Genomic DNA, 57,671 nt, shown 5'->3' with positions numbered 1-57,671 from the left:
GGGTGATGGCGAGGTTGGAGGAGGTCGAGGACTTGCCCTCGTTGGGCAGGCAGCTGGTGATCACGAGCGATTTGGGCCGCCGGTCGACGCCGATGAACTGCAGGTTCGTACGCAGCGAGCGGAACGCCTCCGACCTGGACGATCGCCCGCTGCGCCGGACGATCAGGGGGTGGCGTCGCGCGTCCCTCTCGTAGCCGATGATGCCGAGGGTCGAGCTCTTCGCTGCCTGCTGCAACGCGTCGGAGGACTTGATGGTCGTGTCCAGGCGATCGCGGAGCACCAGCGTGCCCACGCCGACCAGCAGCGCGATCAGCACGCCGAGCGCCAGGTCGACCATCGGCCTGGGGCTGATCGGCACCTGGGGGACGTCCGCGTGGTCCACCACTGTGATCTTGATGGTGGGACGGCTGCGAGGAGTGGGCCGCTCGATCTCGTCGATCAGTGCCGCGAACTTGGCCCCTAGGGCGTTGGCCAGCTGCGCGGCACGGGCGGGGTTCCCGTCGGTGACGGCCGCGCGGAGCAGGACGGTGCCGGGCACGGCTTCCGCTGTGATGTTCGCCTGCAGGCGCGGGACGTCGGCGGCCGGGGTGACCTGGCTGACCACCCTGCGGCTGGACAGCAGGGTGGCGTAGGACTGCACTCGCTGCGCCGACAGTATCCCCGCCTGATACGCCGTGGAGAGACTGCCCTCCTTGTCGTGGGCGGAGACCAGCATGGAGATCGACGCGACGTACTTCGGCGGCGTGTTCGCGGTGACCGTGAGCGCACTGGCCACTCCTAGGACCAGCGAGAGGAGGATGAGCAACCAGTTCCTGCGCGCGAGCCGCACGTAGTAGAGCAGATCCACTGGATCAACGCCGCCTTTCACGGATTCTGGGAGGAGCCTTGAGACGTTCGGCCGGTACGTAGACGCTCACACCCTGCAACAAGCTGATGAGGACGACCGCCGTGCCACCCGCGACCAGCGTCGTGACCAGAGGCGCTATCCAGTGCAGGGCCGTGAACAGGCAGAGGCCGCCGGTGATCGCCGCGCTCAGGCCGAGCGTCGCGGCGACCGCCCGGGTGCGAAGGCCCATCCGGCGCAGCCGGTGCGACACGTGGTCGGTGCCACCCGCCAACGGCGAGCGGCCGACCCGCATGCGCGAGAGGAACACGACGCCGGTGTCGACGGTCGCGACGAAGGTCGGCAGGAGCAACCCGGCGATCGTGGTGTCCGCGCCCTGCCCCGCCACCAGGAAAACGGCGGAGCACGAGAGCACGAAGCCGATGAACAGCGATCCGGAGTCGCCCATGAAGATCCTCGCGGGCGCCCAGTTGTGCGGCAGGAACCCCAACCCGGCGCAGGCCAGCGTGGTCAGGAGCAGTCCCAGCGACGGCTGCCCGGCCACGAACGCGGTCGCGGCGAGGAAGGCGGCGGTGACCGTGGCGACCGATCCCAGCGCGCCGTCCATGTTGTCCAGCAGGTTGAAGGAGTTGGCCAGCACGACGATCCACAGCACGGTGACCGGTCCGTCCAACCATCCGCCCATCAGGGTGACGTGGACGCCGGAGAGGACGACCCCGCTCGCCGCCACGCTCTCCACGATCAGCCTCGTCACCGCGGGCAGCGGCCTGATGTCGTCGATCAGGCCGACCAGGGCCACCGCCGTGGCGGCCAGCAGGACCACGGTGATCCGGTGGTCGGCGAGGCCGATCGCGACGACCGCGGGCACGAGCGTGCCCAGAGTGATCGCGAGGCCGCCGAGGTACGGCGTAGGGCGGGCATGGGCCTTCTTCTCGCTGGGGCGATCGGTCAGGTCCCAGTGCAGCGCCAGCCGCCTCAGCGGCACGATGGCGGTACAGCTGATCACCATGGCGGCTCCCCCTGCGGCGAGGGCGGTCGTCCCGTTCACCGGGTGGACGCCGCGAGATCCTCGCGGACCTTCCTGACGACCTCGGTGAGGATCTCATCGAGATTGTGTCGTGGAACCCAGCCGGTGAGTTCGCGAAGCTTGGTGGTGTCGGGCACCCTGCGGGTCATGTCCTCGAAGCCCCGCTGGTAGGCCTCGTGGTACGGGACGAGGTCGATCCCGGAGGTGGACCCGGTGTGGTCGATGACCAGCTTGGCCAACTCCAGGATGCTGACCTCGTCGGCGGAGCCGACGTTGAAGGTCTGCCCGATCGCCGCTTCGTCGTCCAGCAGCCTGAGCAGCGCGTCGACGACGTCCGCGACGTGCGCGAAGCAGCGGGTCTGGGTGCCGTCGCCGTAGACCGTGAGCGGCTCCCCGCTGACCGCCTGCTGCACGAGGCGCGGGATGACCATGCCGTAGGACGGGCTCTGCCGTGGCCCCACGGTGTTGAACAGCCTGACGACGATCGTCGGCAGGCCCCGCTCGCGGTGGTAGGCGTTGGCGAGGATCTCGTCCACGGCCTTGGCCGTGCTGTAGGCCCATCTCACGACGGACGGGCTGCCGAGGATGCGGTCGGCGTCCTCTCGCAGCGGACCCGAGGAGTTCTTGCCGTAGATCTCGCTCGTGCTGGTGATCAGGATCTTCTTCCGGTACCGGTGCGCGGCCTCGATGACGATCTCCGAGCCGCGGATGTTCGTCGTCAGGCACCGCAGCGGCTGCTCGACGATCAGCTTGACACCGACGGCTGCCGCGAGATGGACGACCACGTCGCATTGGTGCACCAGCTCGTCCACCATGAGCTCGTCCAGGACGGACCCCTGCACGAAGCGGAGTCTCGGATGCGGCCGGAGGTTGTCCAGCCGCCCGGTCGACAGATTGTCCAGGACCACGACGGAGTCACCGCGAGCGAGCAGCGCGTCGCTCAGATGCGACCCGACGAATCCGCTGCCGCCCGTTATCAGGTAGGTCCTCTTTGCTGCTGTGCTCACAGACTTCCCCTAGTCACGAACGTTGAGAGGTGTCATTGCCGGGGGGAAGCGGCAGGTCAGACGCGCCCGCCGGGGCTGGAGACCGCTGCCTTCTCGAACCAGTCCACCGTCATGCGGAGCCCTTCCTCGAGCGACATCGGGCACACCGCGGGGAACAGCTCGTACAACAGTTGGGAGGAGGCCTGCGACTCCTTGATGTCGCCGATCCGGGGTGGCAGGAAGGTCGCCTCGATCGGCTGGCCGAGAACGTCCGCGAGGACGTCCTTCAGGTGCAGGAGGGTCACGCGGGTCCCGAACGCGAGATTGACCGGCTTCGGGTGCGTGACCTGGCGGACGGCCGCCTCGACGAGGACGTTCGCCACCGACCCCACGTAGGTGAAGTCCCGCGCCTGGCTCCCGTCGCCGTGGACGGGCACCGGAAGGCCGCGCAGCGCCGCGGACACGAACGCCGGGATGACGGCCGCGTAGGCGTGGTCGGCAGCCTGCATCGGCCCGTACACGTTGAAGAAACGGAAGGCCAGGACGGGCAGCCCATAGCTCGACGCGTACGCCAGGGCGTAGGCCTCGGTCGCCAGCTTGCTCGCGCCGTACGGGCTCAGCGGCCTGGTCGGCAGGTCCTCATGTTTGTACGGCTCCTGGGAGTCGCCGTAGACCGACGACGACGACGCGAGGATCACGTACGGCTTGGTCTTACGGCACGCCTCCAGGAGGTGAAGGGTGCCCGTGGTGTTGACGGTGTGCGAGGCCAGGGGGTCCTTCAGCGATCTGGGCACCGAAGGGCGAGCGGCGAGGTGGACCACCACCGTGGCGTCGGCGGCGAGTTCCGCCATGACGTCCCGATCCAGGATGCTGCCCTCGACGAAGTCCACCCCGACGCCGTCGAGGTTGACGAGATCTCCACTACTCAGGTCGTCGAGAACGGTGACGCTCTCGACCTCGGGGCGAGCGGCGAGCGTACGGCACAGATTCGCGCCGATGAACCCCGCACCGCCAGTTACCAGGACCCTCATCTGCCCGTTCCTCCCGTTGCTCCTGCGGTGACACTTCGATCCCGCCGCTCGCCGCCCAGCAGTCGATACAGGGCTTCGGTATCCGCGACGAGGCGTTCCACGGCGAACGCGGTGCTTGTCCACTTGCGGGCGGCCTCCCCCATCCGGCGGGCGAGCGCGGGGTCGGAGAGCAGCCGCACGGTGTGCTCCGCCAGCTCGTCGGCGTCAGCCGCGGCGAGCAGGCCGGTCTCCCCATGCCTGACGATCTCCGCGACGCTGCCCACCCGGGTGGAGACGGCCGGTGTACCGGCCATCCCGGCCTCGATGAGCGTGAGCGGCATGCCCTCGTTGTCGGAGGTCAGGAGGACCATGTCGGCGGCGGCGTAGACCGTCTCGACGTCCTTTCTCCAGCCGAGCAGGTGAAAGGCCGGCCGGACGGGATCGATGCTCCGCTCGACCTGCTCGAGGAGATCACCGCCGCCGCAGACGACAAAGCGGCAGTCAGGTATGCGCCGGAGCACGGCGCTCGCCGCCGCGACGAACCGGTCAGGGCGCTTCACCTTGGTCAAGCGGCCCACGAACGCCACAACGGGCACATCGGGTGGCAGCCCCAGAGCCAGGCGCGCGGCCCCGCGATCGGGGACCGGCCCCAGCTGTACTCCGGGGGCGATCACCACGTACTGTTCGGGGCGGCCGATCCCGGCGGCCAGCAACTCATCGCGAACCCGGGATCCGACGGACACCAGCCGGTCGGACATGGAAGCGAGGAATCGTTCCGAGCCGACGTAGAGCGAGCGCTTGGACCGCGAGAAATACCCGTTGAGAAGGTGTCCGTGGAACACGTGGACCCGGGCCGATCCGACGCCGGACAGGCGGGAGGCCACCCGCCCCAGAGCACCGGCCTTGGCCGTCCGCGTGTGGACGACATGCGGCCGGAACTCGCGCATGGCCGCCATCAGCTGGATGAGCGCCCGGCAGTCGTCGGTGGGCCTGACCGACCGGCCCAGACCCGGAACCCGGCGGACCCGGAGCCCCGAAGCTTTCAGGTCAAGGTGGTCACCTTCACCGGCGTCGACATGCCCCGTGTAGAGCCGATGGTCGAACGCGTCCGGGTTCAACCGCTCTGACAGCCCCGTTATCTGAGTGGCGGGACCACCGACGTTGAGCCGCGCGACGATTTCCATGACACGAATCCGGTTGTCCGACTTCATCCGGACTCCTGGGTGATGGCCTGGTTCACGTCGGAGACGCTAGCCGCGGATTCGGTGCGTTTCGCCGACGCCGTCGCCGTGGTGGCGAAATGTTTCCCCGCTTTCTACCTGAGCATGATCAAGCCATCCTGAACAGCCGGCCGGAAGTCTGCGCCGACCTGGGCACTGCTGCTCGATGCGCGACATACGGCGGCGGAAAGAATCGGCAACGACAGGCAATCATCGACCCATACGCGGCATACGGAGTCAGGTTACCCGCGACCACGGAGTTAGCATCGTCGGCCGGAGTCGATCTACCGGTTGTGCGCAACCGACCGCTGCTCTCTGGGGCACCGTATTAAGGCCGACAGAAGGTGGTCTTTCGTGGAGTACTTCATCATTGCCATCGCCGCGATGACGCTCATCTTCCTTGTCCGCGTGAACCTGCCCGCGGAAGTGGCGCGTCGGGCGCTGCCGATTCTGCTGTTCGCGTTCGTGCTCCGACTGGTGCTCCATGTCATGGTGATGCGATCCGGCGTCATAGAGTACGGCGGCGACAACCTGACGTACGAGGGAATAGCCCGGGAAATCGTCAGGCTCTGGGAACGTGAGGGATTCAAGTTCGTCACGTCCGAGGACATCAGCGACATCTCTTCGGTGACTTTTCCGTGTCAGGTCTTCGCGATCGTCATCTACCTGTGCGGCGGCCCGGCCTCCCTCGCCTGTACAGCTGTCGTGGCGCTGCTCGCCTGCGCGCTGTGCATTGTGATCTTCAGATTCGCCCGGTTCGTCGGCGCCGACGATCGCGCGGCACTCATCCTGCTCGCCGTGACGGCGTTCATGCCCGCGTTCCTGTTGCACACCTCCGACACCTACAAGGACGGCTTCAACGCGTTCCTCGTGGTGGCCAGCATCGGCCTGGGAGTTTCGATCGCCCGGCGCTTCGACCTGCGCAGGCTGCTCATGCTCCTACCGATGCTCTGGGCGCTGTGGTACGTGCGCCCGTACATGGTCGCCATGTGCGTCGTACCGCTGCTTCTCTGCCTGATAGGCGTGAAGGGCGGGTTCTCGCTGCGGCGGTTCGCCTTCGCGGCGATACTGATGTGCGCCGTGTTCGCTTCCGGAGGCCTTTCCGGGCTGGCCCCGACGGCGGCGATCCAGAAGCAGTTCGAAAACGGCCACTCGCAGGCCACCATACGTGCCAACGCGAGCGGCGGATCCGGGGTCGTATTCGAGGACGGCGGCGATCCGTGGAGCGACCTCGACAGCAAGTTGGTCTATACGTTGCTGTCGCCGTTCCCGTGGACCGAAGGCAGTCTGGCGTTGCAACTGGGCAAGGTGGACGCCTTCATCTGGTACTTCCTGCTCTACAGTGCGGCACGTGGCGCCCGCCGGCTGTGGCTGAATGACCGCAGGATCCTTGTGATCCTGCTGCTGTTCATCGTCCCGGCCACGATCGCCTATGCGACCACCATGGCCAACATTGGCCTGATCTTTCGCCAACGCATGCCGATCATCATGATCACCAGCCTGCTCTCGGCAGTAGCCTGGACCAGGAATCCTCGGGACAAAGGGCACTCAACGACCGTGCTCGCGGGCAGTCAATCCACCGGCCAGATCGCCGAACAGTCGATTCGATCGCATGCCGAGACGGGCCGTGTATAAGGAGGCCCGACTGCGGAGTTCGTTCTCTGAGATCGGAGTTATGCGATGACGCTCCACCGAGTGGAGGCAGCCCACCGCCCTGCGCAGGCGGAGGAGGCGATGAGCGACGCCCGCTCCCGCAACGTCCCCGCTGCAGAAGGGTGAGGCGCGCCCATGCTGGTCACCGTTCTCACACCCACGTTCAACCGCGGGAAGTACCTTCCAGAACTCCATGAGAGCCTGCTGCACCAGGACATCGATCTGGAATGGGTCGTCATCGACGACGGCTCCGTCGACGACACCCGAGACGTGGTGGCCGAACTGGCCCGAACCAGTCCGCTCTCGGTCCGCTATCACTGGCAGCCGAATTCCGGAAAACACCAGGCGTTGAATCACGGAGCCTCCGTGACCACAGGCGAACTGATCGCCCAGATCGACTCGGACGACCTGGTGGTTCCTGGAAGCTTGGGACGCCTCCTAGCCCATTGGCATGACATCGGCGACAAGCAAGCGTACGCCGGAGTCGCTGGACTCTGCATCGACGAAGGTGACCGCGTCGTCGGCAAGAGATTTCCCTCCTCCCCGCTCGACGCGAGCTGGCCTGAAATGGTCTATCGCTATCGGTCGACCGGCGACAAGCCGAGGATGTACCGCACCGACATCATGCGGGCACACCCTTTTCCGCAACGGACGGGGTACGTCGCCGAAAGTTTGATCTGGCGGGCCATTGGCCGACGCTATCTGGTACGCCATGTCAACGAGGAGGTCGTCGTCTGTCGAGTGATCGCCCAGGATCGCCTGACACGGCGCGCCTTCGCACGCGTCGCTTCCGGGGCCGCCGAGCAGCATCGCATCACCCTTGAAGAGGACATCGCGTGGCTGCGCTTCAGACCGACCGAGTTCGCCAGGGCCGCCGTGCACCTCTCCAGGGCCTGCTTTCATCTGAGGGAGTCGGCGTGGCGTCGCGCCCGCGGGTTCCGCGAGACCGCCGCCAGAACCGTGGCCGTCGGCGCGATACCGCTCGGCTGGCTGCTCTACCGAATGGACCTGGGTAACGGGAGGTCGTCCCCTGAAGTCTGAAGCTTACTGACAACGGACCCCATGCCGAAGCCTGCGAGCATTTCGAGGAAGGCCCGGCCCAGATCCTGGCTGAGACGCGTAGAGGCAGCAGCCAGCGTCCCGGACATTCTGGCGCCTGATCGCCGACGCGTGAGTCGTCACCCGACCCGCTGCCCAGGTCGACGGCGCCGCCGGGCGATCACGCGGCAGGACGCCAGCAGTGTCAGCACCGGGCGGACGTCGTCGAGGCGTGGCAGCAGGCCCCGCAAGGGGATGCACGCCGACCGCGCGAACCAGGACACCTCCACGCAGGCCATGAGGGTGTACGTGGCGGTAGACGCGAGAGCCGCGCCCAGCGGTCCCCATCGGGGAATCAGCGCCACGTTGACCAGAACGTTCAGCGCGAGCGTGCCGACGGCGATCAGGGTCATGGCGACCGGCCGGCCGAGTCGCACGAGATACTGCTCGACGGGCCTGATCAGGGAGAGCGCGACCGTCCCCGGGGCCAGCGCCAGCAGCGGGGGGACGCTGCCCGCGAAGGACTGGCCGTAGACCATCGGGATCAGCATCGGCGACACTGCCGCCAGAATCCCGAGGAAGACCGACGAGAGGATCAGGTTGAGCCGAAGGGTCCGGAGGGTGATCTCCTCGGCGTGCCGCGCGTCGCTACCGGCCTGCCCTGGAAGCACGACCCGGGTGGTGGCCTCCGCCGGAATGCCGGCGAGGGAGAGCACCGTGACGGCGACCGTGTAGATCCCGACTCCGGCGGCGGAGTCCAGAGCGTTGAGCAGCAGGGTGTCGACGGTCATCAAGAGATAGAAGGCCACCAGCCCGACGTGGTAGCGCCCCCCGAGGGCGAGCTGGCGGCAGGCGAGCGGGACGTCAACCAGCCGGGGATGGGGGCGGAGCGCCCGGATGAGGAGAACGAACGGGGTGACGGTCGAGATCGTCCAGAACACGATGACGGTGGTCACCGTGATGCCGCCGACGGCCGAGAGAACGAGGAGAGGCAGGCACTGGGTCAAAGCGGCGGCGATGGTCGCGCGGTTGACGATGTCCGTGCGGGACTCCAGCCACGCGATGCCTTTGAGGTTCGTGGCCACCACCCCGAAGGGAACGGCGATCATCGCGACCCCGAGCAGCGGGGACGTCGTCGGCATCGCGCCCACGCTCATCAGCACCAGCGCGACCAGGGTGGTGATCGTCCCCAGAGTCAGGCCGAGCATCAGACCGTTCGCGGTGAGAGCGCGGTGCCGTGCCCTGTTCGTCCACAGATAGATCTGTGACTTGTCGATGGACGCGTGCCCCAGGATGATGGCGGTGAGCGTCGTGGTCGCGATGACGGAGTAGGTCCCCCGCCCCTCGGGCTGGAGGACGCGCGCGATCAGAACACCTGTCACCGTTCCCAGCAGCACCTGGACCGTCTGGCTGCCGATGGTGTGAACCACCTTGCCGAGGGACGAACTCAGGTCTGACGTACGGGGCATCGAACCTCGCCTCGGCTGCCGTCGATCGGGAGACCGGAGGCCAGACCGCGCGGCCAGGCGGCTGACGGAACGGCGCCCCCCTGCTCGCTCCGGCTATCCCGCACGTCGGGTCTCCAGAAGTCGGTGATACAGGTGGACGTGCTCATCGACCATCACGTCCAGGTTGAGGTTCTTGCCGGCCCAAGCACGCGCCGCCGCACCCAGCGACGCCGCGAGATCCGGATCATCAACAAGACGGGCGATCCCCTCAGCCAACGCCACGGGATCAGCAGCGGGAACCAGAACACCACGACCTTCGAGAAGCTCCGGCGTACCCCCCACCGACGTCGCCACAACAGGCCGGCCCGCCGCCATCGCCTCCATGACCGCGTTACTCAAACCCTCCGAAAGCGAAGGAAGAACCACCACATCAGCACAAGCCAGAAAGCCCGCCGTCTCGGCGTGAGCACCCACAAAACGAACGTCCACCCCCAGAGCACTCGCCTGAGCCTCCAGACGACCACGCTCAGCACCCTCACCCACCAGCACCACCGTGCACGGACGCCCCCGCCGCAACAGCATCCCGGCAGCATCGACCAGGAACTGAAGCCCCTTCACACTGCGCAGATTCGCCACGCACACCACCACGGGCCAGGAGGTGTCGACACACTCAGGCTCGGCCTCATGAAACGCCGACGCCGGCAGGCCGTTGTAGATCACACTCACCTTCCGCGCCGGCACACCCTCAACCACCCGAGCTTCCTCCGCCACCGCCACCGCGTTCGCCACCACATGATCGGTGACACGCGTCACGACTCGCTCCAGCGCCAGCACCCACCCGCGCCCCTGCTCGAAGTCCCGCAGGCCGCGGCGGCCGGCCACCAGCACCAGCGGGAACCGCGCCAACCGCGCGGCCACCGCGCCGATCATGTGCCCCTCGTGCAAGAAGGCGTGGAGCACATCCGGTCTAAGGTCGCGCAGCAAGCCGACCAGGCGGACGAAGGCCGTCAGGTTCCGTTTCAGCATCGAAGGTCCGGACGGCTCACGGCCGAAGCCGAGAAGATGGACCTCCACTCCCGCCTCGCGCAAGGTCTGTTCGTAGGGGCCGCCTCTCGACAGCACGAGGACGTGGACCTCGACGCCTCTCAGGCGCAGTTCCCGCGCCAGCAGACACAGCTGCTTCTCGGTGCCTCCCACTTCGAGCTGCCCGATGAGAAGCGCGACGCATCGCAGACCGGCGTTCTCTCCTCGTTGCATGGCGAGCCTCTCGTTGGTCGCGCTGGATGCGGGCGATCGCGCCTGCGTCACGCGTGGCATCCGGCCCCACTGACGACGGTGTCGTCGGGCGCCGCATGCGCTCGGTTCCAGAGCTCGAACTGGAGCAGCGCCCACAGCCGGACACTGTGGTCGACACCGTCCATGTGCCGCCGGAGCAGCTCCTGGACCGCCGACGGACGGAACAGCCCCCTACCGCGGGCGGTGTCGTCGGTGAGCGCGTCGAAGACCAGTTCCCGCAGCTCACCGCGGAGCCACGCCGCGAGCGGCACACCGAACCCCTGCTTCGGATAGTGCAGCAACTGAGGAGGCAGCCAGGGGGCCACCGCTCGCTTGAGCAGCATCTTGGTCTGGCCGTTGCGGACGTGCAGCGCGCTGGGAAGGGTCGCCGCCCACTCCATGATGTGGTGGTCCAGGAAGGGCGAACGGGCCTCCAGCGAGTTCGCCATCGTCGTGATGTCAACCTTGACCAGCAGATCACCCGGAAGGTAGGTGAAGGTGTCGACGTCCAGAACCCGGCCGAGATCGGTCTTCGCCGACGAGCCGTGGAAGATGTCCTCGAGCAGGCGGTAGCTGTCGACGCCTGCCAGGGCCTCTTGGAGTGAGTCGCTGTAGATCTCAGATCTCTGTTCCGGCGTGAAGTACGACATCAGGCGGGCATAGCGCTGTGACGGGTGCGCGGCGACGAACGTCATCAGCCGGCCCAGTCGCCGCGAGAGCGAACGGGAAGCGCTTCGCTGGCTCATGAGGGTGCCGGTGCGGCCGAGTAGTCCCGCCAACGGGCGAGGCACGACGGGAATCCTGCGAGCCTGGTTCATCAGCGCGTAGCGCTGGTAGCCGCCGAAGCACTCATCCCCGCCGTCCCCGTTGAGTGCGACGGTGACGTGCTGCCGGCTCAGCTGAGCCACGTAGAAACTGGGGATCGCCGAGGAGTCGGCGAACGGCTCGTCGAAGTGCCACGCGAGGCGCGGCAGGATGTCGAGCAGGTTCGACGTCACGACCAGTTCGTGGTGGTCCGTGGCGTACCGGTCGGCGACCATCCGAGCTTTGTGGCGTTCGTCGTACCGGCTGTCCTCGAAGCCGATGCAGAACGTCTTGACCGGGTTGCTGCTCTGCATGGCCATGGCGGCCACCACCGCGGACGAGTCGACCCCGCCTGACAGGAACGCGCCGATGGGACGCTCGCTCACCATGCGGACCCGGGTCGCGTCCAGGAGCAGCTCGCGCAGGCGCTGCTCCTCCTCCCGCGGGTCGACCACCGACCGCTGCGTGCGGTCGAGTTCCCAGTAGCGCTCGACCGTGACCGTGCCGCCTTCCCAGACGAGCACGTGACCAGGAGGGAGCTTGTGCACGTCCTGGTAGATCGACCACGGCGCGGGAACGTACTGGTAGGTCAGGTAGTGATCCAGGGCGACGGGGTCGATCTCGCGGCGCATCCCCGGGTCGCGGGTGAGGGACTTCAGTTCGGACCCGAACCAGATCGACGAGTGATCGGATCGCCAGTAGAGCGGCTTCTTGCCCACCCGGTCCCGAGCCAGAACCAGACGCCGGCGATCGCGGTCCCAGATGGCGAAGGCGAACATCCCCCTGAGGTGGTGGACGAGGTCCTCGCCGAACTCCTCGTACAGATGCACGAGGCACTCGGAGTCTCCCGCGGTGCGCAGGCGGTGCCCCTTGGCGATCAGCATCTCCCGGAGCTCACCGAAGTTGTAGATCTCGCCGTTGAAGACGGCCACGATCCGTTTGTCTTCGTTGTAGACGGGTTGGTCGCCGGTCGCCACATCGATGATCGCCAGTCGGCGCATGCCGAGCGCCACGCCTTCGTCGCTGTGGAAACCCGCGCCGTCGGGCCCTCGGTGGACGATCACCTCGCACATACGGCGGACGAGTTCGGGGTCCGGGTTCGACGTCGAAGCCATTCCAGCTATCCCGCACATCGGGTCTCCAGAAGTCGGTGATACAGGTGGACGTGCTCATCGACCATCACGTCCAGGTCGAGGTTCTTGCCGGCCCAAGCACGCGCCGCCGCACCCAGCGACGCCGCGAGATCCGGATCATCAACAAGACGGGCGATCCCCTCAGCCAACGCCACGGGATCAGCAGCGGGAACCAGAACACCACGACCTTCGAGAAGCTCCGGCGTACCCCCCACCGACGTCGCCACAACAGGCCGGCCCGCCGCCATCGCCTCCATGACCGCGTTACTCAAACCCTCCGAAAGCGAAGGAAGAACCACCACATCAGCACAAGCCAAAAAGCCCGCCGTCTCGGTGCGAGCACCCACAAAACGAACGTCCACCCCCAGAGCACTCGCCTGAGCCTCCAGACGACCACGCTCAGCACCCTCGCCCACCAGCACCACCGTGCACGGACGCCCCCGCTGCGACAGCATCCCGGCAGCATCGAGCAGAAACCGATGCCCCTTCACGTCCAGGAGGTTGGCCACGCACACCACCACGGGCCAGGGGGTGTCGACACGCTCGGGCTCGGCTCCTTGAAACGCCGACGCCGGCAGGCCGTTGTAGATCACACTCACCTTGCGCGCCGGCACACCCTCAACCACCCGGGCGTCCTCCGCCACCGCCACAGCGTTCGCCACCACATGATCGGTGACACGCGTCACGACTCGCTCCAGCGCCAGCACCCACCCGCGCCGCCGCTTGAAGCAGCTCAGACTCCGCCTGCCCGCCACGATGACCGGGACCCGTGCCAACCGGGCCACGGGCGGCCCCACGACATAGCTGAAGTAGAGAAAGGCGTGCAGCACCTGAGGCTTCAGGTCTCGTAGCAGCCGCAGCAGGGAAACGAAGGCGCGCAGGTTGCGAGCCGGAGCCGACGGTCCCGACAGGATGCGGACGAAGCCGAGTTCGTGAACCTCCACTCCGGCCCGTCGCAGACTCTCCACCTGCCTCCCGCCTTCCCGAAGGACGAGCACCGTCGTGTCGATCCCCCTCGCCCGCAGTTCCCGGGCCAGCAGGCAGAGCTGCATCTCGGTGCCGCCCATGAGCGCCAACTGCGGGATGAGGAGCGCGACGCGCCGAAGGCTGGACCTATCGCTGGTCGCCACGCCGAGATCCCTTCCGAAGACTGCTCTTGTCGGTTCTTTGGCAGGTGCGCCATCTGCGAGGGGCCGAGACGATCCAGCCGGCGAGGTGAGCACCGCGGGCTATCTCATGCCGCGGATCACGTACAGCCCCCGGTGGCGTTCGATGGAGACCTCGCGCAGGGCCAGTTCACCCGCCCATCGGCTCAGGCGTCGCCGAGTCTGCGGCTTCTCGTACCGCGGCGACAGCCAGTCGAAGGTGTCCAGCACGGACCACCTCAGGGCGGTCTCTGTGTCTGTCAGGCCCAGATGGCGATGGTTGGCTACCGGAACCAGGCGTGCCAGACACGGCCCCACCAGCGGGACCGCGCTGAGCTTGAGTGACAGCGGCAGCAGCACCGGCACGGCCTTCTCGACGAAGGCGTAGAGCTTGGCGGGAGGCACACGTTTGGTGATCGGACGCAGCAGCTGCCGAGGATGCGGATAGGCGATGGGCGCCGCGTACACGTCGATGCAGAACCGGCCGCCCGGCCGCAGGTAGCGGAGCAGCGTCTTGAAGGTACGTTCCACGTCCGGGGTGTGCTGGATCACCCCGCAGCAGAACAGGAAGTCGAAGGAGTCCGCCGGAAACGGCAGCTCGTAGATGCTGGCCTGGACCAGCCGCAGATTGGGAAAGTGACCGTTCGAAGCCGCGTTGGCGTGGACCGCGCTCGAGATGTCGACCGATGTCACCTCGGCACCGGACTCGCAGAGCACCTCGGTGAAACGGCCGGCGCCACTACCGCATTCGAGCACCTTCTTTCCGCGCAGCTCGGCGAAGGTCCAGCCGCTCTGGTTCATCAGGCGATTACGCGAGATCGGCCTACCGGAATGCGAATCGAGCTGCGTCAGCCGATGCTGGTTCCATTGGTATCCGAAGCCTTCGGCGTAGTTGTCGCGGGGCACGAACCGCGGAACTCCCCGGTCGATCTGATATGTGGCCGGACATTCATCGCAGCGAAGCTCGGTTCCGACGCGGAGCGGACCGCAACAGCGCGGGCAGCGCAGCGCGGACCACCAGGCGATCTTTGTGTCGGCACCACCATCTACGCGTTCAGACATTCGATTCCCAACCGGTGCGACAGCAAGGACGGCCACACCGGCCGGCCCCTGATTTCCCAAGACACGTTACAGAACGTGACCACGCGGACACGAACAGGCGAGAGGGCGTGTCCCTAAAGAGCAGATCACAGGGCGGACACCGGGCCGCCGACGGCGTCTTGGCAGGGTGCCGCCACACCGGCTCCCGACCGGCATGAGCGCAGGCGCTACGACTCCCCCAGTCACCACGCGGGTGCGTGCCCGCCGGGCGGTCGACTTCGCCGCATGCCAATCGGCTGGCGTGTATGGAGGCCCAACATGGACATCGAAAAACGCGGGCGTCCGAACCCGGTCAGGAAGCGCATCCCACTGACACTGGCGCGCATGGCCGAGTCTCCGCACCTGCAAAGTTTCTCGTCAGGGTCTCTTGAACTTACCGGCGAGGCAGGCAGGCTCCCTTATAACAGCGGACGGTCCGCATGGTGGCGTAAATTCAGCCGGATCTATTCGGCGAGCTGGCTGCCGGTGGCCGTGGTGGCCGTGGTGGCGGTGTCCGTGCTGGCCTTCTTCGGGGTTTCCGCGCGGGACCTGATCTGTTTCGCCGCCTATCTGGCACTCGGGCTCGCGCTGCCGGGCCTGCTGCTGGTACGCGCCCTGTATCGCGGGAGGCGGACGCTGGCGGAGGAGCTCGCGCTCGGACTGACGCTCGGCTACGCGATCGAGGTGCTCGCCTACATCGCCGCCCGCGCTGCCGGACTGCCGGTGCTCGTCCTTGCCTGGCCCCTCACGACCTACGCGGTCTTCACCGCGGTCCCCCGCCTTCGCCGGCACTGGAGGGGTGGCCCCCGCCTCACGACGCCGATCTGGTGGTCGTGGTCCGTCGCCCTGGTCGTCGTGTACCTGGTCGTCTGGAGCGCCGCCACGTTCTTCAGAGCGCACGCCCTGACGTGGCCGGCACTCGCGGCGGCCAATCTCGACATGCCGTTCCACCTGGCCATGCTCGGCGAGCTGCGCCACCACATGCCGCCCACGGCCTCATGGGTCGCCGGCGAACCACTGTTCTACCACTGGTTCGTCTTCGCTCACTTCGCGGCGTCGAGCTGGGTCACGGGTGTGGAACCGCTCGTGCTCCTGTTCCGGCTGACGATGCTGCCGATGATGGTCGCGTTCGTCCTGCTGATCGGGATGCTCGGACGGCGCATGGCGCGCTCATGGCCGGCCGGGCTGCTCGCCGTCGTGGCCGCCATCTTCATGGAGTCGCCCAACCTGTACCTGGGCACGAACGTCGGGGTGTTCACCTGGCGGCCTCCGCAGTCGTGGCTGAGCCCGACACAGACCTTCGGAGCGCTCCTCTTCGTGCCCGTCGTCCTCATCCTGGTCGATCTTCTCGATCGGAAGCGGACCGCTCGCGGTCCTTGGCTGCTGCTGGCCGTCTTCCTGGTGGCGGTGATGGGGGCGAAGGCCACCTATCTGCCGTTGCTCTGCGCCGGGCTGCTGGCGACCGCCGTGATCGAGACGGTGCGGTATCGCCGGATGCCGTGGCCCACGTGCACGGCGTTGGCGATCACCGTGACGTGCCTGCTCTACGGGCAGGTCGTGCTCTACGGCCAGGACCGCCTGGGGATGATCGTCGACCCGCTCTTCCACACGCGCAAGGTGTGGGGAGAGCTCACCGGTCTGGGCCTCCGAGCCGATGGGCCGCTCGCCTCGATCCTCGGTGTCACCCTGCTCTACCTGCTGAGCTGGGCCATCGAGTGGTGCGGGGTCCTGGGCCTGCTGAGCCGGCCGAGCCTGCTCACGCGACCGGCCGTGGTCCTGATGCTCAGCATCGGCGCCGCGGGGTTCGGGGCCACGCTCCTGCTCGGGCACGACAACAACAACGAACAGTACTTCTCCATCGCGTCCTATCCCTATGTCGGGATAGTCGCGGTCTACGGGCTCCTCGTCATCGCGCGGCAGGCGAAGGCGTCGGCGTGCGCGACTGCGTGCGTGGCCGGCGGAGCGATCGCGGCGACCTGCCTGACCCGCATCGTGTCCGGCGTCCAGGTTCCATTGAGCACGAGCCGCGACGAGATCCTTCTCTACCGGCCCTATCTCGTCCTGGCGGTTCTCGCGCTGCTCGCGATCGGCGTGCTTCTCATCGTCCACAGACGGCGCCTGGTGGTCGCCGGGGCTCTCACGATTTCGATGATCACGGCCGTCGGGCTGCCTGCCGCCTGGGCCAGTCGCGCCGTGTTCGCGGCGCTCCACACCCGGGCGGGCGACGTAGACGAGACAGCGGAGACCGCCGCGGCGCCGGTGATCCCTCGAGACCTGTTGGCCGTCGGACGGTGGTTGCGTGCCCACTCGGATCCGAACGACCTGGTCGCCACGAACACGCACTGCCGCTGGGGGTCCGAGACACCCTGCGACAGTCGGCAGTTCTGGGTGACGGCTCTGACCGAGCGACGCGTGCTGGTCGAGGGCTGGTCGTTCACTGCGACGAACTACCGGAGCTGGCACAAGGGCCTCGCCGCACACTGTCTGCCGTTCTGGGACCCTCAGCGGCTCCAGGCCAACGACGCGGCCTTCGAGTCCCCGAGCACGGACTCGATCCAGCTGCTGCGATCGCGTTACGGGGTGCGCTGGCTGTTCGTCTACGAGCGGAACTTCGACCGCGGCTCCGCGATCGGCGACTACGCGGATCTGCGGTTCCGCTCTGGCGACTACGCCGTTTACCGGATTCCGGGGAGCGCGCCCTGACGTCGTGACTTCGACGCCCGTCACGTGGCTGACCGGACTGGGGTGGGCCGGCCCGCGACTACCGGATACTTCTCCCACGGGCCACCCGCCCCTGCCGCGCACCGGCAGGGGCGTTGTGCGATGGCTTACAACGAAACGCCCCCGCACGCTGTCTTCTTTTCGCACCTATGAGAGGTTGAACAGCACATCGACCCAGTAGTTGGTGGCCTGAAAGGCACTCGCGGGAAAGCTGTTCGTCCCGCCGTAGGTGTAGACGCCGTTGCCACCCGACGCACCGTCCGCGAGAGCGGTCAGCGGACCGGCCGTATACGCATTGGTGAAATATTGTCGCGATATCGAATAGTTCCCAGATGACGTAAAGTAAGAGGCGACATAGGTCGTATTGGCAGTTATCGCAACAGGCGTCGAGAAGGATACCTGTTGCCAGCCCGACGCGGTCTCGTTGGTGAAGGTCGCACTCGCCAGCAGCTGCCCGCTGGTCGTCCACAGGCTCCCGACATGCATCCCGGTGTTCTGCGAACCCTTGAAGAAGCGGATACCGCTGATCGTTCCATTCTCGGACGCCGTGAACTTCACCCCGAGCGTGACCGCCTGGGAGTCGGGATGCGACTGCTCGTCCGGGACCGTCGCGTTGTCCCACAGACTGGCCGACGGCGTGAACACCACATCAACCCAGTAGTTGGTGGCCTCAAAGGTACTCGTGGGAAAGCTGTTCGTCCCGCCGTAGGTGTAGACGCCATTGCCACCCGACGCACCGTCCGCGAGAGCGGTGAGCGGACCGTTCGTATACGAAGTACCGAAGTACGGCCGCGATACCGCGTAATTCCCAGATGGCGTAAAGTAGGAGGCGATATAGGTCGTATTGGCAGTTATCGCAACAGGCGTCGAGAAGGACACCTGTTGCCAGCCCGACGCGGTCTCGTTGGTGAAGGTCGCACTCGCCAGCAGCTGCCCGCTGGTCGTCCACAGGCTCCCGACATGCGTCCCGGTGTTCTGCGAACCCTTGAAGAAGCGGATACCGTTGATTGTTCCAGTCTCGGACGCCGTGAACTTCACCCCGAGCGTGACCGCCTGGGGGTCGGGATGCGACTGCTCGTCCGGCACCGTCGCGTTGTCCCACAGAGTGGCCGACGGCGTGAACACCACATCAACCCAGTAGTTGGTGGCCTCAAAGGTACTCGTGGGAAAAGCGCTCGTCGCACCGTAGGTGTAGACACCGTTCCCACCCGACGCACCGTCCGCGAGAGCGGTCAGCGGACCGTTCGTATACGAAGTGCCGAAGTACGGCCGCGATACCGCGTAGTTCCCGGAAGGCGCATAATATGAGGCGATATAGGTAGTGTTTTCGCTCACCACTACCGAATTGGAAAAGTTCACCTGTTGCCAGCCGCTCGCTGTTTCAGCGGTGAACGTCGCACTCGCCAGAAGCACTCCTGTGGAACTCCACAGGCTGCCGACGTGCGTTCCCGTGTTGGACGGCCCCTTGTAGAACCTGATTCCCGTGATGAGGCCCGCACTGCTGGCCTGGAACTTCACCCCGACTTCCACACCGTTGGGATCGTCGTGCGAAGCCTCGTCGGGAACGGTCGTCGGAGGCCACAGGGTGCAGGGGCATCCCGCTACCACGGTGACGGCCAGCGTGGTGGGGACCACCTGGAGATTGCCGATGTCGTCGACCGCGCGGACCATGATGGTCACGTTGCCGGTGGTGCTCGGTGTCCACGGGAACTGCCAGTTGTCGCGGCCGGTCGCCTGAAACCACCTCGTGCCGCCGTCGAACGAGATCTCGACGCCCGCGACGACGCCGCCCCCGGTATCACTTGCCGTTCCCTGAACGGTGACCACCCTGTTGACCGGCACAGAGGCACCGGCAGGAGGATTGGTGATCGTCGATGTCGGTGGCGCCGTATCCGTCGACTGGGATGCCGGAACCAGGCCGGGCTGAAGGCTGGCCGGTTGCGTGCCCATGTCAGCGAACAGGTTGACCGTAGCCTGCTGCATGTTGATGTCCGTCGGCGTGCCCGCCCGATCATGGGTGGCGTCGAGCCCCCACGCCCACTGGGTGGTTCCCGCCCCGAAGACGAGCGCTCCGCTGGCCGCCCGGTAAAGCACCAGGTTGTGTGTCGCGACCCCGGGGCCGTAGGTACTGCCGAAGTCGAGCAAAAACTTGTCCGTGGCCACCGTCGTGCTCGACAACTTCACCGGCCCGGCGGGCGAGAATCCATTGTCAGGAGCCCCCTCATCCCATTCGTACCCCAGCGTTCCCGCGGGAAAGGTGACCGTCTGGCCAGGTGAAAGATTCGCGATGGCCGTGTTGCGCCACAATCGCATGTCGCCGAACTCGGCGGGAACCTGTATCGAATCGTTGGCGACCCCGTTGACCATGAACAGCGTGCCGGTCAGCGCATTCTCCGGTTTCCCTCCGTCCGATGGCGGGGAGAAGCGTGGATCTCGCCATGTTCCGGTCCACTGCGGGCTCGGGTCGATCTTGGCGTTTGCCAGCGTCTCCTTGTAGCAGACAAGTGTCCGGAAGGTGGTGTCCGGCCCGGCGATGCTGTCCTCCCACCTGGTCTTCCAGAAAACCTCGTTGCCGGAGAAGAAGGCGAGATTGACGCCGTTGTCGCGTGCGTTCTGCACGTTGGTCCGCTGCTCGTTGGACCAGTACTCGTCGTGCCCCGACGACATGAACACCTTGTGCTCGAGCAGTTCCGCCGGTCGGCTGGCGGTGTCGATGCTGGAGGAGTAGCTGACATCGAACGCATTGGCCTCGAGCCATCTGACCATGGGATATTCGGAGTCGAAGAACCAGCTTTCCACCGAACCGGCACAGCAGCCGCTGATACGCGTGGTGAACGGGCGGTTGTAGCTGACCTTGTAGGCACGCCCCACCGGAGAGCCGGTGTAGAGACTGTTGCCGCCGTATGCGTTGTATGCCTGCCAGGTGGCGTCCGAAGTCTGGATCAGAAAATCCGAGTGGCGTTCGTCGTCCCTGACGTCGAATATTATCTGGCTGGCTTCGTTGGGCCCGTCCTCCCGAACCAACTTCGCGATGTATACGCCGGAGACGGCGGTGGCCGGCACTGCCCAGGAGGCCGATACCGCCCAGTTGCCGCAGTCGACGAGACCAGTCGTGCTGTCGGTCACACATGCCGGCTGCGACTGAGGAAGCGCGACGGAGGGGTGAATGGTCGTGATGAGGCGCGCTCCGAGGCCGCCGTAGTACCCCATCCGGTAGATATCGAGGCGATAGGCGGTCGCCGGGGTCAGCACCTTGAATTGTACCGTTTCCCCATGGTTCACACTCATCTGAGTGGCGTAGCCTTGAATATTCGGAGAACCTGCTCCCGTTATGTCCCATTCGCTGGGCGGACTACCCGGAAGGCTGTTCTCAATGCAGATGATGGAGGTCGGCGGGCACGAGGCCCTGCGCGTCGAGGCACCTTTTCTCGAAGGTCGGCCTATCCCGCGATGCGCCTCAAGGGACGCGGCGCCCGAGTGCGGCAAAGGCTTCGCGGGCGCCTTAGGTTCAGGTTTCACGTCGACGGAGTGCGGCTTGGGGATCTCGGCAGGCGAATGCGGTTCAGGAGTCGCTTGGGCCCCCGTTTCAGGGGAGGCGCTAACCCGGCCCGATGGTGTGGTCGCGGGGGTCCGCGTCGGCTTCGCCGATTGCGTTTCCTGAGCCGGTATGGCCTCAGCCGTGACGTCCGGAGTCGGCGTCGGTGTCGAAGCGCGAGACGGCACCGGCGCCGCACCGAGCACACCCATTATGACAACCAGGCCATTTACGAAGGCAACCTGGAGCGTCCGTCGCCACAGCATCCCGTGCCTCCACCCACCATCCGCCACGTACAATCCCCTACATTGAAGAATCGCGTTAGACAGCGAAAGCCTGGCAATGCCAGCAGCGAAAACACGCCCGGACTCTCGGGCTCGACGATGTGCTTACCAGATCTTTATGTGAATTCTCGGCAGACCGAGCACTCAGGTAAACAGGCGCGCCGGAATACCGGGCATCGTCGGAAATTCGCCGTTGAAAGGTGACCGTTCAGGCGACTTCGGGACGGTCGGGATCCACTGACCCCTTTTCAGCCTCCCCGGCGGGTGCCCTGGTCACAGCATGATCGCGATGCCGGTGTTCGGCCGGTGGCATGAAGGAGCTCCTGGTAGACGGGCTGATCACCACAACCCACACCGTCACAACCAGGAGCTTCCGGTGCTGTTCTATCGTGCCGCCGTTGATTTGTCGCGTCAGACCCTGGACGTCGGGAGCCCTGCCCGGCAAAGCCCATGACCTGAGCGCCGCCCGCGTCTGGGGCATCCTGCGCGCACTGGAGAGAGAGGGAATCATCACCCTCGCCAAGAAGGCGTATCAGGGAGCTGGAGGCCCGGTCATCACCCCGTACAAGGGCAAGACAAGCCCGAGTCGCAGAAGCGGCCAAATCGCACCCACGCCCGCCTTCGCGGACCCGGCGAACGACTCACGGCATAGTCAACCCAGCAGAGCCTGACGTGAGAAGCGTCCTACACACCACTCTGCGGGACATGATCTGACGCGGCGGGGAGCCGGTATGCGGCGATGTCGCCCGCGCGGTACTGCAGTTCGGCGAACTCTCCGAGCCTGGAGTCCCGGGGCAGCCGGCGTTCATCCACGAGGAGCAACCGCACGCCATACCGATCCCGCAGCCGCTGGATCGTGGCCGGCGACGGCGACAGGAAAACCGCGTCGTTCGCCTTGAGCCGTTCCGGGTCCCAGAAAGGCTGGTGCTGCTCCACATGACCGGGCGTCCAGAGATCCATACTCTTGGCCGTGAATGCCCACCCTTCGACGAGCATGCGCCGCTCCGTCAGCGCGGACAGCCAGAACTGATTGCTTTCGCACGGGTTCTCGGAGCCCCAGCGACAGTGCACGTTCGTGGCCACCAGATCATCAGGGGTCGAGTGGGCGCGTACCCATCGTGCCGCTGACAGCACGCCTTGCGGAATCGCCGACTCCGGAACCCCTGAGGCGGACGACGACTCCGCGCCGCCGCGTGACAGGAAGGAGAGCACACGTACGTGGTGGGCGGCAGGCAGACCGATGACAGCCAGCGCCGAGATGACGAGAGCCCACCCACGCAGCCCCGACCTCGTGGCGACCACGATGGCCCCCCCGACACCGATGGCGACCGCCAGCGCGATGTAGGGCAGGTAAAGAACGGAGTCCGGCTGCCCAGGGGCGAGCGGCGCACGGACACCGCACAGGAAGACAATCGCGTAGGCGCCGACCAGCCCAACCCCGATCGCGCACAGCGTCGTTCGGCGCGGGACGCGTGCTCGCTGCACAATGACGAGTGCTCCGAACACCGCGACGATCGCGAGGTAGGGATAGGACCCCCACAGGAAGAAGGACTGGCTCCTACCCGGATGATCGAACATGACCATCACACCGAGACCTGCGGCGGCTATGCCGAGCATGACCAACACGTCGGAGCGGATGAGCAACCTTGGCCGGCTCAGCAGTCCGAGGACCGGACTCCATGTGACAGCCCACGCCAGCAGGTACACCGCAGCTACGCCGAGCAATGACGTCAGCGGTGGCCTGATCTCCACTGACATGCCGGCCAGGTCCTGCCATACGGAGCCCATGTAAGAGAGCGGCGCGACAGTCAGCCCCTGCTGCTGCCTGCCGAAGAGCACGAACTGCGCGAAGAGTAGGCACGCCCCGGCCATCACGAGCGCGGCGAGCACCGGCCACGGCCGCCGGCGCCTCCTCAGCCCCACAACCGCCGCCGTGACCAGCCCCACGACGAGCATGGGCAGATACGTGGCCTTAGCACCCATCACCGCCATGAGGAAGACGCCCAGAAGGATCCATACCCGGAGGTCGTACCTGCGCTGCCCGAGCAGGTCGATCACCAGGTAAACGACCGGCACGAACAGCAGCGACCCAAAGGTGAACGTGGGGCTTCCCCATGCCGCGTCGTGGATTCCGCCCCAGGTGAACGTCCCAACCGGGCCGAGGAACAAGCGTGGAGCGCCCAGCCCCAGGGTGGCGATGACGGCGAGTACAGCGCCCTTCCACGAGTTCATCACTCGTCGTGCGAGCATCGCGACCAGGACGACGAACGCGGCCAGCATGGGCAGCACGCCAAGGCGAACCAGCAGCACCAGCGGTTCGACTCCGGTGATCCAGCTCGCGGCTGCCCAGTGCGCGTAGACGAACCAGTGGTAGAACAGCGGTTCGCCGGCGACAGTGGGGCTCATCGGCGGCATGTGGTGCTTCAGCTCACCGATCAGACCTAGGTGGAAAGGCATGTCGTCGGAGTACTTCGCCAATGCCGGCCAGGTGAGCGGTGCGATGCTGAATCTGCTGTATGCACTCTTGGCCGTCAGATAGCAGACGATCAGCGCGAGCGCCCATGACCACCAGACTGGTGCGACTGGTCGGGGACCGGCCTTCCAGTGCGTGCGGAGCCGCGGCACAAGGAGGAAGATGACGAACGTAGCGATGGGCCACGCCAGGACGAGCAGCGGGGCTCCCGCCGCCCTGGCGGCGATATAGGCCGCCACTTCCACAGCGAGTCCGAGCGCCAGGCCAAGCGCCACCTCCTCTGTCAGAGTGCGCGTGCGCCCGTAGAGAGCACGGATCAACAGCAGGCCCGGAAGCGCGAGGCACAGCACGAGATACGCGCCGTAGAAAGCCAGATCTGAGACGGGGACGCCATAGTGATTCAGCACGGCCGCGGTGAAGCCGACCGTGAGCGCCCCCGGCAGCCAGGTGAGCGCACGCAGCGCCCACCCGGAGCGAACGGAATATCGCCTCCACCCTGTGTGCGAAACAGGTTGAGCGTCACTCAATGATCCGCGCGCATAGTCTTGCTGAGATGTGGCCATGAACGGAGTCTGGTCGTGCCGACGATCACCCCGAGTCCAGGCACTCGGCGCTGGGCGGAGTCCTTGCCACTACCTAACAAAGTCATGAGCCAGCAAGGCCGTGGCAGCGCTCGTTCATATGCATCCTGACCGAGCCCACCAGTGTGGTGGCCGACGACAATGCGGCCTCGATCGACGCGTGCGGCCCTGACAGGCCCTCGAGCCCGTCGCGCCGGCAGGCGCTGAACGCGCGGAAGGCGCCCGCGACCAGCGCGTTGTGCGGACCGTAGTTGCGGGAAAGGCGGATCGCGCGGACGTCGTCCAGGCCCGCCGCCAGCCTTGGCGGCCGTCTCCCAGGTGCCGTCGGGACTGCCGTCCATGACGAGGATCACGTCATGGCGGACTCGCGAACCGCGCGACGCAGAGGACGCGAGGCTAGGTGGCGTTGTGCATGGAGGCCGAGGGGCCGCTGCTCTGCCGGGGGACGTCAAACAAGGCCGGCGAGCCAACGCGTTCACGTATCACGTACGTCGGACGCCCCATTCCACTTCCGTGGATGCGGCCGACGTACTCTCCGAGCACCCCGATGGATATCAACTGGGCGGCGGAGAACAGTGCGACCATCGAGGCGATCGTGGTGAAACCCGCCACCGTCGTGTCACCTGCGGCGAAGCGCCACAGAACCGCAACTCCCAGCAACAGGCCGACGACGCCGACGAGAAATCCGAGGTAACTCGCCAAGCGCAGAGGGGCCGCGCTGTATCCCAGTACCATGTTCGCCGTGTGCCGGACGAGCAGGCGCAGCGAGTAGTTGGACCGGCCCTCCTCGCGGTGGTTCATGCGCACGGGCAGCGAGCCGACCCTTGTGGTGGCCCACGACAGGGCCACATCGATGGACGCATAAGGGCCGGACAACTCCTCGAAACCATCACGAAGGCACGTCCGGAAGGCGCGAAAGGCACTGATCTTACGTGCGGCGCGAACTCCCAATGCGGCCGACATGCCGGCCTTCACCGAGCGCGACCCGAGACTGCGCAGAAACCCGTGCTCCTCCACGAGCGGAACGCCGTAGACCAGATCGAGGCGATCGCCTTCGAGGGCGGCCAGCATGAGCGGCACCTGCTCGGGAAGGTGCTGCAGATCGTCGTCCATCGTGACGACGACCTCGAACTCTGCTTCTCTGACTCCCGCGACCAGCGCGTTGTGCTGACCATAGTTGCGGGACAACTGGATCGCACGCACGCCATCCGTCCGACGGGCTAGGCCAACGGCGGTCGCCCAGGTGTCGTCCGGACTTCCGTCGACAACGAGAATCACCTCATATTGGACGGACATGTCGCGAAGAACCGATACAAGTCTGGGCACCAATACGGGAAGGGTCCGCGCAGACCGGTAGCACGGAATGACCACTGACACGGACATTGATCCCCCGATTATTCCTCGCGGCCTACTGCCATCCTGCCGCCCCCGGTGCGCTCCGGACGGCCTTCCACAGGACTGAGGCAATCAAGCAAGCTATTCGCGGCAAGCATTCACACTTGGGGCACCGCTTTCGATCCCACCGCTTGACAGCCAGCGCATCACATATCCTCCGCCCGACGCCATGACAGCTGCTGCAAATTGCACTCTCCTTGGCCGAGCATGACTGGGCACCGGCAAAGCCGTTCCCCACTCTTTGCGCACACTTATCTGCCGCCTGATTACCAGCGGTGGCCGTTGTGCCGGAGCTCCGGAAACGTCTGGCGCGTGGGTTCTACGCACCGAAGTGCTCGTAACGAAAAGGTGCCTGGTCGCCACAGCAGCGACCAGGCACCTTCGGCCGGCATGAGTCACCGTCTCTCGCATGTCTCGCACGCTCGTGGCACCGGACGGATCAGCGCTCGTCACATGCACCCGAGAGTCATGCGAGCGCGGCCAGACCAGCTAACTGGGATCGAACATCACATCGACCCAGTAGTTCGTCGACTGGTAGGTGGCGGTCGGGAGCGTGTTCGTGGCGCTGTAGCTGTAGAGGCCGTTGCCCCCTCCATCACCGTCCGCCGGTGCGACGAGCACGCCGTTCGCGTACTGGGACGAGAAGTAGGGCCGCGTCTCCGAATAGCCTCCCGACGTCGTGTGGTACGAGGCGACATACGTGGTGTTGGCGGCTATCGAAACAGGCGTCGAGAAGGTCACCTCCTGCCAGCCTGACGCGGTCTCGTTGGTGAAGACCGCACTCGCCAGCAGCTGGCCACCGCTGGTCCACAGAGCTCCGGTGTGAGTCCCGGTGTTCTGGGGGCCCTTGTAGAACCGAATGCCCTGCACCGAACCGCTGGTGGTCGCCTTGAAACGCACACCGACCACCACGGCGTTGGGATCGTTCTCGGACGCGACGGCCGGCGTCACCGAGTCGTCCCAGAGGCCGGACGATGGCACGAACACCACATCGACCGAGTAGTTCGTCGACTGGTAGGTGGCGGTCGGGAGCGTGTTCGTGGCGCTGTAGCTGTAGAGGCCGTTGCCCCCTCCATCACCGTCCGCCGGTGCGACGAGCACGCCGTTCGCGTACTGGGACGAGAAGTAGGGCCGCGTCACCGAATAGCCTCCCGACGTCGTGTGGTACGAGGCGACATACGTGGTGTTGGCGGCTATCGAAACAGGCGTCGAGAAGGTCACCTCCTGCCAGCCTGACGCGGTCTCGTTGGTGAAGACCGCACTCGCCAGCAGCTGGCCACCGCTGGTCCACAGAGCTCCGGTGTGAGTCCCGGTGTTCTGGGGGCCCTTATAGAACCGAATGCCCTGCACCGAACCGCTGGTGGTCGCCTTGAAACGCACACCGACCACCACGGCGTTGGGATCGTTCTGCGATGCGACGGCCGGCGTCACCGAGTCGTCCCAGAGGCTGGCCGTAACCATCTCGTCCTCTTGAGGGGACTTGCTCGGGGCGAAATGAATGACGCCTTCGTTGTCGAACGTGTCGCCGCCCAGATAGACCGCTCTGGTCAGATGCTGCGCCGGGCCCAGGCTCGAGGTGGTGAACGTGGCGACCCCCGTGCTGTCGACCAGCTTGGAGCCGATAATGTTCGCACCGTCCCTGAACACCACCTCCCCCTGGGGGATGACCGAGCCGGAGACCGCGCTCACCGTGGCGGTGAACGTGACCGCCTGTCCTCTCTGTGCCGGGTTCGGCGTCACCGAGAGCGCCGTGGTCGTGGGAGGGTCGTTCGGTACGGTGATGCGGGTGGCCGGCGGGTTGCTGGTGCCCTGAAGGATGACGTTGTTGTTGCCTGCGAACACACGGCCGAAGACAGCGGCGCCGGAGCTCACCGTGACGGAGCTCCGGGCCAGCACGTTCCCGCGGAAGGTGGAGAGCGTCCCGAGTGTCGCCGAACCGCTGACCTGCCAGAAGAGATTGTTCGCCTGGGCTCCGCGCAAGAGGTTGATGTTGCTCACGTTCGCCGTGGAGAGGGTGGACGCCTTGAAGATGAAGATGGCGTCCGGATCCCCTTGGGCGTCGAGGGTGAGCGTCCCGGTTATTCCGAAGGTGCCGTTCGCGGACGTGTAGACGCCCGGGTTCCTGGTCGTGCCGCCGAGTTCCGGCGCGATGGTGGTGACAGGCGTACGCCCGGCGACGTCGTTGTAGGCGGCGCTCACGTCGGCCATGGCGGCCGCCGCAGTGGAGTCTCCAGCGTGGATCGCCCCGCTCACGGTTCCGGGCGGGAAGCCGACCACGGAGCTACCCGGGCTGACTCCCAGATCTCCGGTGACCCTCGTGAGATTGGTGTTGGTTACTGCGGATCCGGCCAGAACCCCGAATGACGCGGCGTTGCCGAGGCTCACGGGAGGCTGGCCCGCGCGTGCGGCGTGTGCCGTTCCGGCCGCCATGCCCGTCGAAAGGCTGGCCGCCAGCGCCACTACGGCCGAGGCCCGAGCGATGATTCCGGAGAAGGTACGGCGGTAACCTGCTGCGCGCCGGTGCGCCTTCGCGGCTACGACGGTGGATTGATCGGGTGCTCCCCGGTGGATTTGGGACATGTCACTCAACTCTTCGATGATCTCGCTGTGTGTCCGGGGGCGGCCTCGCGGGCAACTGGTAGGCCGCGGATCGATCTGGGGCCTCCGTCTCTTCCGGCCCGCATCAGTGGGATTTATGGCAGAAATTGCAGAAATGCTAGCGGGGAGGATTGACGGCCCGAGCATCGCCACACCTCAGTAAAGGCGCGGCGACCTGTGCGGGCAAAGAGTCATAAAACAGGTCGAATACGCATCCATTCGGATCATTGCGAGACCTGGAGTAACATGTCACTTGAATGGACTTTACCGCCACCTGACCGAATCGACCAGTCGAGACATGTGATTCTTCTTCGCATTGTCGCGCGACTGCGGCAGATCATTCAGGAACCCCCCCAAAGCCGGCCTTCCGGAGAAGGCGGTCGCCACAACCCTCAGGCGTCGCGCACCCGAGGGCGGGCTTGAATCACCGGCGCAGTCGTTCTTGGCCGCGGCCGAATTGCCGGGTCAGGACGCTACGCGGGCGGCGCGTCGATGGGAGTGAACCCGTTGCAGTAGGTCGTCCCCCACGCCGGCCCAGGAGGTGGAGGAGGAGCGGTGAGGATGCACTCGGTCTGCGAGAGAGCGCCGTTCGAGGTCAGGACCGTGATCAGGAGGCTGCTGAGAGGCTCAGCGGCTTCTGTCAGGGAGACGCCGACCACGCCGGTGGGATAGCCGGGCACCAGCGCGAGGCTGTGCCACGCTCCCGACGGCGGGGTCCGAGGGTCTCGGATCCAGGTGTTGCCGCCTGCGGTGTATGCGAGGAAGTTCGAGTCGAATGGCGGGAATGTCAGCGAAATGAGTATCGAGTCGATGCTGGAAATCGTCCCCGATGCGCCCTGTGGTCCGGGGGGCCCTGCTTTTCCGCGCGGGCCCGGCACTCCAGGTGGCCCTGCCTTCCCAGGGGGCCCTGCTTTCCCCTGTGGGCCGTCGAAACCGCGGGGACCGTCTTCCCCGGGTGCGCCGTCTTCCCCGGGTGGGCCTTCTTTCCCGCGCGGGCCCTCTTCACCGCGCGGCCCCTGAGGTCCGCGGAGAACGCGCTTGCAGTGACGCGGCCGGCATCCGCAGTGTTTCCTGTGACAACTCCGGAGAACAGCCAGGGCGACGTCTCTTTCATGCGCCGCCCCGACGGCCTGGTCCGCGATCGCGCTGGCTCCGGCCGTTTCCGGATTCGGCAGCCCCAATACCCCACAGGCCATCGTCAACGCGATGACCGACACACCTCTGCGTGGAATCACTTAGCCCCCTCAGCGGAAATGGAATTTCCGACTTGCCGCACTTTGAATGGCGCGAGCGGGAGATACCCGATCAACAACACGCTGACTCCTGACCGAAGCCACGATGGGGGAAAATGCGTGGCATCCCACCATCAACGGCGACTATCAAGGCCGCATCTTTTGACAACTCGGATATTTAGTGATCGCACGGCATTATGCCCATGTCCGGTCACTGCAGCGGACGAACGAAAGCCCTGGTCTATCCCCGGTTGAGTACCTGCTGCTGAACCACACGTGACGTACTCGGGGCGAAGTTGACCCAGGCCTCGTTGGCGGCGGTGCCGCCGTCGACGTAGACGGCGGTGATCGGGTGCACTCCTCTGGTCAGGCTCGAGGTGGTGAACGTGGCCTTGCCCGTAACGATGTCGATCATGGCCGAGCCGATGACGGTGTCGCCGTCCCTGAAGAGGACCTCGTTCGTGGGAGCGAACCCCTGGAAGTTCCCGGTCACGGTGGCGGTGAAGGTGACCGGCTCCTCTCTCCTCGACGGGTTCGGCGACGACGTCAGTGTCGTGCTGGTCGGCGGGTTGTCGGGGATGGTCACCCGCGTGGCGGGCAGGGCGGTGGTTCCGGTGAGGGTGACCGTCCTGTTCAGGCTCATGACGCGGCCGTCCAGCGCCGTGCCGTCTGCCACGGTGACCGAGTTCAGCGCGAGGACGTTCCCGCGGAAGGTGGAGAGCGTTCCGAGGGACGCGGAGTCGCCGACCTGCCAGAAGACGTTGTTGGCCTGGGCGCCGTTGACTAGGTTGATGTTGCTGACTCTTGCCGTGGTCAGGGCGGTGTCCGCCTGGAAGATGAAGGCCGCGTCCTGATCGCCCTCGGCATCGAGCGTGAGCGTCCCGGTGATCTGGAAGACACCGCCCGGCGTGTCGTAGACGCCCGGCGTTATGGTTTTGCCGCCCAGTTCGGGAGCGATGGTGGCGTTGGCTGCCCGCCCTGCGGCGTCGTTGTAGGCGATGACGGCGTCGTCCCGCGCCGCCCTCGCCCGCGGGTCATGGATGTGGACCTCCCCCCGCACCTGCCCCGGCGGGAAGCCGGTTATGACGTCGCCGGGGCTGATGCCGACATTCCCGGTGACGGTGGTGAGGTCCGCGCTGTAGACCGCCGAATTGGCCACGACCGCGCAGGGGGCGGCATTGCCAAGGCCCACCGGCCGTGGCGGTTGCCGTCGCCTGCTCGCGCCAGGCGCGGCACTGAGCGTCTGCACCGCAGGCACGGCACTCACCGTGCTCGCGCCAGGCGCGGCGGTCGGCGTGCCCGTGCCGGGCGCGGCGGCGCTCAGCGTGCCCACCGCGAGGACAGCGGTCACCAGCGCGGACATCCAGGGACGGGGCGCAAACTTGATCATGCGCTCCAGTGTCGTGACCGGACCGCCCCATAGCCGCTTGGACATCCGAGTTCAGCCATGTCCTTGCTGCTCTTTTGCACGCGGATCGGTGTACCGGCTCGCCCAGGGGCGATACGCCGGGACCGCCGCCCTTTCACCGGACGGTATGTCAGCGCCCCACGGCCGAACCGCCGGAGCCGGGCAGCTCGTAGACGGCGTAGTCGCCGGAGTCGAACCGGAGCCTCGCGAAGGCTCCGAGGTTGGAACCGGGCGTCACCTCGCGCTCGTCGACCAGCAGCCACCGCACGCCGTAGCCGGCTCGCAGGTGGCGGATCACCGCCGGCGAGGGCGCCCGGAAGACCAGGTCGTTGGCCTCGATCCGGTCGCGGTCCCAGAACGGGAGGTTCTCCACCGCCTGACCCGGCTGCCAGCGGTCCATGTTGGCCGCCGTGTAGCCCCAGCCCTCGACCAGCACCCGCCGCTCGCTCAGCGCGGTCGCCCAGAACTCGCGGCTGTCGCAGGGGCTCTCGTAGCCCCATCGGCAGTGCACATTCGTGGCGATGACGTCGTCCGGGGCCGAGTGGGCCCGCAGCCACCGCCCTGCGGCGAACTCGCCCTTGGGGATGACCGGCTTGGGGATGACCGGCTCAGGGATGCTCGGCTTCGTCGTCGCGCTGTCCTGGACGGCGGCCGTCGAGCTGCTGCTCTGCGGGTCCGGCAGGACGCGGGTGAACCAGGCCGCGGGCGTGCCGGCGGCCGTGACCAGGCAGATCACCAAGGCGAAGGTACACAGCCTGCTCCGACGCGTCGCGCGCAGCACCAGGACGGCCAGGAGCACCACGCCCAGCAGCGCGAGGTACGGCAGGAACAGGACGGCGTCCCCCTGGTCCGCGGTCAGGGGGACCTCGACGTCGAGGACGGCCCGGATGAGGTAGACGGCGAGCATTCCGGCGGCGGCGGCGAACACCACCGCCCTGGGCGACAACCGCGCCCGCCGGACGATGTGGAGCAGCCCGCAGACCGCGACCATCGCCACGTACGGGCTGGGCGCCTGGAGGAAGTAGATCTGCGACAGGTGCGGGTGGCCGAACAGGAGCGCCATCCCGAGCCCGGCCACGGCCATGCCGAGCACCAGCGTCACCACGGGCCGTACGAGCAGCCGCGGCCGGCCGAGCAGCCCGAGCACGCCGCTCCACGTGATGGCCCCGCTCAGGACGCACAGCAGCGTGACCCCGAGCACGGAGACCGGCGACGCCGCAGCGTCGAGGTCGAGGCTGGTCATGTCCCGCAGCGTCACCCGTATGATCATCAACGGATCGACCAGAAGCCCCTGCCTGACCCCGCCGAACAGCACGAACTGCGCGAAGAGCAGGCACGCCACGGTCAGGCCGAGCGCGGTCAGCGCGCGCCGGGGCAGGCAGAAGTGCCAGGCCGCCTGCACCAGCGCGACCCCCACGAGCCCGGCCGTGAGCAGCGGCAGGTAGGTGGCCTTCGCGCCCATGACGGCGACGAGCAGGATCGCCAGCAGTGCCCAGAGGCGCCGGCTCGGCCGCTTGCCTTCGAGAAGGTCGATGAGGAGCAGCACGGTCGGGGCGAAGAACAGGGCGCCGAAGGTCTGGGTGGGGCTCGCCCACGACTGCAGGGCCTTCCAGTTGAGCACCCCGGCGGCCTGGCCCACGTACAGGCTCGGCGCCGTGATGAGGAGCGTGCCCGCGACGCCCGCCAGCGCCCCGGCGCGCGAGCCCGTGATGCGGCGGCCGACCGTCCCGAGGAGGACGACGAACGCGGCGAGCATGGGCAGCATGGCCAGCCGGAAGACCAGCAGCAACGGTTCCACCCCGGTGACCCAGCTGGCCGCCGCGAGGTGGGCGTAGACGAACCAGTGGTACACCAGCGGCTCGCCCGCGACCGCGGGCATCGTGGGCGGCATGTGGTTCTTCAGCTCGCCGACCAGGGCCAGGTGGAAGGGCATGTCGACGAACGACTTCCCGAGCGCCGGCCAAGTGAGGGGCTCGGTCCTGAAGAAGGTGACCGCGGACCACCCGATCAGGTAGATCACGCTCGCCGCGGTGCACCACGACCACCACAGCGGCGTCCGCTTCGCGCGGACCCCGCCCTTCCAGAACCTGCGCAGCCGGGGCACCGCGAGGAAGGCCACGTAGGTGCAGACCGGCCACGCCAGGACGAACAGGGGCGCGCCAAGCGCCCGCGCCGGGATGTAGGTCAGCACCTCCAGCGCGTAGCCGAGGGTCAGGCCGAGCGCGATCTCCTCCGGCAGCGTGTGCGCCCGCCGGTACAGGACGCGTACCAGCAGCAGACCGGGCAGCGCGACGCCGAGCACGACGTAGAGGCTGAACAGAGCCAGGTCGGCGACGGGCACGTGGTAGAACCCGAGCACGGCCCCGGCGCAGGCGACCACGGCCGTCGCCGGCAGCCAGACGGAGACGCGCCTCAGGAGCCCGCGGGGAGCGGCGTGCCCGCCCCGGGGCGGTGGTCCGCCCGCCCCGGGCTCCCGCACGGACGCGGCGAGTGGGGCGGAACGCGGAAAAGATGGAGCTTCGGCCATGGGCGCAAGCCTGACGACACCAGCGCCTCTGGCTGGGGTAAACGCCAAGGTCAGGCGATGTCCTTGCCAGTCCTTTGAGGCGGCTTCAGTATCGCGGTACCGCCCCGGCGGCCGGTCGCGACATTTCCGGCTTGTCAGGAGCACCGCCCTTCGCGTCCCGGCGAAGGGGAGCCATCGCCTCGGGCCGTCCAAGAAGAAGGCAAGAATCGCTCGGACGCGAGGGTGCCGGAGCGACTCGGCCGCTCACGTCGCCAAGCTTGCCGCCATGGACAAGATCTCGTCTGCCGACGGCTCCGCGCTGAGCCGGCTCGTGGTGATGGACATGGCCGCGCCCGGCGGGCCCGCGCCTGTCCGGCCCCCGTCCTCGCGCCGGGCGCGTTGGTCGCGACGACTGCCGGCCGTGTTCGTGGCGACCAGGCGAGGCCTGCTGTCGCCTCCCGCGTTGCTCGCGCTGGGAATGGCGGCGGTCTGCCTCCTCATCACGCAGTTCGTCCTGTTCGGCCGGGTCTGGTGAGAGCCGGTCGGGCCGGGTCTGGTGAGAGCTGGTCGCAGCCCCGTCGTCCCTCTTGCGATCCGGCGAACCGGCGCCAGGTAAGACTTGGATAATCGCTCAACAAGCTGCCCGGCACGACGCCCGCCGGTCGGGCCGGTTCGTTGTTCACTGCGTCCGTGACCGTAAGCGATCAGACGACGATCCCGTTCAACCGGACGCACGTCTCGGACAACGAGCTCGACTACCTCACGCAGGCCGTGCGCCAGGGAAGCACCTGCGGCGACGGGCCCTTCACCCGGCGGGCCGCCCAGCTCATCGGCGAGATCACCGGCGCCCGGCAGGTGCTGCTGACCACCTCCTGCACGCACGCGCTGGAGATGTCGGCGATCCTGCTCGGCCTGGAGCCCGGCGACGAAGTGATCATGCCGTCGTTCACCTTCATGTCGACGGCCAACGCGTACGCGCTGCGCGGGGCCGTCCCGGTGTTCGTCGACTGCCGGCCGGACACGCTCAACCTGGACGAGCGGCTGGTCGAAGCGGCGATCACCGATCGCACGCGGGCCATCGTGGTGGTCCACTACGCGGGCGTCGGCTGCGCGATGGACGCGCTCTGCGCCCTCGCCGAGCGCCACGGGCTGGCGATCGTCGAGGACAACGCCCACGGCCTGGGCGGCTTCTACCGGGACCGCCCGCTCGGGTCGTTCGGCCGCATGGCCACGCAGAGCTTCCACGAGACGAAGAACGTGCAGTGCGGGGAGGGCGGCGCGCTCCTCCTGAACGACGCCGACCTCGTCGAACGCGCCGAGATCATCAGAGAGAAGGGCACCGACCGCAGCCGGTTCTTCCGCGGCCAGGTCGACAAGTACCGGTGGGTGGACATCGGGTCGAGCTACCTGCCGTCGGACGTGCTCGCCGCGCAACTCACGTCCCAGCTGGAGTCGTTCGACAAGATCCAGCTCCGGCGACTCTCCGTCTGGGACGCCTACCACGCGGAACTGGCCGACTGGGCGGCGCTTAACGGGATCTCCCAGCCGACCGTCCCCGCCGGGTGCGCGCACCCGGCGCACCTGTACTACCTGCTCCTCCCCGACCTTGGCAGCCGCCAGGCCTTCATCGCGCACCTGGCCGGCCAGGGGGTGCGGGCGGCCTTCCACTACCAGCCGCTGCACACCTCACCCGCGGGCGAGCGGTACGGGCGGCCGGCCCCCGGCGGCTGCCCGGTGACCGAGCAGGTCGCCGACCGGCTGGTGCGGCTGCCGCTCTTCGTCGACCTGGACGAGGCCCGCCTGGCCCGGGTGATCGACGCGGTCCGCTCCTTCGAGGTGAGCTGATGGCCTGGCAGGACGTGATCGAGGCGACGGCCCTGCGCGCCTGGGAGTCCCGGGTCGAGTCGGAGCGGTTCGGCTGCTCGGTGGAGCGGCTCACGGCCGGGTCCGAATCGCCGTTCCCCGCCGTGCGCGAGGCCGTCCTGCGCTCGGACGCGGACGTCATCGTGCTGCGCTACCCGGCCGAGCACGTCGGCTGGTTCGCCCAGCTGACCGCTCTGCAGCGGACCGCCGTGTTCGCCGACTCCCTGGTGTACTGGCGGCTGCGCGCCGGACAGGGCCGCGCCCCCGAAGGGGCGCCGGATCTGCTGGCGGTGGAGCCGGCGGCCGCCTCCGTCGGGGAGTTGGTCTCCGAGATCTTCACCGCGTACGAGAACCACTACCTGGCCAACCCGCTGTTCGACCCCGCCGACGCGGTCGCCGGCTACCAGGAGTGGGCGCTCAGCTCGGCGGCCGAGGGCAGTTGCCTCGCGCTGTGGGATCGGAGCACGGAGGCGCTCGTCGCGCTGGCCACCCTGGAGGAGGGCGAGGCCAGGACGGAGATCCTGCTCGCCGGCGTCGTCCCCGGGCGGCAGGGGCGCGGGCTGTACGCGCACCTGCTGAAGGCCGTCGAGGACCGCACGCTGACGCGCGGCGCGGCGGACGTCGTCATCTCCACCCAGGGCCACAACACGCGCGTGCAACGGGCCTGGGCCCGGTACGGCTTCGAGCCCACGCAGACGGTTCTCACCGTGCATCTGATCCGGAGCGCGCTCCTGCCAGGGCCGGGGCACTGAGGCCACCCGGCCGGGCGTCGGTCTTCGCGCACGGTCGCGCTGCCGGACCGGCGAGCAAGAATTACCACCGACACCACCTTGGTGTCGCAATCCTTCCAGCATGAGGTGGTTACCATCATGCTTTACCGCACCGCCAGATAACGATCCGGAGTGCCGGCGACATGGTCGAAGTAGAAAGTCGAGCCGCATGCGAGGATAAATCGCATTTCGGATGGCGGGCGTTGATCCCGGTTCTTGACGCGCACCGCGTCATCTACCTGATGGCCGGCGCCATGACCGCGGCGATCCATTGCGGCCTGCTCGGCCTGGCATTGCACGCCGCCCAGGGCTCCGTCCCTTATCTGCTCCTTGTCGTGGTCAGTCATTTCGGCACCGTTGTCCTGGTGTATCCGTGGTACCGGCTGGTGGTGTTCCGCGGCTCCAAGGAGTCCTGGGTCACCGGCTATCTGCGGTTCTACCTGGTCGGGCTGAGTTTCCTGTTCGCGTCTCTGATCGGACTGCCGATTCTGGTGGAGGTGGTCGGGCTTCCCGTCCTGGCCGCCCAGGGCCTGATAGTCGTCATAAGTCCGCCCCTCACCTATCTGATACACCGAAATTGGACGTTTCGCGCTCGCGGAAACGTCTAGTGCGGGACAACGGGCCGTACGCGCTTCGGCAAGAGGCGGCATCGCGAAGTTCCGCTGATTCGCGCCCCGCATAAACTCCTGCGGACAGGTGGCCGGCACGGCCACGTCCGGTCCGCGGAAGGACTCACAAAGCGATGAAGGCGCTCGTTCTGGCGGGTGGCAAGGGGACGAGGCTGCGCCCGCTCACCCATACTTCAGCGAAACAACTGGTGCCCGTGGCCAACAAGCCCGTGCTCTATTACGGGCTGGAGGCGCTGCGCGACGCGGGCGTCACCGAGGTCGGCCTGATCGTCGGCGACACGGGCGCCGAGTTCCGCGAGGCCCTCGGCGACGGCTCCGCGTTCGGCCTGCGGATCACCTACATCCACCAGCAGGCCCCGCTCGGCCTGGCGCACTGCGTCCTGATCGCCAGGGAGTTCCTCGCCGACGAGCCCTTCATCATGTACCTCGGCGACAACTTCCTGGTGGGCGGCATCACCGGCCTGGTCGACGCCTTCCGCGCGTCCGACTGCGACGCCCAGATCCTGCTCACCAAGGTCGCGGAGCCGCAGTTCTACGGGGTCGCCGAGCTCGGCCCGGAGGGCGAGATCATCGGCCTGGAAGAGAAGCCCGAGAACCCGCGCAGCGATCTGGCCATCGTCGGGGTGTACATCTTCTCCCCCGCCATCCACCGGGCCGTCCGGGCCATCACGCCGTCGGCCCGGGGCGAGTTGGAGATCACCGACGCCATCACGTGGCTCATCGACCACGGCTCTCGGGTCCATTCCCATCTCGTCAGCGGCTACTGGAAGGACACCGGGCGGCTGCAGGACATGCTGGAATGCAATCGGATCGTCCTCGAACAGGTCGAGCCGGACGTCAAGGGGACCGTTGACCGCCTGAGCGACATCACCGGGCGGGTCGTCATCGAGCAGGGCGCGGTGGTGGAGAACTCGGTTCTGCGCGGGCCCATCGTGATCGGCGCCGACTCCAAGATCATTTCGTCCTATGTCGGCCCGTTCACCTCGATCGGGGCGAACTGCGAGGTGGAGAACGCCGAGATCGAGTACTCGATCGTGCTCGACAGCTCGTCCGTGCGCGGGGTCTCGCGCATCGCGCACTCGCTGATCGGCCGCAACGTCGAGGTCAGCCGGGCGACGGGCATGCCCAACACCCACGAGCTCATGGTGGGCGACCACAGCAGGATCCAGGTGCGGGCATGAGGGTCCTCGTCACTGGTGGCGCCGGGTTCATCGGGTCGCACTACGTCCGCTCGCTGTTGCTCGGCTCGTATCCGGGCCACGAGGACGTCAGCGTCACCGTCCTCGACAAGCTCACCTACGCCGGCAATCTCGGCAACCTGGCGCCGGTGACCGGGCGTCCCGGCTACACCTTCCTACGCGGCGACATCACGGACACGCGGCTGCTCGCCGAGGTCGTCCCCCAGTGCGACGTGATCGTGAACTTCGCGGCCGAGACGCACGTCGACCGCTCCATCACGGGAGCCGGCGACTTCGTGACGACGAACGTGCTGGGCACTCAGCGGCTCCTGGAGGCGGCGCTGGAGGCCGACGTCCGAACGGTGGTCCATGTGTCCACCGATGAGGTGTACGGATCGATCGGCGAGGGGTCCTGGGCCGAGGACGAGCCTCTGCTCCCCAACTCGCCGTACTCGGCGACCAAGGCCGGCAGCGACCTGCTCTGCAGGGCCTACCACCAGACCTACGGTCTCGACGTACGGGTGACCCGCTGTTCCAACAACTACGGCCCCTACCAGTACCTGGAGAAGATGATCCCGCGCTTCGTCACGAACCTCCTCGACGGCGAGCGGGTTCCGCTGTACGGCGACGGGCTCAACGTACGCGACTGGCTGCACGTCGACGACCACTGCCGGGGCATCCAGCTGGTGCTGGAGAAGGGCTCGCCAGGAGAGGTCTACAACATCGGCGGCGGCACGGAGCTCACCAACCGCGAGCTGACCGGGCTGCTGCTCGCCACCCTCGGGAAGGCCTGGGAGATGGTGGAGGGGGTGCCCGACCGGCTCGGGCACGACCTCCGCTACTCCGTCGACTGGAGCAAGCTCCGGGCCCTCGGCTACGAGCCGCGTGTGGACTTCGGCGACGGCCTGGCCGAGGTGGTGCGCTGGTACCAGGACAACCAGCACTGGTGGCGCCCGCTGAAGCAACGGACCGCCTGACCCTCCCCCGGACTCCTCAGCTGAGGACCTTGCCGCGAATGCCCCATACGTGACGTGCGCAGTTAAAAAGAAGCTTCGATGTCACGCTGCTAATGGTCATCTATATGCGGACCTTCCTCGTGTCCCTCCCCGAAACTGATCGTCCGGCTCCTACAGTCGAGTTCGTCTCATCTCGATGTAACGGGGGTCCTGACATGGGAGAGAAACTGGTAGTCGTCGGGCAGGGCTACGTCGGCCTGCCCCTGGCGATGCGGGCGGTCGAGGCCGGGTTCGAGGTCGTGGGGATCGACGTGGACCCGTGGCGGGTCAAGCGGCTCAACGCCGGCGAGTCCTACGTCGAGGACATCAGCGACGACCAACTGACCGCCGCCCAGCAAAGCGGCCGCTACCTCGCCAGCGCCGACTACACCGACGCCGAGAACTTCGACATCTGCGTGATCACCGTACCGACGCCGCTGGCCGAGGGGGCCCCCGACCTCCGTTACATCGCCTCGGCCGGCCAGTCCATCGCCCCCTTCGTCCGGCCCGGCGCCACCGTGATCCTGGAGTCCACCACCTATCCGGGAACCACCGAGGAGTACCTGCTGCCCCTGCTGGAGGAGGGCTCGGGGCTGCGCGCGCCCGAAGACTTCCTCCTCGGCTACAGCCCCGAGCGGATCGACCCCGGCAACGCGCGGTGGCGGCTGGAGAACACGCCCAAGGTCGTGTCCGGCATCGACGAGACCTCGCTGGCGAGCGTCCAGAACTTCTACGGGCGGGTCGTGCGCGAGGTCGTCCCCGTCTCCTCGCTCCAGGTGGCCGAGCTGTGCAAGCTGCTCGAGAACACCTTCAGGCACGTCAACATCGCGCTGGTCAACGAGCTGGCCGTGTTCGCCGGGCAGCTCGGGATCGACGTGTGGGAGGCCATCGACGCCGCCTCCACCAAGCCGTTCGGCTACATGCGCTTCACCCCAGGCCCCGGCGTCGGCGGGCACTGCCTGCCGATCGACCCGTCGTACCTGTCGTGGAAGGTCAAGCGCAGCCTCGGCCACAACTTCCGGTTCGTCGAGCTGGCCAACGACATCAACGACCACATGCCCGACCACGTCGTCCACCGGCTCACCCTCGCGCTCAACCGGCGTCGCAAGCCCATCAACGGCAGCCGGGTGCTCGTGCTCGGGCTCGCCTACAAGAAGAACGCCGGAGACTGCCGCGAGTCGCCCGCGATCGAGGTGGCCAGGGCACTGAGCAAGCTGGGCGCGCACGTGCGGGCCGCCGACCCGCACATCAACGACTTCCACCTGCCGTCGTGCGTCGAGCTCGTCGAGGCCACCCGCACCGAACTCGCCCGCGCGGACGCCGTGGTGGTGCTCACCGACCACGACTGCTTCGACTACGAACTGGTCGAGCAGGCCAGCGCCTTCGTCTTCGACACCCGCAACCGCTGCCGGGGCGCCAACGTCGAACGACTCTGACGGGCGGCTCTGACGGGCCGTTACGCCAGGGCCGACGTCAGGGCCGTGAGGCCGTGGTCGAGGTCGGCCTCGGTGATGTTGAGCGCCGGACGCAACCGGACCGAGCGCGGGCCGCAGGGCAGTACGAGCACTCCCTCGTCCTCCCGCAGCCGGGTGACGAGGGCGTCCCTGGACGCCTTGTCGGGCAGGTCGAAGGCGCACATCAGGCCGCGGCCGCGCACGCTGGAGACGGTGTCCGGCTGCCCGGCCTGCAGCTTGGTGAGGCGCTCAAGCAGCTCCTCACCGAGCGTGGCCGCGCGCCCGATCAGGCCGTCGCGTTCGACGATCTCCAGCAGCCCGCGCGAGCGGACCATGTCCACCAGGCCGCCGCCCCAGGTCGAGTTGATCCTGCCGCTGACCTGGAAGACGTTGTCGGGCACCAGGTCCACCCTGCGGCCCGCCATGACCCCGCCGACCTGCACCTTCTTGGCGAACGCCACGATGTCGGGGGCCAGGCCGAGCTGCTGGTACGCCCACGGGGTGCCGGTCGTGCCGCCGCCCGTCTGCACCTCGTCCAGCACGAACAGCGCGTCGTACTCGTGGCACAGGTGCTGCATGGCCTGCAGGAACTCGGGGCGCATGTGGTTGTCGCCGCCCTCGCCCTGGATGGGCTCGGCGATGAAGCAGGCGATGTCGTGCGGGTGCCGCTCGAACGCCGCCCTGGCCTGGGCGAGCGCCCGCTGCTCCGCCGCCTCGACGTCCCCGTGGTGGATGGCCGGGACGTCGATGCGCGGCCAGTCGAACTGGGGGAAGCGGGCGGTCTTGCCCGGCTCGGTGTTGGTCAGGCTCAGCGTGTAGCCGCTACGGCCGTGGAAGGCCTTGGTCAGGTGCATGACGCGGGTGCCCAGCTCGGGGGACCTGCCCGCGGCCTCGTTGCGGCGGCTCTTCCAGTCGAAGGCCGTCTTCAGCGCGTTCTCGACGGCCAGCGCGCCGCCCTCGACGAAGAACAGGTGGGGGAGGTCGGGGTCGCCGAGGACGCGGATGAACGTGTCGACGAAGTCCGCCAGGTGCTCGGTGTACATGTCGGGGTTGGCCGGCTTGTTGCGCGCCACCCGGCCGAGCAGGTCGGCGAAGTCAGAGGGGAAGGGCGGGTTCACTCCCAGCGGCGCGGACGCGAAGAACGTGTAGAAGTCCAGGTAGCGGCGGCCGTCACGGGCGTCGACCAGCCAGGAGCCCTGGCTGCGGTCGAGGTCCAGCACCAGCCGGTAGCCGTCGACGAGTAGGTGGCGGGCGAGGCGGTGGTGTATGTCCATGTCTCCTCCACGTTGAGCCAGACAAGACATACTTTCCCCGTATGGAGGCGTATATATCCGAAAATTTTCCGGCCGCTAGGGCGTCGGGGCGAGTTTCTTCACCCGGAAGGAGAGGACCACCATCGCGATGCCGTACAGGATCGCGAAGATGCCGAGCAGCCAGACAAGCGTGAGCAGACCGGCGCCCGGCCAGATGATGAGCAGGATGCCGAAGATCACCGACAGGATGCCCCCGACGATGAGCATCCACTCGTTGGTGATCATCTCGCGGAGCGCGATGCCCGCGATGACCTCCGACACGCCGCTGAACAGAGCCCAGAACGCGACCACGTACAGCAGGGCCAGCGAGGTGATGCCCGGCCAGACGAACGCCAGGATGCCCGCCGCGATGCCGAGGATCCCGGAGAGGATCAGCCAGGCCCGCGACTTCACCCCGTGCTTGAACGCGGCGACCAGCGCGAAGACCCCGCTGACGAGCGCGTACGCGCCGAACAGGATCACCAGCGCGAACAACGTGAGCCCCGGCCAGATGAGCGCGAGGACGCCGAAGATGATGGCGAGAATCCCGCGAACGAGGATGAGCCACCACGTGCGCGCGATCTCCCCCAACCTGGCGTGTTCTCCATATGGCTCCATATTGGTGTGTTCTCCATATGGATCGCGAAGCAGACCAGCGCCGGGTCAAAAGTCGGTGACCCGCACCCCAACCGTCCCGTCGCGCCCCCTGCGCACCCTGCTGCCGAGCAGCACCAGCCGGCCGACCAGGCCGTACTTGCGCCTGAGCAGACGGCGCACCCGCTCGGTCTCGTCGGCGCCGAGCACCTCCGCCCGCCCCCTGACCGGCTCTCCCCTGGTGTTGCCGCGCACGTCGCAGGCGACCACAGTCACCTCGGGGTTGCGGCGGATCCGTTTGACCTTCGCCGAATCCGCGACGGTCCAGAAGACCACGGCGTCGCCGTCCCGGGCCACCCAGACGGGGGTCGCGACCGCAGTGCCGTCCCGGCGGTAGGACGTCACCGATATGTACGCCTCATCTCCGAGGTTCACCATGTCCTCCGGAGGAAGCCCGGGCCTTCAGGGCCAGGAGGAATCCGGCCCCCGCAAGGGGTGGCCCGGCGCAGCCGGGACAACCCAGGGCGCGAAGCGCACATAATCTCACCTTTTCTCTTTTGCTTACAGATCTTTCTGCGATGCGGCAACATGCGAACATGCGTACGGCGTACAAGGTGCGGGTCTACCCCACCCCCGAACAAGCGGCGGTGCTGAACCGCACGTTCGGCTGCGTACGCCTGGTGTGGAACAAGACGCTGGCGTGGCGGCACCACCGCTACCGCGCCGACGGGGCCAAGACGTCCTACGCGCAGAGCGACCGGTACCTGACCGAGCTGAAGCGCGACCCCGAGTTCGGGTTCCTGTTCGACGTCTCCTCGGTGCCGTTGCAGCAGACGTTGCGGCACCAGTACACGGCGTTCGTGAACTTCTTCGCCGCACGCGCCCGCTATCCCCGGTTCAAGTCCCGGCACGGCAAGCAGTCGGCGACCTACACACGCTCGGCCTTCCGCTGGAAGAACGGGCGACTGTTCCTGGCCAAGATGGACGCGCCGATCGAGTTCGTGTGGTCCTGGCCCGAGGTGGACCCCGCCACGCTGAACCCGACGACGGTGACCGTCTCCCGCGACCCCGACGGCCGCTGGCACGCCTCCCTCGCCGTCGAAACCGCCGACACGACCGCTGGCGAGCCCGGGCAGGCCCCGGCCACCGGCTCGGCGGTCGGCGTGGACCTGGGGGTCAAAGACTTCGCGGTCCTGTCCACGGGGGAGCGCATCGCCAATGCGCGCCTGCTGGAACGCAAGGCGAAGAATCTGGCGCGCTACCAGCGGCGCATGGCCCGCAAACAGCGCGGCTCGAACAACAGGAACAAGGCGAGGGCGAAGGTCGCCCGCGCGCACACCAAGGTCCGTGACGCCCGCGCCGACTTCCTGCATAAGACCAGCGCCCGCCTGGTGCGCGAGCACGACCTGATCGTGATCGAGGACCTGGCCGTGCAGAACATGGTCCGCAACCGCCGCCTGGCGCGGGTCATCTCCGACTGCGGATGGGGCGAGTTCCGGCGCCAACTGCACTACAAGACCGCCAAACACGGGCGGCACCTGATCGTGATCGACCGCTGGTACCCATCCAGTAAGACCTGCTCGGCGTGCGGGCACCTGCTCGCCGAACTCTCGCTCAGCACCCGGACGTGGCACTGCCCGTCCTGCGGCACCCGGCACGACCGGGACATCAACGCTGCCAAGAACATTCTGGCCGCTGGTCAAGCGGTGTCCGCCTGTGGAGCTGACATGAGACATGCCGGGTCCTCCCGGATGCGGTCGGCTGTGAAGCAGGAAACCTCACTCGCGAGGGTGGGACTCCCCCTCTTTTAGGAGGGAGAGGAAGTCAAACGTGCGAGTACACCACGATCGACACCGCGATGTACTGCACCAGGTAGGCGGCGATGGTGAACGCGTGGAACACCTCGTGGAAGCCGAACCAGCCGGGCGACGGGTCGGGGCGGCGCAGGCCGTACACGACGGCGCCGGCGCTGTAGAAGACGCCGCCGACGGCCACCAGCACCACGGCGGCGACGCCCGCGCCCTCCAGGAGCTGCGGCATCACGAAGATCGCGGTCCAGCCGAGCGCCAGGTACAGGACGGTGTAGAGCCAGCGGGGCGCGTTCATCCAGAACACCCTGAACAGGACGCCGGCCAGCGCACCGCTCCAGATGACCGACAGCACGGCCACCCTGGCGGCGCCGTCGAGCGCGAGCAGCGCGAAGGGGGTGTAGGTGCCCGCGATGATCAGGTAGATGTTGGCGTGGTCGAAGCGGCGCAGCGCCTCGGCCAGCCGCGGGCCGAGGGTGCCGCGGTGGTAGGTGGCCGAGATGCCGAAGAGCAGGCCCGAGGTGATCGCGTAGATCGCGGAGGCCAGCCGGGCTTGCAGGGTCGGGCCGAGCGCCACGAGCGCGAACCCGGCCAGCAGGGCCACGGGCAGCGTCCCGGTGTGCAACCAGCCTCGTAGCCGTGGCTTCGCGGTGATGGTCGTCATGAAACCTACGGTACCGTAGGTTAGCGTCGGCCGGTAAGGCGCCCCCGCGAAGATCGCCCGGCGTGGAACGCCGGTGTCACAGGCCGTTGAGGAAGCGGGCCGCTATCGGCAGGGCCGACGCGCGGCCTGAGCCGCCGTTCCGCACGAAGACGCAGAAGGCCAGGTCGTCGCGGTAGCCGATGAACCAGCCGTGCTCCGCGCCGCCCCCGGCCTCCGCCGTCCCCGTCTTGCCCGAGACGCCGTCGGGAAGGCCCGCCTGGCTGGCCGTGCCGTGGTCGACGACGGCGCGCATCATCTCCCGCAGCGCCGCGACGACCCCGTCGTCGAGCTTGACCACCGCGTTGGCCTGCGTGCCGTCGATCCGGCGGGCCGCCTCCAGCGGCAGGATGCGCGGCACCCGCCAGCTCCCGTTCTGCACCGCCGCCGCGACCATCGCCATGCACAGCGGGGTCGCCTCGACCGTGCCCTGGCCGAAGGAGTCGGCGGCGAACTCGTCCACGCTGCCGGGCGGGTTCATCCGGCCGCACTTGCCGCCCACCCCGGTCGACAGGCTCGCCCCGGTGAACCCCCACTTCTGGGCGGCCGCCACCAGGTCGCTCCCCCGCAGCCGGGTGACGGCCTGCTGGACGAAGGTGGTGTTGCACGAGTAGGCGTACGCGTCGGCGAAGGTGACCGTGCCGTGGCCCTGCCCGCCGGCGTTCCTGATGCTCCGGTTGCCGGGGATGGTGTAACTGCCCGGGCAGTCGAGCTGGGCCGCCGGGTCGAGCCCGGATGCCAGCAGCGCGGCGGCGGTGATCGTCTTGAACGTGGAGCCGGGCGGGAAGAAGTCGCGCAGGGCGCTGCGGTTGTCCCGCAGCCGGTCGGCGACCGCGAGGATCTCGCCGGTGCTCGGCCGCAGGGCCACCACGGCCGCGTCGGCCACCCCGTCGAGCGCCCGGGCGGCCGCCGCCTGCACGCTCTGCGACAGCGTGGTGCGCTCGGCCTTCCGCTCCGGCTCGACGGCCATCAGCCTGCGCGCCTGCTGTCCCGGCACGACGGACACCAGCGCCCTCCCCTGGCCGCCCTCGCCCAGTTCGGGCCGGAGCTGGGCGAGGTAGGACTCGGCGTAGCTGTCGTTGGGGATCTTGGCGCCCTCGCTGGTGACCAGTTCCGGCGGTAGCCCTTTGAACGAGGTCAGCTCCAGCGTGCCGCCGTCTTTGAGGAGCGGGTGCAAGGTCTCGGGCGTCCAGATGACCTTCCACGCCCGGTCCCTGACGGCGAGGCGCAGCGTGCTGGCGAACGGCCACGGGCCGAACTCGCGCAGTGTCCTGCTGCCGGTGAAGGGCACCTCGGCCGACTCCTCGCCGGTGCTCCGCACCGCTCCCGGCTCCAGCTTGACGTCCTGGACGTGCAGTTCCTCGGTCAGCGACCGGTGCTTGGTGGCGAAGTCGGCAGGCGGCTGGTAGACCAGGCGGGCCATCGCCTCGACGTCGCCCCTGCGCCAGGCGTCGAAGTAGGCCGACGCGACCTCGGCCGGGTCGCCTTTGACACGATGGGATACGGCGAGGGCGAAAGCTCCCGCCCCTAAAACCACAAGTAACGCGATAACGAGCACAATCAGTCTTCGCCGTCGCATACGGTTTTCTCCCAGGAGGATCAACGTGGCACGTGGACAGCGGGAGCCGATGCCCGGCCGGTACCCGGTGACGTTCGGCGAGGTCGAACTGCTCCGAGACCTGGACAGGCAGGACGGCTGGGTGCTGTCCAAGGATGGCGTACCTCAGTCGTACGTCGACCTACAAGACCCCACCTTCCTGGAGTTCGAGTACGTACGTCTCATGGCGGACGTCATCGACCTCCTCCCCGAGGGTCCGCTGAGCTGTGTGCACGTGGGCGGCGGCGCCTGCACGATCCCGCGTTACGTGGCGGCCACCCGCCCCGGGTCCAGGCACATCGTGATCGAACCCGACGGGCTGCTGGTCAACCTGGTGCGCGAGCAGCTCGACCTGCGGTCGGTGCCGAAGCTGAAGATGATCGTCCAGGGCGGCCGCGAGGGCACGGCCAAGGTCTGGGACGCAACGGCCGAGCTGTTCGTCCTGGACGCCTTCACCGGCGCCACCATGCCGGTGGAGCTGGCCACCCAGGAGTACATGGGCGACATCGCCCGGGTTCTCAGCCCCTCGGGCACGCTGCTGATCAACCTGGCCGATGGCAAGGGGCTGGCCTTCGCCAGGCGGCTGGTGGCCACCGTCGGCGACACCTTCCGGCACGTCGCGCTGCTGGCCGAGCCGGGGGTCATGCGCGGTCGCCGCTTCGGCAACCTCATCGTCGCGGCCTCGCGCGCCGGGCTGCCGGTGGACCTGCTCACCCGCCGCGCGGCGGGCGGCCTCACCCAGGCCAGGTGCGTGCACGGCGAGGCGCTGACGAACTTCGTGGCGGGCGCGCAGCCCATCAAGGACGGCGACCCGGTGCTCGCGCCCGTGCCCCCGCCCGCGGTCTTCGGCTGAGCGGTCAGGGCCCCAGGTAGGCCAGGACCGCCGCGACCCGGCGGTGCACGTCCGCGCTGCTCTCCAGCCCGAGCTTGGTGAAGATGGAGTTGACGTTCTTCTCCACCGACGACACCGACAGGTGCAGCGCGCGGGCGATGGCCCCGTTGGACCTGCCGTGCGCCATCTCGCGCAGCACGTCGCGCTCGCGGGCCGTCAGCCCCTCCTGCTGGCCGCGGACGTCCCGCCTGGCGAGCAGGCCCTCGACCACCTTCGGGTCGATGACGGAGCCGCCGGAGGCGACGGCCCTGATCGCGCCGAGCAGCTCGTCGAGGTCGCCGACCCGGTCCTTCAGCAGGTAGGCGAAGCCCGCGGTGCCGTGTTTGAACAGCTCGACGGCGAACAGCGCGTCGGAGTACTGCGACAGCACCACGACCCCGACGCCGGGATGGTCGGCGTGCACGCGGTGAGCGGCGTCGATGCCCTCGAACCCCTGCCGCCAGTCGCCTCCCGGCATCCGGATGTCGGTGACCACCACGTCGGGGCCGAGCCTGCGGACCGCGTCGAGCAGCTCGTCGGCGTCGCCGACCGCGCCCACGACCGCGACCTCGCCGGACGTCTCCAGGAGCTGCCTGGTGCCCTCGCGCACCAGGTAGTGGTCGTCGGCCACGACGGCGCGGATCCGGTCAGGCATCGACCGGCACCCAGGCGTTCATCCTCGTCCCCTTTCCCGGGCCGCTGTCGAGTTCGACGCCGCCGCCCAGTGCGTCGAGCCGGTCGGCCAGCGTGGCCAGGCCCCTGTGGCCGGTGGCCCGCGGGTCGAAGCCCCTGCCGTCGTCGGCGACCGTCGCGCGGAGCCGCCCTGCGGCGCGCGCCAGCCGCACCTCGATCCTGGTGGCTCCGGCGTGCTTGAGCGCGTTGGCGACGGCCTCGCTCACCGTGAAGTACATCGCGCCCTCCACCTCGTCGGGGAAGCGCTGGGAGCGCAGCTCGCCGTCGGCGGCGACGGTGGTGGGCACCGGCAGCCGGGCGCAGCGCTCCTCGACGGCCTCGACCAGCCCGCCCTGGCTGAGCGCCGAGGGGTGGATGCCGGCCGCCAGCTCGCGCAGGTCGGCGAGCGTCTGGCGGGCCTGCTCGCGCAGGTGGGCGAGCGTGTCGGGGCCGCCGCCTGTGGCCCTGGCCAGCTCGATCCCGGCGATGAGCGCGACGAGCTGCTGCTGGACGCCGTCGTGGATGTTGCGCTCGATCCGCCTGCGCTCGGCCTCCTGGGCGTTGACCAGGCGGGTGGCGAGCCCGGCGCTCTGGATGGCCAGCGCCGCGGGCACGGCCAGCGCCTCCAGGAAGCGCCGGTCCGCCTCGGTGAACCGGCCGCCGTTCCTGGGGCCGGCCTCGATCCGTCCGGGACCGCCGCCGACGGGCAGCGTCAGCGCGGCCTCGCCCTGCTCGCGTCCCGACACCAGGCGGGTGCCGTCGGCGAGCGTGACGGCCGCCCAGCGGGCGCCGAGCCCGGTCCTGACGGCGGACGCGAGCCTGCCGAGCTGCTCCACCGGCTCGGACGCGTCCTCCAATTCGCTGCCGAGGCTCGACAACAGCTCGCCCACCGTGGGACGGACATCGAACACCAGGTGCAGCCGCGATCCCCTGACGCCCACGGAGATGTCGAGCAGCCGGTGGCGCACCACCGACACCGCGAGCGCCACCGGCAGCGCGCCGAGCACGGCCATCACCCCGAACACGCCGAAGACCGGCTGCCCGCCGCCGAAGTTGAAGTGGGTCAGCAGCCCGCTTCCCACGAGGTTGACCGCCACGCCCGCCACCATCCACGCGTACTGGCCGCGCTCGGCCGGGCGGCTGCGCCGCCACCGGACGAGCAGGCCGACGAACACGACGAGGCCCGCGATCACGACCACGAGCTGGCCGAGCGATGCCGCGAGCACCGGTATCAGGTTGTCCGGCCCGAGACGCGACAGCGACAGGCCGCCGCCTGACAGCAGCGCGATGCCCGCGAAGTGGACGCCGACGGCCACGCCCGCGACCCACGCGACGGGCCGCCACCGGGCCGAGGGCAGCCGCCCCTCGGGGAACAGCAGCGGGATGAACACCCAGGTCAGGCCGTAGTACACGGTGAAGACCGCGAACAGCGCCGCCACCGGCCCCGACGTCTGCCCGGTTCGGATGATCAGGCCCACGGCGAGCACGCCGAGCCCGAGGGACAGGGCGGCGGCCAGGAGCAGCCAGCCGTAGCGGACCTCGGGACGTCTGAGCGCGAGCAGCCAGCCGAGCCCGGGATAAACCAGCCCCAGGACGATGAACGCCCACGTGGTCGCCGGTGCGGGCAGGCCGCTCTCCAGCAGCGCGCCCGCCGTCACCCCCGCCGCCGCGGCGACCGCCAGCAGCCCGGCCACCAGCCTGGAACTCATAGACCACCATCGTCACGCGACATCACGGGAGCGTCTATGAGGTTAACCGCACATCTGGTGCGGGCAACCTCAGGTGCGGAAACGGCGGCTCGCCCGGTGGGCGTCGGGCTGACCCGTGCGATTGGCTCGGTGGACCCCGACATGAAGGAGTCGCCTTGAAATCCGCGTCGAGACCGTTGCGCGTCCTCGCCGTCGCGGCGACGGCCGTGGCCGTCACACTGACCTCCGGAGCCGCGCAGGCCGCCGCGCGACCGCTCGCGCCCAGCCCCTCACCCTCCTCCCCGGCCGTGGAGATCCCGGACACGCCCGTCGGCGCGCAGGTGCGCTGGCTGCTCGACGCGTCCACCAGGGCGCCGATCGCCGAGGGCGAGCTGAGGGAGCACCTGACCGCCGCGTTCCTCCAGCAGGTGCCGCCCGCCCAGGTCAACCAGGTCCTGGCGAGCGTGGCGAACCTGCGTCTGCAGAAGATCGTCGACGCCCGGCCCACGGTCCTCGTGGGCGAGGTGACCGCAGGCGGGAAGACCTACAAGCTCACGATCAGCGTCGACGCCGCCGGGAAGATCGCCTCGCTGCAGTTCTCCGTCCCCGCCGCTCCCCAGCCCGCGCCCACGAGCTGGCAGGAACTCGACCAGCGGCTGCGCAAGGTCGCGCCGGACGTCGGCTTCCTCGCCGCCGAGGTGACGGAGGGCGGCCGATGCCGCACCGTGCACGCCGTGTCGCCCGGCGAGCCGCGCCCGCTCGGCTCCATGTTCAAGCTGTACGTCCTCGGGACGGTCGCCAAGCAGGTCAAGCAGGGCACGCTCGACTGGGACACCGAGCTGACGATCAAGCCGGAGCTGAAGAGCCTGCCGAGCGGCCGGCTCCAGGACCGTCCCGACAACAGCAAGGTGACGGTGCTGGAGGCGGCCAAGCTGATGATCTCGATCAGCGACAACACGGGCGCCGACCTGCTGCTGCACGAGGCCGGGCGTAGGTCGGTCGAGAAGACGGTGCGGGCCTGGTCGGCGCACGCCAAGCGGAACGTGCCCTTCCTGTCGACCAGGGAGCTGTTCGCGCTGAAGGGCGCCGACTACCCCCGCCTGGCCGAGCGTTACCTCTCGCTCGGCACGGCCCAGCGGCGTGACTACCTGGCGAAGGTCGTCGACAAGGTGCCTCTCCCCGGCATCGTCCCCTGGGCGAAGCCGCGCGAGCTGAACACCGTGGAGTGGTTCGCCTCCCCCGAGGACGTCTGCCGCGTCTACGCCAAGCTGGCCGGGCTCCGCTCCAAGGAGATCGGCCAGATCATGTCGGCGAACGGCGGGGGGCTCGGGCTGCCGCCGGGCACGTGGCCGACGGTCTGGTACAAGGGCGGGTCGGAGCCGGGCCTGCTGGACCTGAGCTACCTCGCCCGCACCTCCTCGGGCCGGACGTTCGTCGTCACCGCCCTGGCTTCGAACCCCGACGCCCCCTTCGCCGAGGATCAGGTCACCGAGGAGCTGCTGGCGTTGTCGCGGGGCGCGTTCACGCTGCTCGGCCGCTCCTGAGCGAGGTCCAGGAAGAGGGCCGCCGACCAGCCGAACCCGGTCGTCGCGCGGCCCGCGCGGGCGCCGGTCAGCGGGTTCCAGTACTCGTACAGGCCGCCTCCGTCGCGGACCATGGCCAGGGTGCGGGCCCTGAGCTCGTCGGCCGTCTCCTGGTACCCGGACCGGCGCAGGCCGTCGACCAGGAGGTAGTTGACGTTGAGCCAGACCGGGCCGCGCCACATGGCGTCGGGGTCGAAGCGCCGGTCGTCGAACGCCACCGTGGGCAGCGGGCGTTCGGCCCAGAAGCTCGGCGAGGTCAGGCCGTCGACGAGGGTGCGGGCGATCTCCGCGGGGAGCCTGCCGGTGATCAGGGGCATGAAGTCCAGCGGGGTGCGGACGTCGTCCGACGGCCTGGTGACGAAGCGGGAGCCGTTCCAGCGGCGCTCGATCATGAGATCGACGAGCGCCTGGGCCTTGTCCCGCCAGACTCCCTGGTCCCGGCCGAGCACGGCGGCGATGTCGGCCAGCCGGTCGTACTGCAGCGCCAGGTAGGAGTTGAGGTCCGGGGGCTCGGCTCGCGGGCCGTGGTCCCAGATGGGGCTGTCGTCCAGGCCGGACGAGTACGGGTGCAGGTACTCGGCCAGGCCGTCGCCGTCGGGGTCGGAGTGCTCGAACCACCACTCCTGCGACCTGACCAGCGGCTCGTAGACCTCGGCCAGGAAGCCCGGGTCGGGGTCGCGCTCGTGGATCTTCCAAACGGCCCAGGCGGTGAGCGGGGGCTTGGTCACCGGAACCTCCGGGCCGATCGGCCCGCCGCCGACGTGCTGCTCCAGGCGGGCCAGGTCGGAGCGGGGCAGGTCGGTGGTCGCGGCGAGCACGCCGTGGTCGTGCACGACGTCGGGGATCAGGCCGTCAGGGCGCTGGTTGTCGAGCAGGATGCGGATCTGCTCCCTCGCCAGGGCGGGGTCGGCGTGCCTGAGCGCGATGGCGTGGAAGTAAGAGTCCCAGTTCCATAGGCCGACATATCCGTACTTGGACGGGATCAGCGACTCCCTGCCCTGGATCCGCACCAGGTTCACCGCGAGCGTCCACCACGCCTGCTCGGCCCGTTCGCGCAGGTCGTCGGGGACTGCGGGCATCCGGTCGAACCAGTCGCGCCACCGCCGGGCGGCCGAGCCCAGGACGTCCGCGCCGGCCGGCGGCGGGGAGCCGACCAGGGTCAGGCAGCCGTCGATCGCCGCCTCGCCGCCGTCCCACACGGCTCGCGCTCCCGTCCCGAGCAGGACGATCGTGTCCGCGTCCACGAAGGCCAGCGTCACCCCACCCGTCACCCCGTCTGTCAGCCCGTCCGCGAACTCGACGCGGTCGGGCAGCGCCCGGCGCACCGGCAGCTCGCGGGACCCGGCGAAGACCCGCAGGCCTGTCAGGACGGACGTCTCGCGCAGCCTGGTCTCGTACTCGGCCCTGGCGATCCAGAGGGAGCCGTCGTCGGCCGCCATCACCAGCAGGCGTGAGCCACGCTCGGTGAAGGGCCGCTCGCGGAGATCCAGCATCAGCGTCCTCCCAGGCCGGATGCGGCCATCGAGTTGATGATCTTACGTTGGCCGATCAGGAAGGCGATCAGCGTGGGGACCACCGCGATCGCGGAGCCCGCCAGGGTGAGCCCGTAGTCGACCGCCCCGTGCTGCTTGGAGAACTGACTGAGCAGCAGCGGCACGGTGGCCATCTCCGGCGAGTTCAGGAAGATCAGCGGGAAGAAGAACGAGTTCCAGGACGCCAGGAAGACGATGATGCCGATCGCCCCCAGCCCGGGTCGGATGTTCGGCAGCACGATGCTCCAGAAGATCCGCCAGCGGCCGGCCCCGTCGAGCCTCGCCGCCTCCTCCAGTTCCATCGGCACCGCCCTGATGAACTGGCGCAGCAGGAAGACCGCGAACGGGTTCGCGATGGTCGGCACGATCAGCGACAGGTGCGAGTCCACCCAGCCGAACCGCGCCAGGATCAGGTACAGCGGCACGATGATGACCTGCTGCGGCACCATCTGGGTGGCCAGGAACAGCATGAACAGCGCGCCCGAGCCCCTGAAGCGGATCCTGGCGAAGGCGTAGGCGGCCATCGCCGAGGTGAGCAGGGTGAGCGCGACGTTCAGCGCGGCGATGTAGAGGCTGTTCCAGTACGCCCGCCCGAACGGCACCTCGGTCAGCGCGTCCGTATAGTTCTGCGCCCGCCACGGGTTGGGCAGCCAGTCGAGCGGGTTGTTCAACATCTGGTGCGCGCCCTTGAAGGACGTGAGCAGCATCCAGACGAACGGGAACAGCATGGCCAGCCCGCCCAAGGCCAGGACGGCATGCAGGGCTACCTGCCTGCTTCGCATGCGAGCCCTCTCATGAGTCGTAGTGGACGAAGCGCTTCTGCGCGGCGAACTGGACGAGCGTGACCAGCAGCGTCAGCACCAGCAGGATCAGCGCGGCGGCGCTGCTCATCCCGAACTGGAAGTCCCTGAAGCCCAGCTTGTAGACCTGGAACACGATCGTGCGGGCACCCTCGTTGTCCTTCGGATCGACCAGCACGTAGATCTGGTCGAACGCCTGGAACGAGCTGATCACCGCGACCACGGTGGAGAAGAAGATCGTGGGTGAGAGCAGCGGCAGGGTGACCGATCGGAAGATCCGGAAGCTTCCGGCGCCGTCGATCCTGGCCGCCTCGACGAGCTGCGGCGGGATCGTCTGCAGCCCGGCCAGGAAGATCACCACGTTGAGCCCGAGCGATGACCAGATCGTCACCACCGCGATGGCCACGATCACCCAGCCGGGGTCGCCGAGCCAGTCGGGCGGGTTGATGCCGAACCAGCGGTGCAGCGAGGTGTTGAGCACCCCGTTCTCGTCTCCGGCCAGGATGACCTGCCACATCAACGCCACCGCGACCGAGCTGGTCACGACGGGCATGAAGTACATCACCCGGTAGAAACCGCGGCCCTTGATGTTGTTCAGCGCGACGGCGATGACGATGGCGAGCCCGAGCCCGAGCGGCACGGTGAGCAGCGTCAGCTTGATCGTGTTCCACACGGCCAGCCCGAAGTCGGGGCTGGACAGCTGCGCCGCGAAGTTGCTGAAACCGGCCCACTGCTTCTGGCCGATCCCGTCCCAGTTCATGAACGCCAGCACGACGGCGAACCCGAGCGGGATCACCAGGAACAGGAGCAAGGCGACGACCTGGGGCGCCAGGAAGAACGCGGCCCACCAGCCGTCCTTGGTCCTGATCTTCTGCGCGGCGTGGCGGGTCCGGGGACGGGCCGGGGTGAGAACGGCCACGCTCAGCCCATCTTGCTCTCGACGAGCTTCTGCAGCTCGGTCATGCCCTGATCGAAGCCGACCTTGTTGGTCCAGACCTTCATCAGCTGGTCGTTGATGTCGGCGGTCAGGCCGGGAACGCCGACCTCCTCGGGGTAGTTGGCGAAGCCGGTGTCGCGCACGTCGAGGAAGGTCTGCGCGTGCGCGGGATAGTTGTCCTGCAGCACGACCTGCTCCGCGCCCTTGATCGACGGCACCGCGGCGCCGCTCTTGAGGCGGATGAGCTGGCCCTCCTTGCTGACGAACTCGCTCAGGAAGGTGAAGGCCTCCTTCGGCAGCTTGGTGTCCTTGTTGAGCGCCAGGTAGGAGGCGGCCACCGCGCCGGGCATCGGCTCGCCGGTCTGCGAGGGGAACGGCACGATGTCGTAGTCGGCGAGCTCGCCGCCCTTCTTGAGGGTCTCGATCATCCAGCGCCCGCCGGCGTAGAAGCCGGCCTTGTGCTTGAGGAACTGGGTGCTCGGGCCGTTGCTGTCGGGCAGCAGGTCGGCCGAGAGGAACGTCTTGTCCTGGTAGCCCTTGGCCAGGGTCTGCAGGGCCTCGCGGGCCTTGGCGTCGGTGGTGGCGACGAACTTGCCGCCGTCCCACACCTTGCCGCCGAAACCGTTGATGATGGAGTACGTCGAGCCATACCAGTTCCAGAAGATGGATCCGGCCTTGCCCGCCGCCTTGAGCTTGGCGTTCATCTCCAGATATTTGGCCATCGTCCACTGCTTGGCCGCATAGAGGGCGGCGGGGTCCTCGGTGATGCCCGCGTCCTTGAGCGCCTTCTTGTCGAACCAGAGGACCTCGGGGTTCGTGTCGTTCGGGACGCCGTAGATCTTGCCGTCCTTCTTGGCCCCGCCGTAGATGCCCTCGAAGAAGTCCTCCGGCTTGCTCTTCGAGTCCGGCCCGCCGAGCAGGTCGTTGAGCGGGCTGAGCACGCCGGCCGAGACGATCTTGCCGATGTTGTCGTCGCCGACGAAGAAGACGTCGGGCGCGGTCTTGCTGGTGAGCTGGGTGAGCAGCTTGGGGTGGTAGTCCTCGTACTTGGCCACCGGCTCCAGCTTGAGCTTGATGTTCGGGTGACGCTTCTCGAAGTCCTGCATGAACTCCTGGTAGACCTTCACGTCGTCGGCCGAGCCCCAGGTGGACCAGCGGACGGTGACGGGCCCTCCGGCGCTGCTGACGCCGGGGACGTTGCCTCCACCGCTGCCGCTGCACGCGGTCGTCGCGAGGGCGAGGATGCCGATGACGGCAAGCGCACGCTTCATGGTCTTGCTCCTTTGGGGGGTCTTGCAGTTAGGCGAGCCCGCCGCCGTCGACGACGAGGGCGGAACCGGTGATGTAGCTGGCGGCGTCACTCGCCAGGAAGAGCACGGCCTGGGCGATCTCGTCCGGGCTGCCGGAGCGGCCCATCGGCCGGTCGGCGGCGTCGGCCTGGAACGCGGCCCAGTCCTCGTCGAGCTGCCGGGCCTCGTCCCGGAGCATCGGGGTGTCGGTGTCGCCCGGGTTCACGGAGTTCACCCGGATCCCGGCCTTGGCGTGGTCGATCGCGAGCGCCCGCGTCATGTTGACCACGGCGGCCTTGGACGCGCAGTACGAGATCGCGTTCCCGCCGCCCTTGAGCCCCCAGCCGGAACCCGTGTTCACGATCGCGCCACCCTCGGTCATGGCGGGGATCGCGTGCTTGCACATGAGGAACACCGACCGGACGTTGACCGCCATCACCCGGTCCCACTCCTCGACGTCCAGGTCGAGGGCGGTGGTGCGGCGGATGATGCCGGCGTTGTTGAACAGCACGTGCAACCCGCCGAACGTGGAGACGGCGGTCTCGACGACGCGGCGACAGTCCTCGGAGTCGGCCACGTCGGCCCGCACCGCGACGGCCCGCGGCCCGGACGTCTCCTCGACGGTGGCGGCGATCTGCTGGACCGTCGCCTCGGCGCCCGCGCCGTCGATGTCGGCGACCACGACGCGGGCGCCGTGCCTGGCGAAGAGCAGCGCGGTGGCGCGGCCGATGCCCGAGGCACCGCCCGTAACGATCGCGACCTTGCCCTCGAGCGTGTTCATCCGTGGAACTCCTCACTTGCCGCACAAATGCGATAAATCGTGCTTTCGCGATATCCGGTGATCACCTGGACGTGGCCCGCGAGCCTCCTGTCCAGGTCCTCGTCCCCGCTGTCGACCAGCAGCGGACGTCCCCCAAGAGCGGCCAGCTTCTGCTGGCCGGCCAGCACCATCAGCCCCCCGCCGGCGCGCCCGGCGCTCTGTTCGCCGCCGGTTCGCCCGGTGGTGACGGCGTCCATCACCCGGGGCGAGATCTGCTGGTTTCCTCTCCCCATGACGAACCCCTGCCCCCCGATCACTGACAGCACCACAACCGCGTCGTGCCCGTTGACCAGGGTGAACAGCTCGCGCTCCGAAACGTCGCCCGCCACGAGCACGCCTCCGGACGGGTCCACCTCGACGACGTCCACGCCGAGCAGGGTGGTGGCCAGGCCCAGCCTGCGGCCCACCGCGGACGTGGTGGCGCCCGGCCCGAGCACGTACCGCACCCCGGGCCGCATCCTTGCCACGACCTCCCCCACGATCCCCTCGACCGTGCCGGCCGCCGCCGCGGACGCCCCCACCTTCCGCCCCGACAGGGCTCCCCTCGCCACCGGGACGCGCACCGTCCCGTAGAGGCGGGGGCTGACCAGCCCGTGCCGGTACCGCTCCTCGTCGAGATCCACCACCTCGGCCTCGTCCAGCCGCCCCACCCCCGCACCGCCGGCGGGGGAGGTTCTGACGCCGGAGAGGTGGTCGGCGGCGAGGAACCCCGCGGTGGCGGGGCTGAGCGCGAAGCACCCGGAGTACACCTTCACGCCCGCCGGGATCCCCAGCACCGGCGGCGCCTGGTCGCCGAGCGAGCGGAGCGCGTCGAGCACGTCCCGCGCGGTCCCGTCACCCCCGGCGAACAGCAGCAGATCCACCTCGGCCAGCGCGACCACCGCCGCCCGCGTGTCCGCCGCCGTGGTGCCAGTGGTACCAGCGGTCTCGGAAGCCTCCGAGGCGACCAAGCCCGCAAAAGTCCCGGGCGGTCCGTCGGACGCCCGCTGGGCGGACGGCGGGAGACGGACCACCTCGGGGGTGCCGCCCGCGGCGCGGACGCTGTCCTCCCCCATCACCCCCGACACCGTGACAAGGCGGGCACCCGGGCGGCGGGACAGCAGCGTGCGGACGGCCTGCGCCGCACGCTCCCCCGCCCGCGGGATCGCTCCGCGCGTCAGGGCCTCGCGCTGCACGGACGCGCCGTCGCTGCCCTTGAGCCCG

43 protein-coding genes and 1 pseudogene (1 of these 44 running past the window's edge) are annotated in these 57,671 nt (G+C 68.1%); 14 read left to right on the top strand and 30 right to left on the bottom strand.

The window, feature by feature from the left end; genetic code table 11:
* The 5 genes in view from ABZ297_RS19185 to ABZ297_RS19165 are tightly spaced (at most 56 nt apart) and all read right to left on the bottom strand, a layout consistent with a single transcriptional unit that may run on beyond the window.
* Positions 1–847: the 5' portion of a polysaccharide biosynthesis tyrosine autokinase gene (locus ABZ297_RS19185; protein WP_355347479.1), read on the bottom strand. It extends 536 nt beyond the left edge of the window; the window shows 847 of its 1,383 coding nt (coding positions 1–847); the start codon lies at positions 845–847; its stop codon lies beyond the left edge, outside the window.
* 4 nt (positions 848–851) lie between these two features.
* Complete coding sequence (locus tag ABZ297_RS19180; protein ID WP_355347476.1) at positions 852–1,853, bottom strand: MraY family glycosyltransferase; 1,002 nt, start codon at positions 1,851–1,853, stop codon at positions 852–854.
* A gap of 35 nt (positions 1,854–1,888) precedes the next feature.
* Complete coding sequence (locus ABZ297_RS19175; RefSeq protein ID WP_355347473.1) at positions 1,889–2,878, bottom strand: GDP-mannose 4,6-dehydratase; 990 nt, start codon at positions 2,876–2,878, stop codon at positions 1,889–1,891.
* Between the two features lie 56 nt (positions 2,879–2,934).
* Positions 2,935–3,888, bottom strand: a complete 954-nt coding sequence (locus ABZ297_RS19170; RefSeq protein ID WP_355347470.1) for an NAD-dependent epimerase/dehydratase family protein — start codon at positions 3,886–3,888, stop codon at positions 2,935–2,937.
* A complete protein-coding gene (locus ABZ297_RS19165; RefSeq protein WP_355347467.1) occupies positions 3,885–5,078 on the bottom strand; it encodes a glycosyltransferase in 1,194 nt (397 codons plus the stop codon). The genes ABZ297_RS19170 and ABZ297_RS19165 overlap by 4 nt, the downstream gene beginning before the upstream one ends.
* A gap of 363 nt (positions 5,079–5,441) precedes the next feature.
* Between ABZ297_RS19165 and ABZ297_RS19160 the strand changes: the two genes are divergently transcribed.
* Together ABZ297_RS19160 and ABZ297_RS19155 are read left to right on the top strand one after the other, a co-directional pair.
* Positions 5,442–6,722 carry a hypothetical protein gene (locus tag ABZ297_RS19160; RefSeq protein ID WP_355347464.1) on the top strand — a complete coding sequence of 427 codons (1,281 nt, stop codon included), beginning with the start codon at positions 5,442–5,444 and terminating at the stop codon, positions 6,720–6,722.
* A 153-nt stretch (positions 6,723–6,875) separates the two neighbouring features.
* Positions 6,876–7,781 (top strand): glycosyltransferase family 2 protein, encoded by a 906-nt coding sequence (locus tag ABZ297_RS19155; RefSeq protein ID WP_355347461.1) that lies wholly within the window; start codon positions 6,876–6,878, stop codon positions 7,779–7,781.
* A gap of 137 nt (positions 7,782–7,918) precedes the next feature.
* On the opposite strand, the gene ABZ297_RS19150 is transcribed toward ABZ297_RS19155, so the two are convergent.
* The 5 genes from ABZ297_RS19150 to ABZ297_RS19130 form a co-directional block, all read right to left on the bottom strand.
* Positions 7,919–9,247 (bottom strand): polysaccharide biosynthesis C-terminal domain-containing protein, encoded by a 1,329-nt coding sequence (locus tag ABZ297_RS19150; protein WP_355347458.1) that lies wholly within the window; start codon positions 9,245–9,247, stop codon positions 7,919–7,921.
* Positions 9,248–9,340: 93 nt separating this feature from the next.
* Positions 9,341–10,534 carry a glycosyltransferase gene (locus ABZ297_RS19145; RefSeq protein ID WP_355347455.1) on the bottom strand — a complete coding sequence of 398 codons (1,194 nt, stop codon included), beginning with the start codon at positions 10,532–10,534 and terminating at the stop codon, positions 9,341–9,343.
* Positions 10,531–12,420: an asparagine synthase (glutamine-hydrolyzing) gene (gene asnB / locus ABZ297_RS19140; RefSeq protein ID WP_355347452.1), complete on the bottom strand. Its 1,890-nt coding sequence runs from the start codon at positions 12,418–12,420 to the stop codon at positions 10,531–10,533. Before asnB ends, ABZ297_RS19145 begins: the two co-directional genes overlap by 4 nt.
* A 5-nt stretch (positions 12,421–12,425) precedes the next feature.
* On the bottom strand, positions 12,426–13,568 hold the full coding sequence (locus ABZ297_RS19135; protein WP_355347449.1) for a glycosyltransferase: 1,143 nt from the start codon (positions 13,566–13,568) through the stop codon (positions 12,426–12,428).
* 99 nt (positions 13,569–13,667) lie between these two features.
* On the bottom strand, positions 13,668–14,489 hold the full coding sequence (locus tag ABZ297_RS19130; RefSeq protein ID WP_355347446.1) for a class I SAM-dependent methyltransferase: 822 nt from the start codon (positions 14,487–14,489) through the stop codon (positions 13,668–13,670).
* Positions 14,490–15,149: 660 nt separating this feature from the next.
* Here ABZ297_RS19130 and ABZ297_RS19125 point away from each other — a divergent pair.
* Positions 15,150–17,366: a hypothetical protein gene (locus ABZ297_RS19125; RefSeq protein WP_355347443.1), complete on the top strand. Its 2,217-nt coding sequence runs from the start codon at positions 15,150–15,152 to the stop codon at positions 17,364–17,366.
* 165 nt (positions 17,367–17,531) lie between these two features.
* On the opposite strand, the gene ABZ297_RS19120 is transcribed toward ABZ297_RS19125, so the two are convergent.
* Entirely contained in the window at positions 17,532–20,672 is a 3,141-nt protein-coding gene (locus ABZ297_RS19120) for a DUF4082 domain-containing protein (RefSeq protein WP_355347440.1), read from the bottom strand.
* A gap of 950 nt (positions 20,673–21,622) precedes the next feature.
* On the opposite strand from ABZ297_RS19120, the pseudogene ABZ297_RS19115 reads away from it, so the two are divergent.
* Positions 21,623–21,843: pseudogene (locus ABZ297_RS19115) on the top strand (transposase family protein); the annotation flags it as partial.
* 44 nt (positions 21,844–21,887) lie between these two features.
* Here ABZ297_RS19115 and ABZ297_RS19110 read toward each other — a convergent pair.
* The 6 genes from ABZ297_RS19110 to ABZ297_RS19085 form a co-directional block, all read right to left on the bottom strand.
* Positions 21,888–24,239: a hypothetical protein gene (locus ABZ297_RS19110; RefSeq protein ID WP_355347437.1), complete on the bottom strand. Its 2,352-nt coding sequence runs from the start codon at positions 24,237–24,239 to the stop codon at positions 21,888–21,890.
* A gap of 414 nt (positions 24,240–24,653) precedes the next feature.
* Positions 24,654–25,640, bottom strand: coding sequence for a glycosyltransferase family 2 protein (locus ABZ297_RS19105; RefSeq protein ID WP_355347434.1), 987 nt, complete (start codon positions 25,638–25,640; stop codon positions 24,654–24,656).
* Between the two features lie 501 nt (positions 25,641–26,141).
* Complete coding sequence (locus ABZ297_RS19100) at positions 26,142–28,112, bottom strand: DUF4082 domain-containing protein (protein ID WP_355347432.1); 1,971 nt, start codon at positions 28,110–28,112, stop codon at positions 26,142–26,144.
* Positions 28,113–28,723: 611 nt separating this feature from the next.
* Complete coding sequence (locus tag ABZ297_RS19095; protein WP_355347429.1) at positions 28,724–28,930, bottom strand: hypothetical protein; 207 nt, start codon at positions 28,928–28,930, stop codon at positions 28,724–28,726.
* A 793-nt stretch (positions 28,931–29,723) separates the two neighbouring features.
* Positions 29,724–30,872, bottom strand: coding sequence for an ice-binding family protein (locus ABZ297_RS19090; protein ID WP_355347426.1), 1,149 nt, complete (start codon positions 30,870–30,872; stop codon positions 29,724–29,726).
* 148 nt (positions 30,873–31,020) lie between these two features.
* Entirely contained in the window at positions 31,021–33,417 is a 2,397-nt protein-coding gene (locus tag ABZ297_RS19085) for a hypothetical protein (RefSeq protein ID WP_355347423.1), read from the bottom strand.
* Positions 33,418–33,682: 265 nt separating this feature from the next.
* Here ABZ297_RS19085 and ABZ297_RS19080 point away from each other — a divergent pair, with 265 nt between their 5' ends.
* From ABZ297_RS19080 to ABZ297_RS19050, 7 genes are all read left to right on the top strand, one after another.
* Positions 33,683–33,931 carry a hypothetical protein gene (locus ABZ297_RS19080; RefSeq protein ID WP_355347421.1) on the top strand — a complete coding sequence of 83 codons (249 nt, stop codon included), beginning with the start codon at positions 33,683–33,685 and terminating at the stop codon, positions 33,929–33,931.
* A gap of 155 nt (positions 33,932–34,086) precedes the next feature.
* Positions 34,087–35,241: a dTDP-4-amino-4,6-dideoxygalactose transaminase gene (gene rffA / locus ABZ297_RS19075; protein WP_355347418.1), complete on the top strand. Its 1,155-nt coding sequence runs from the start codon at positions 34,087–34,089 to the stop codon at positions 35,239–35,241.
* Entirely contained in the window at positions 35,241–36,011 is a 771-nt protein-coding gene (locus tag ABZ297_RS19070) for a GNAT family N-acetyltransferase (protein ID WP_355347415.1), read from the top strand. The genes rffA and ABZ297_RS19070 overlap by 1 nt, the downstream gene beginning before the upstream one ends.
* Positions 36,012–36,172: 161 nt before the next feature.
* Positions 36,173–36,637, top strand: coding sequence for a GtrA family protein (locus ABZ297_RS19065; RefSeq protein WP_355347412.1), 465 nt, complete (start codon positions 36,173–36,175; stop codon positions 36,635–36,637).
* Between the two features lie 134 nt (positions 36,638–36,771).
* On the top strand, positions 36,772–37,839 hold the full coding sequence (locus ABZ297_RS19060; RefSeq protein ID WP_355347409.1) for a glucose-1-phosphate thymidylyltransferase: 1,068 nt from the start codon (positions 36,772–36,774) through the stop codon (positions 37,837–37,839).
* Complete coding sequence (gene rfbB / locus ABZ297_RS19055) at positions 37,836–38,813, top strand: dTDP-glucose 4,6-dehydratase (RefSeq protein ID WP_355347406.1); 978 nt, start codon at positions 37,836–37,838, stop codon at positions 38,811–38,813. Before ABZ297_RS19060 ends, rfbB begins: the two co-directional genes overlap by 4 nt.
* A gap of 194 nt (positions 38,814–39,007) precedes the next feature.
* Positions 39,008–40,267, top strand: a complete 1,260-nt coding sequence (locus ABZ297_RS19050; RefSeq protein WP_355347403.1) for a nucleotide sugar dehydrogenase — start codon at positions 39,008–39,010, stop codon at positions 40,265–40,267.
* A gap of 20 nt (positions 40,268–40,287) precedes the next feature.
* On the opposite strand, the gene lat is transcribed toward ABZ297_RS19050, so the two are convergent.
* The 3 genes from lat to ABZ297_RS19035 all read right to left on the bottom strand — a co-directional run bounded on the left by lat (position 40,288) and on the right by ABZ297_RS19035 (position 42,609).
* Positions 40,288–41,559 (bottom strand): L-lysine 6-transaminase, encoded by a 1,272-nt coding sequence (gene lat, locus ABZ297_RS19045; RefSeq protein WP_355347400.1) that lies wholly within the window; start codon positions 41,557–41,559, stop codon positions 40,288–40,290.
* Between the two features lie 75 nt (positions 41,560–41,634).
* Positions 41,635–42,195 carry an HdeD family acid-resistance protein gene (locus ABZ297_RS19040; RefSeq protein ID WP_355347397.1) on the bottom strand — a complete coding sequence of 187 codons (561 nt, stop codon included), beginning with the start codon at positions 42,193–42,195 and terminating at the stop codon, positions 41,635–41,637.
* 45 nt (positions 42,196–42,240) lie between these two features.
* Positions 42,241–42,609 carry a PPOX class F420-dependent oxidoreductase gene (locus tag ABZ297_RS19035; RefSeq protein WP_355347394.1) on the bottom strand — a complete coding sequence of 123 codons (369 nt, stop codon included), beginning with the start codon at positions 42,607–42,609 and terminating at the stop codon, positions 42,241–42,243.
* 158 nt (positions 42,610–42,767) lie between these two features.
* On the opposite strand from ABZ297_RS19035, the gene ABZ297_RS19030 reads away from it, so the two are divergent.
* Positions 42,768–43,982, top strand: coding sequence for a transposase (locus tag ABZ297_RS19030; protein ID WP_355347391.1), 1,215 nt, complete (start codon positions 42,768–42,770; stop codon positions 43,980–43,982).
* Positions 43,983–43,995: 13 nt separating this feature from the next.
* On the opposite strand, the gene ABZ297_RS19025 is transcribed toward ABZ297_RS19030, so the two are convergent.
* Positions 43,996–44,643: a hemolysin III family protein gene (locus ABZ297_RS19025; RefSeq protein WP_355347388.1), complete on the bottom strand. Its 648-nt coding sequence runs from the start codon at positions 44,641–44,643 to the stop codon at positions 43,996–43,998.
* 76 nt (positions 44,644–44,719) lie between these two features.
* Positions 44,720–46,237 carry a penicillin-binding transpeptidase domain-containing protein gene (locus tag ABZ297_RS19020; protein WP_355347385.1) on the bottom strand — a complete coding sequence of 506 codons (1,518 nt, stop codon included), beginning with the start codon at positions 46,235–46,237 and terminating at the stop codon, positions 44,720–44,722.
* Positions 46,238–46,283: 46 nt separating this feature from the next.
* On the opposite strand from ABZ297_RS19020, the gene ABZ297_RS19015 reads away from it, so the two are divergent.
* A complete protein-coding gene (locus ABZ297_RS19015; protein ID WP_355347382.1) occupies positions 46,284–47,129 on the top strand; it encodes a fused MFS/spermidine synthase in 846 nt (281 codons plus the stop codon).
* A 4-nt stretch (positions 47,130–47,133) separates the two neighbouring features.
* Here ABZ297_RS19015 and ABZ297_RS19010 read toward each other — a convergent pair whose 3' ends face one another.
* Together ABZ297_RS19010 and ABZ297_RS19005 are read right to left on the bottom strand one after the other, a co-directional pair.
* On the bottom strand, positions 47,134–47,802 hold the full coding sequence (locus ABZ297_RS19010; protein WP_355347379.1) for a response regulator transcription factor: 669 nt from the start codon (positions 47,800–47,802) through the stop codon (positions 47,134–47,136).
* Positions 47,795–49,528, bottom strand: coding sequence for an ATP-binding protein (locus ABZ297_RS19005; protein WP_355347376.1), 1,734 nt, complete (start codon positions 49,526–49,528; stop codon positions 47,795–47,797). The genes ABZ297_RS19010 and ABZ297_RS19005 overlap by 8 nt, the downstream gene beginning before the upstream one ends.
* A gap of 155 nt (positions 49,529–49,683) precedes the next feature.
* Between ABZ297_RS19005 and ABZ297_RS19000 the strand changes: the two genes are divergently transcribed.
* Positions 49,684–51,051, top strand: a complete 1,368-nt coding sequence (locus ABZ297_RS19000) for a serine hydrolase (protein WP_355347373.1) — start codon at positions 49,684–49,686, stop codon at positions 51,049–51,051.
* Here ABZ297_RS19000 and ABZ297_RS18995 read toward each other — a convergent pair.
* The 6 genes from ABZ297_RS18995 to ABZ297_RS18970 form a co-directional block, all read right to left on the bottom strand.
* The gene (locus ABZ297_RS18995) at positions 50,988–52,583 is read right to left on the bottom strand and encodes a glycogen debranching protein (RefSeq protein ID WP_355347370.1); all 1,596 of its coding nucleotides are present in this window, start codon (positions 52,581–52,583) and stop codon (positions 50,988–50,990) included. The two genes, ABZ297_RS19000 and ABZ297_RS18995, sit on opposite strands and share 64 nt — an antisense overlap.
* Positions 52,583–53,404: a carbohydrate ABC transporter permease gene (locus ABZ297_RS18990; protein WP_355347367.1), complete on the bottom strand. Its 822-nt coding sequence runs from the start codon at positions 53,402–53,404 to the stop codon at positions 52,583–52,585. Before ABZ297_RS18990 ends, ABZ297_RS18995 begins: the two co-directional genes overlap by 1 nt.
* A gap of 10 nt (positions 53,405–53,414) precedes the next feature.
* A complete protein-coding gene (locus tag ABZ297_RS18985) occupies positions 53,415–54,341 on the bottom strand; it encodes a sugar ABC transporter permease (RefSeq protein WP_355347364.1) in 927 nt (308 codons plus the stop codon).
* Between the two features lie 2 nt (positions 54,342–54,343).
* On the bottom strand, positions 54,344–55,630 hold the full coding sequence (locus ABZ297_RS18980; protein WP_355347361.1) for a sugar ABC transporter substrate-binding protein: 1,287 nt from the start codon (positions 55,628–55,630) through the stop codon (positions 54,344–54,346).
* A gap of 28 nt (positions 55,631–55,658) precedes the next feature.
* Positions 55,659–56,429 (bottom strand): SDR family NAD(P)-dependent oxidoreductase, encoded by a 771-nt coding sequence (locus ABZ297_RS18975; RefSeq protein WP_355347358.1) that lies wholly within the window; start codon positions 56,427–56,429, stop codon positions 55,659–55,661.
* The coding region (locus tag ABZ297_RS18970) for an NAD(+)/NADH kinase (RefSeq protein ID WP_355347355.1) at positions 56,426–57,671 on the bottom strand (1,246 nt) is incomplete at its 5' end. The genes ABZ297_RS18975 and ABZ297_RS18970, both read right to left, overlap by 4 nt.

Source organism: Nonomuraea sp. NPDC005983, assembly GCF_040614375.1.
Classification (GTDB): Bacteria; Actinomycetota; Actinomycetes; order Streptosporangiales; family Streptosporangiaceae; genus Nonomuraea.
The sequence above is the reverse complement of the archived record's forward strand: the minus strand, read 5'-3'. Positions and strand labels throughout refer to the sequence as shown.

Coding starts and splice junctions, on each gene's coding strand:
- ABZ297_RS19180 (WP_355347476.1), bottom strand. CDS start 1,853: ATGGTGATCAGCTGTACCGCCATCGTGCCGCTGAGGCGGCTGGCGCTG.
- ABZ297_RS19170 (WP_355347470.1), bottom strand. CDS start 3,888: ATGAGGGTCCTGGTAACTGGCGGTGCGGGGTTCATCGGCGCGAATCTG.
- ABZ297_RS19165 (WP_355347467.1), bottom strand. CDS start 5,078: ATGAAGTCGGACAACCGGATTCGTGTCATGGAAATCGTCGCGCGGCTC.
- ABZ297_RS19155 (WP_355347461.1), top strand. CDS start 6,876: ATGCTGGTCACCGTTCTCACACCCACGTTCAACCGCGGGAAGTACCTT.
- ABZ297_RS19150 (WP_355347458.1), bottom strand. CDS start 9,247: ATGCCCCGTACGTCAGACCTGAGTTCGTCCCTCGGCAAGGTGGTTCAC.
- asnB (WP_355347452.1), bottom strand. CDS start 12,420: ATGGCTTCGACGTCGAACCCGGACCCCGAACTCGTCCGCCGTATGTGC.
- ABZ297_RS19120 (WP_355347440.1), bottom strand. CDS start 20,672: ATGAGTGTGAACCATGGGGAAACGGTACAATTCAAGGTGCTGACCCCG.
- ABZ297_RS19110 (WP_355347437.1), bottom strand. CDS start 24,239: ATGGCCACATCTCAGCAAGACTATGCGCGCGGATCATTGAGTGACGCT.
- ABZ297_RS19105 (WP_355347434.1), bottom strand. CDS start 25,640: ATGTCCGTGTCAGTGGTCATTCCGTGCTACCGGTCTGCGCGGACCCTT.
- ABZ297_RS19090 (WP_355347426.1), bottom strand. CDS start 30,872: ATGATCAAGTTTGCGCCCCGTCCCTGGATGTCCGCGCTGGTGACCGCT.
- ABZ297_RS19085 (WP_355347423.1), bottom strand. CDS start 33,417: ATGGCCGAAGCTCCATCTTTTCCGCGTTCCGCCCCACTCGCCGCGTCC.
- ABZ297_RS19080 (WP_355347421.1), top strand. CDS start 33,683: ATGGACAAGATCTCGTCTGCCGACGGCTCCGCGCTGAGCCGGCTCGTG.
- ABZ297_RS19070 (WP_355347415.1), top strand. CDS start 35,241: ATGGCCTGGCAGGACGTGATCGAGGCGACGGCCCTGCGCGCCTGGGAG.
- ABZ297_RS19065 (WP_355347412.1), top strand. CDS start 36,173: ATGGTCGAAGTAGAAAGTCGAGCCGCATGCGAGGATAAATCGCATTTC.
- ABZ297_RS19060 (WP_355347409.1), top strand. CDS start 36,772: ATGAAGGCGCTCGTTCTGGCGGGTGGCAAGGGGACGAGGCTGCGCCCG.
- rfbB (WP_355347406.1), top strand. CDS start 37,836: ATGAGGGTCCTCGTCACTGGTGGCGCCGGGTTCATCGGGTCGCACTAC.
- ABZ297_RS19050 (WP_355347403.1), top strand. CDS start 39,008: ATGGGAGAGAAACTGGTAGTCGTCGGGCAGGGCTACGTCGGCCTGCCC.
- lat (WP_355347400.1), bottom strand. CDS start 41,559: ATGGACATACACCACCGCCTCGCCCGCCACCTACTCGTCGACGGCTAC.
- ABZ297_RS19040 (WP_355347397.1), bottom strand. CDS start 42,195: ATGGAGCCATATGGAGAACACGCCAGGTTGGGGGAGATCGCGCGCACG.
- ABZ297_RS19035 (WP_355347394.1), bottom strand. CDS start 42,609: ATGGTGAACCTCGGAGATGAGGCGTACATATCGGTGACGTCCTACCGC.
- ABZ297_RS19030 (WP_355347391.1), top strand. CDS start 42,768: ATGCGTACGGCGTACAAGGTGCGGGTCTACCCCACCCCCGAACAAGCG.
- ABZ297_RS19025 (WP_355347388.1), bottom strand. CDS start 44,643: ATGACGACCATCACCGCGAAGCCACGGCTACGAGGCTGGTTGCACACC.
- ABZ297_RS19010 (WP_355347379.1), bottom strand. CDS start 47,802: ATGCCTGACCGGATCCGCGCCGTCGTGGCCGACGACCACTACCTGGTG.
- ABZ297_RS19005 (WP_355347376.1), bottom strand. CDS start 49,528: ATGAGTTCCAGGCTGGTGGCCGGGCTGCTGGCGGTCGCCGCGGCGGCG.
- ABZ297_RS18995 (WP_355347370.1), bottom strand. CDS start 52,583: ATGCTGGATCTCCGCGAGCGGCCCTTCACCGAGCGTGGCTCACGCCTG.
- ABZ297_RS18990 (WP_355347367.1), bottom strand. CDS start 53,404: ATGCGAAGCAGGCAGGTAGCCCTGCATGCCGTCCTGGCCTTGGGCGGG.
- ABZ297_RS18980 (WP_355347361.1), bottom strand. CDS start 55,630: ATGAAGCGTGCGCTTGCCGTCATCGGCATCCTCGCCCTCGCGACGACC.
- ABZ297_RS18975 (WP_355347358.1), bottom strand. CDS start 56,429: ATGAACACGCTCGAGGGCAAGGTCGCGATCGTTACGGGCGGTGCCTCG.